Consider the following 42,471-nt stretch of genomic DNA (forward strand, 5'->3'; position numbering starts at 1 on the left):
ACAGTGGATTTTGTATTAGTTGTTACTCTGTTTTTTCTGCTTTCCCGACCAGGAATTGTTGCTAAAATTTCTTCCAGTGATGCCGTATTTGGCAGTACCTTGTTAGAATTATTTGCCGGAGATTGTGTTGCGGCCGGTTTGTTTTTTACTTCAAGTCCTTGTTCGGATGCCAATGTTGTCGATCTTTTTTCTGCTGATCTTGCTTGTGCTTCTTTCATCATTTTGGCTTCAAACTCTTTTGATTCTTTAATGTGGGAAGCTTCCTGCAATTCTGTTTTTTGTTTTGAATCCTGAGCGTATGCATTTATACTTAGCGTAAATAATGCGATGATATATAGTGATTTCATGAGATGGTTATTTAATGTTTACTAATATTTTGATTTTACCGATTCCGTTTTGGTCATAATCCTGAAGGGCTTTTCCGATTACCTGTCCGATTTTTACTTTTTTAGGGTTGGCTTTCATGGCAACTCCGGATATAGATGAGGTAACAATAAGATCACCTCTTTTTATTTTTCCTCCTTCCAGACAAACTTTAGTAGGAATTACACCGATTACGCCCATCGGAACTTTTCCGATTAATTCTGATTCAATGTTTTCTTCAGTAAGAAGAACTCCGGGTTTTGTAGCATAAACTCCGGCTACAAGATTAGAATAAGGTTTCGAAGATTTTTCAACGGTTCTGTCTGAATCTGTTGAAATAATTAAAATATCGCCCGGTTCGTATTCAGAAAAGTTTCCTACTACATCAAAAGCTTCTGCAAGGTCAGCTCCACTGTTCTGGGTTCCTCCGTTGAAAAACCCTTTTCCGGTAGCGTCTATACGGGCTACGTTTGCCGGGGTGCTGCCTGCTCTGAAAAGCGCAATGCTTCCTCCGCTACGCTGCTCAGCAGTAATTACCGGATTGGTGTTGCTAGTATTAAAATTTGTAAATCTTGCAGCTCTACCTGTTGCGAAATTAGGGACCCATCCGTAAATAGCATTACCAGATCCGTCTACAGTTGCTTCTACGCCATCACCTGTATTTGATGCATTGGCGGTAATTCCGTTTCCGTTTCCGTCAGCTATTGCAAGTAATGCAGGTCCGTTTCCGGAAGTATTGCTTGCGTGAAATAATCCTGCATATCCTCCGGTTCCTGAAGAAATTCCGTAAACTCCTGCTGTTCCGAAATTGGCAAACTGAGAATTTACTTCACCTTTTACGGCAGCAGAAGTTCCTGTCGTTCTGTCTACTTTAAAATTTCCTGCAATACCGTTACCAACGGTTGAGACTGTAATAGCATCGCTTGTATTGGAAGTGTTAAAGTTTTTAAATTCTGCCGCTTTTCCTGTGCTGAATGTGGGTGTCCAGGCATATAGTGCCCTTCCGTTTCCATCAACATTTGCTTCGATAGCATCTCCGTCTTTCCCGGCATTAGCTCTTATTGCATCTCCATTTCCGTCGGTAATGGCAACCAATGCATTCCCGTTTCCTGATATATTGGAAGCATGAAATAATCCGGCAAAACCTCCTGTTCCGGAAGAAACACCAAATATTCCTGCTGCACCAAAATTTCCGAAAATTGTTTTTACTTCTCCTCTTACTGCTGCTGCGACGCTATTTGTGTTGTTTACTAAAAAAGATGAAGCATTACCATTTGTGTTATCCGGGATGTTTCCGTTTCCGTTGGTTTCAACTTCAAAAGTATTTTTGTCATTGTTTGCATTCAGGTTTTCGAATCTTCCGGCACGACCTTTACTGCTATTAATACCAACCTGGCCAAAAACTCCGACTCCCGTTCCTGTTGTATTTGTAGCTAAAAAGCCTCTTACTCCATAACCACCACCATCATTTCTTCCTACTACTGCTCCTGCAATATCGCTCGTAGTTCTTCCTACCACCGCTTCTCCTGCGCTGCTATTGTCCCCAATGATACCTGCGGAAGTTTGGGCGCTGGTTGTACCGTGTACTGCAAAACCGCTTCCTGTTGAACTTACAATGCCATGTCCGTTTCCGGTTGTTGAGACATTTACTACTGTTCCGTTTCCTACTGTATTAGCATTAAGAACATTATTGTTATTTGAATTATTAAATATGGAAAGAGAAGCTGCGATACCATTTGTACTCGTAGATGTTAACCCTGTTCCTGAATTACTGTTAGCATAAACTCCCGTTCCTGCGCCTGTCGCATTTCCATAAATTCCCAATCCGGTTGGCGTTGTACCGTAAACTCCCCATCCGCTTCCGCCCTGTGATCCGTAAACTCCGATTCCCAAACCACCTGTTCCATTATTAATTCCACGAACACCAGAAGAAAATCCACCCGGAGCTGTATTGCTTACAATTCCCCTTACAGAAGCCACATTTGATGTGGTTGTATTATTAGTTCCTTCCAAAGAAGTTCCGTCACCATCATTGGTTATACCAAACAAAGTTGCCGCATTATTTACAGTAGCTGTGTAAGGTAATGTAAAACTTCCACCCGAACTTCCCGCAGATTTTGCATACATTGCATATGGAACGCTTAATAATTGACTGGTTCCTGCAATCGTATAGTTCGTTCCGCCTGTAGGATCGGTTTCTGTTTTCAGATAATAATTTCCTGATGCCCAGTTAATCGTTGAAAAAGTACCTGAAAGAACCGTTCCTGAACCTATTTCAAGACTGATAAGTCCGTTCGTATTGGTAGTTCCTGTTAATCTTTCAGAATAAACTGCAGCTCCTGCGGGCGATCCCTGAAGCACGCTTACTTTTACACCAATATTCTGGTTGGTTAATAATTGTCCGGAGTTATTTCGCATTACTGCCTGATAACTCATTTTTTCCGGAGCCTGAGCTGAAACCAAATGACAGCCCAATAAAATTCCTACGGTTAGTAAAATTTTTTTCATGGTATTATTTTTTAATTATTTTAAATGTTTTGATGTTTTTTCCATCCTTGTTTACTCTGATGATGTACATGGCAGATGGAAGTGATGAGAAATTAAATTCCGATTTGGAATCTTTTATTTTTTCTTCTTTTAAAAGTTTCCCTGAAGAATCAAATAGCTGATATTCGGAATTTTTGTAATCGTTTGTAGTGAAATCCAAAAAAACAAAGTCTTTGAAAGGATTCGGGTACAATAAAATGTCATTTTTGTCTGCTGCCGAAGTTTCGGTGGTGGAAAGGGTGGTGATTTCATATGCCTGTTGCACGCCTTCCATAATCTGGCTATTGCTTCCTTTGTTGTAGTAATCGATTTGTCCGACACTGTAAGAAAGAGAGCCGTTGCTTCCTGTTGCATCTGATCCTGTGGCAAGAACTGTTTTCTGGGCATTGATATGAAAGCAGATCCCGGGAATCAAAAAGAAACAGTAGGTAAAAGTTCTTTTCATGTTATTTTATTTTAGGTTATTAAAAATGTTTTTGAGATTACGATCTGTAAATGAATTTTTTACGATGTAAAGGTAGTAGTGAATGAAGCAGATAAGGAAGAGGTAAAAAACTGAATTTGAAAAGGTGTTTTTCCTGTTTTTGGATCTCAGTTTGCATTTAATGTTTAAAAATGTTATCTTGTAAATCTCATAAATTATATAAATTTTAATGTTAGAAAAGAAGCAACATAATTACGAAAGAGCAGTTTTGGTGGGGGTTGTGACGCAGCAACAGGATGAAGATAAACTGACAGAATATATGGATGAACTTGAGTTTCTCGCTTACACTGCGGGAGCTACTGTAGATCGTCGTTTTACTCAGAAATTAACCCAACCGGATTCCAAGACTTTTGTAGGGAGCGGGAAAATTCTGGAAATAAAAGAATACGTCAAAGAAAACGAGATTGGAACCATTATTTTTGATGACGAATTGTCTCCTTCTCAGCTCAAAAATATTGAAAGAGAGGTTGAGGTGAAAATCTTAGACAGAACCAATCTTATTCTTGATATTTTTGCCCAAAGAGCGCAGACTTCTTACGCAAGAACCCAGGTCGAACTTGCGCAATACCAATATTTGCTTCCGAGATTGACCAGAATGTGGACCCACCTTGAAAGACAGAAAGGGGGAATCGGGATGCGCGGACCCGGTGAAACAGAAATCGAAACCGATAGAAGGATCATCCGTGACAGAATTACCTTGTTGAAAGATAAGCTAAAAACCATCGACAAACAGATGGCAACTCAGAGAAATAACCGCGGAAAAGTCGTTCGTGCCGCTTTGGTGGGATATACCAACGTAGGAAAATCTACTTTAATGAATGCCTTATCCAAGTCTGAGGTTTTTGCTGAAAATAAATTGTTCGCAACTTTAGATACCACCGTGAGAAAAGTTGTTATCGGAAATTTACCCTTTCTTTTGACCGATACGGTTGGTTTCATCAGAAAATTGCCTACGCAGTTGGTGGAGTCTTTCAAATCGACGCTGGATGAGGTTCGAGAGGCCGATCTTCTTATTCACGTTGTTGATATTTCTCACGAAAGTTTTGAAGACCACATCGAATCGGTGAATCAGATTTTAATGGAAATCAATGCACATCAGAAACCGATGATCATGGTTTTTAACAAAATCGATGATTTCAGCTATGAAAAGAAAGACGATGATGATCTTACACCAAGTACAAAGAAAAATGTTTCACTGGAAGAATGGAAAAAAACATGGATGGCAAAATCCAAACATCCTGCAGTTTTCATTTCGGCTTTAACGAAAGAGAATTTCCCGGAAATGAAAAAACTGATCTATGATGAGGTCATGAAAATTCACATTTCCAGATTTCCCTACAACGATTTCCTTTTCGAATATTTCGATAACGATGAAGAGGAAAACGAAAATAAAGAAGAATGAGATTAAAATTCTTATTTCTTATCCTCGTCATTCCTTTTTTAGGATTCAGCCAAAAACTTGATTTCAAGGAAATTGAGAAAAATCTTAATAATCCGAAGTCAAATTACAACTACGAAAAGCTGATTTTTAAGTTTAAAGGAATGCCTAAATCTTTAGACAGCATTGAAGCCCGTCATTTGTATTATGGCAGAAATTTCAGGAATGATAAAATTTCGACTTTAGATAATGATTTTAAGGAACTTGCAGAAGCATTTAAAGCAGGTGATTTTGAAGAATGTATTAAAAAAGGAAAGGTTCTTTACATAAAAGATCCTACCAATCTTGATGTGATTCTTATTTTGCTCAGAGCATACGATCAGACCAAGAAAGTAGATGATTTTGTACATCACCTTTCGCAATTGAGACTTCTGACCAACGCCATAAAAACTTCCGGAGACGGAAAGTCTGAAAAAACAGCTTTTGTTGTCAATTCTGTTGGTGACGAATATATTTTTCTCAATATTATGAATGTCGGTCAGGATTATTCCAGACATTCAACAACTTATAAAGATTCGGTGATGGATGTCTGGACAAAAGACAGCAACACATTATATATCAAAGTTCTCTATATGGACTTTTAAATTTTTTTAAAAAAAACTTAGTTTTGGAGTTATACTATTCATTTTCAGCGTTAATCGTATTAGCATCTATTTTCGCCTATATCAATTACAGATTTTTAAAACTTCCGAGTACCATCGGGATCATGGTCATTGCAATCGTAGTTTCTATCATTCTTGTACTATTTGGCGAAAAATTTCTTCCGAAAACTTTTACGCATTTGCATGATCTGATGAGCGGTATTGATTTTACTGAAGTCTTGATGGGCGCAATGTTGAATTTTCTGCTCTTTGCGGGAGGAATTCATATTAATATCAACGATTTGAAGGAGCAATTCCGGCCGGTTCTCATATTTTCGACGGCGGGAGTTATTATTTCGACTTTTATAGTAGGTTTTGGGATGTTTTATTTGCTTCCGTTTATAGGATTGCATATTCCGTTCATTTACTGTCTGGTTTTCGGAGCTTTGATTTCTCCTACAGACCCGGTTGCGGTTTTAAGTGTTTTAAAACAGGCAAATGTATCAAAGTCATTAGAGACAAAAATTGCCGGAGAGTCATTATTTAATGACGGTATGGCGGTAGTTGTTTTTACGGTTGTTCTGCAGTTGGCGATCGGAAATGAGGTTGATTTAGGAATTGAAAGTATTGGAATTCTGTTAGCAAAAGAAGCGGGAGGCGGTTTGTTACTGGGAGTTGTATTAGGATATGTTACTTCCAGATTAATGCGTGAAGTCGATGATTATATTATCTCGGTTTTGGTTACGCTTGCTGTTGTGATGGGAGGTTATCTTGTCGCAAGACAGATGCATGTTTCAGGACCGTTGACGATGGTTGCAGCCGGATTATTTATGGGTAATTTTAATGTTAAATTTAAAATGAAATCCATCACTCAGGATTACTTGATTAAATTCTGGGAGTTGATCGACGAAATTTTGAATGCCGTTTTATTCCTTTTCATCGGATTCGAATTGTTGATGATTAAAGATCTGAACCATTACATCGTTCCGGGAATTGTCGCAATTATTGTGGTTTTAATTGCAAGATTTATTTCGATTTGGGGACCGACGAAGTTTATGTCATTCAGAACAAGGTTCAGTCCGCAAACGATAAAAGTTTTATTCTGGGGCGGAATCCGGGGTGGTGTTTCTATCGCATTGGCAATGTCTATTCCGAAGAATGAGTATAGTAATGCTATTTTAAGTATTACTTATTGTGTAGTTGTATTTTCTATTGTTGTTCAGGGTCTTACGATTGCAAAAGTAGCCAATCCGAAAAAGATTGCTGATGAAGAAAAAGAGCTCGAAAGTATTGCTTTAGAAGAAAGTCATTAATTGTTTGTCAGTCAATATAAATAAGGTATGAAAAAGCTGCTGTTTTTCCTGTTGTTGTCTTATAGTTTTTGCTTTTCCCAGGTCAATATTGAAAACATAAAAGCGGATGTGACAAACGATCCTAAAAAATTTTACTACGATAATTTGGAGATTTTTAAAACAGATCCAAAGTCAATGAATCAGGAGCAGCTCAATTATATTTATTACGGAAATAATTATGTAGACTATGGTTTTAAAAGGTCAGAGTTTAATGATATTCTTGATGAAGTTACCAAGTTTTCAAACAGAAATATTTCATTTAAAAAAGCAGCTGAAGTTTTAGAGAAAGCAAAAGACCTATATCAAAAAAATCCTTTAAACAAAGAACTTTTACTAGATCTTCAAAAATTATATTATATAATAAAAGATGAAAACAAGGGTGATTTTCATTTCAGTCAATATCAACTTTTATTAGAAACAATAAAAAATAGCGGAACGGGAAAACTAGACATATCACCACTCGTAGTGACTAATTTTTCAGATCAGATGGCTGCTCTGGAAACTTCTAAAGTTTTTGCCAGAGGAATAACCTTTACAACTAAGGTTCTACCTGATGGTTCCTGGCTCAATATTTACAAAAACGGACAGGATTTATTTTTTGTAAAAACCACTCATCATAAAGATCTTTACAAAGATGACAAATAATATTCTAAAGGAAATCAAAGAATCATTAGCTGTTTTGTCCATTCCCGAAAAAGCAGCTTTTTTTCCTAAATTTTTCAAAACCGGAAAAGGAGAATACGGTGAAGGCGATTTGTTTTTAGGGGTAAAAGTTCCTGATCAAAGGGCGGTTGCTAAAGAATATTATGCTAAAATTTCTTTAAATGAACTAGGCGAGTTATTGTCTTCTCCGTATCACGAACATCGTTTGACAGCTTTGATTATGCTGATTCACAAGTTTGAAAAAACGAAAGATCTAGCGCTGAAAGAAGAGATCATTAATTTCTATCTGAAAAATCTGGATTTCGTTAATAACTGGGATTTGGTTGATACAAGCTGTTACAAGATTTTAGGTCGGTATGCTTTTGAAAATCAGAAAGAAAACCTATTGAGAGATTTAGCTTTTTCCGAAAAAATGTGGTTCAAAAGAGTGGCGATTGTCGGGACGATGTATTACATTAAAAAAGGTTCGTTTGAACTGACGAAGGAATTTGTAACACAGAATCTTCATCATCCTCATGATTTGATGCACAAAGCAAATGGCTGGCTTTTGAGAGAAATGGGAAATAAAAATGAAGCCGAATTGATCTCTTATCTTAATCAATACTACAAAGAAATGCCGAGAACGTGTCTTCGTTACGCTATCGAAAAATTAGACGAAGATTTGCGCCAGGATTATCTGAAAGGAAGAATTTAAATATAAACATGATTGATTTCACTTTTGATAGCGCTCAAACTAAAAATAAGTAAATTTGTTGATCAACACCAACTTATGAAAACATACTTCAGGCAGATTTTCCTGCTGATTCCTTTATTTCTTCTGACGAGCTGTTTTGATATTTTAGATAAAGTCAATGTAAAAGCCGATGGAAGCGGAGAATATTCATTAATTCTAAATGCAAGCAAGAGCAAAACAAGATTGGCTTCCATTTCAAAAATGGAAACTATTAATGGTAAAAAAGTTCCGAAAAAAGCTGAGATTGAAAGCAAGATCAACGAAGCTGCAAGAATTTTTAAAACAACACCCGGAATTTCCAATGTGAAAACTTCGATGGATTTTGATAATTATATCATCAAATTAAGCTGTAATTTCAGAAAAATTGAAAACATTAATGCCGGATTGGAACAACTGAAGGCCAAGAATATTTTAGGCAAAATGATCCCGACGAAAATTTACAGTCAGAATTTAGCGGCAAAATCTTTCACGAGAAACAAGATCAATACTTTTAAAAGTGATTACGATAAACTGAGCTCTGCAGACAAAGAGGTTTTCAACGGAGCAAAATACACATCCATTATGCAGTTTGAGAATACGATTAAATCGCAATCGAACACTGCTTATCAAATAGCTCCCAATAAAAAAGCTTTGAAACTCGACGGAAGTATTTTAGATTTTATCCTTCAGAAAAAGCAGACTCAAAACAATATTATCCTTCAATAATAACCAAACTGAATATGAAAACTCTTTTTTTTAAAACACAAATCATTACCATTCTACTTTTGGGTTTTACAGCCGTTTTCGCTCAAAACGATATGAAAATCCCTCAAAATGCTGTTTTTTATATGGAAATCAACGGAAAACAGCTGAATTCAAAAATCAACTGGGAGAAATTCAATCCGTTTTTGAAACAGATTAACGAAAAAGAGAAAAAAGCGTCGTGGAACGATTATTCCAAGACCGGAATTAAATATGATGCGATTCAGTATCATTATGCAACGGTTAATGATTCTGTAAAGTCTTACAACACGCATTTTACTTTAGACAATAAAGAAAAATTTCAGGAGTTCATTAGTTCTGTAAAGAAAAAAGGACAGGAGGTTACCCGAAAAAACAAGTATTCGTATGTTGATTTGGATAATGACATCTTCGTAGCCTGGAATGAAAATCGTGCCGTTTTAAGCATGATCAGTTATCAGAAACCTTACAGATGGGATGAAGGTGTATATGCTGTAGATAGTACAGGTGTTGCTATTGATAGTGCGGCTACAGCAGCAATTGATGGTGCTTATGCTGAAGAAGTGAAACCCTTTGATTATAAAGAAGAGATTGAATATCTGAAAGATGAAGTTGGTTATTTAAAGCAAAATATCAAAGATAATAATGCGGAGATTTTGAGAATTCAAAAAGATATTAAATACCTGCAAAAACATCACAAATATCCTGAAGAAAAGATAGAACCGGCTGAAGCAATAGAGGATTCTACCTATGCTCCGAAAGTTGAAGTGATGCCGCCACCCATTTCACAGGATGATTATTATGAGGCAGAACCGTATGCTCCCGATTCCATTTATCAAAAAGAAATGGATTCGCTGAATATTGAAAAATTCAAAATCGTAAAAAAACTGGCAGAAGATTCTTTTGACCGATATTTCAGTTCAAATTTAAACCTTGAAGTTCCGAAAGATATGCTGAGCTTCAGAGACGGCAATTCGGATGCTTTTATTTATGCAGATTATGAGAAAATTTTTAATCAGGGAATTTACAAACAGCTTTACAAAGGGTTTAATTTCAGTAGTTTTTTAGGTAAAATGTATAATTCCAACTCTGCTTACAACCTTTATTTTGATAAAGATAAAGTAAGAATGGTTAATCATTATCAGCATAAAAATGAGGCAACCCAAAAGAGTATTTCTGAGGTTTATAAAGGAAAAAAGAATAAAAAACTGGCTGCACTTATCAATGATAAAAGTGTGGGTTACTACGTCATGAACATCAATGGCTACAAATATTTCGATATGATGTACAGCATGATGAAAGAAGCTGGAGAAGCTGAATATCAGAAAGAACTGGAGCTGATTGTTGAAACCATGAAGATTGCTCTGGATGAAGAAGCAATTGCTAAAATCGCTCCCGGAAACGGAATTTTTGTTCTGAACGAATTGAAATCTAAAAATGTAGAATACACCGATTACGATTACGACGACAGTTACAATGAAAAAGAAGTAAAGAAAACCAAAGACGTGATGGTTCCCGACTTTACTTTTGCATTCGCTACCGAAAATGAAGGCTATTGGAAACGTATTTTCGATATGTTAGTCAGCAACAAAGAAATGTCTAAAAAATTCTCTAAAGATGGCGACTTCCTGACTTTTAAAGACGAAAAAAATAAAGACGGATATCTTGATGAGATCTTCTTCACCGTAAAAGACGGAGTGGTATATCTTACGACGGCTAAAGACAATATCAAAGCGCAAAATCAATCGGATGTATCTAAGCAATGGATGAAAGATTCTGCAAAATATCCTTTATCAGGAAGGTTAAACATTCAGAAGCTTTTGATTGGTCTGGATAAAGAATTTAAAAGCAAATCTGAAAAAACAACACTTGATATTCTGAAAAAATATGTCGGTGAAATGTATTTTAAAACAGAAGTGAATGGACAAAGTATTCAGACTGAAATGAATTACAATATTAAAACCGATTCTGAAAACAGTCTGATGTATTTCTTCGATTTGTTTGATGAAATTTATAAAACGTCTCTTACTCACAAATCATCGGCTACTTTGTAAAGTTCAACAGGAACGGGCTTTAGCCCGTTTTACATTATTTATAGTCAAAATTGGCTTTAGCCAAAACATTTATTTACCGGAAATTCATGAAGAAAAAATATATTGTTTTTATCATCGCAATTCTGCTTTCGGTCGGTACGTATTTTTTGTTTTTTTATAAAGATAAAAACTTAAAATATATTCCCGAAAATGCAGACATTCTGATTTTGGTTGATGTAAAAAAAGCAACAAAACAATATATTTTCAGCTTTCTGGTTCATCCTTCAAAGTGGTTTGAGGACGGAAAAAAAGATAAAAACAAAATTTCCGTTTCAGATTCCGGATTAGAAATTCCCGATTTTATACAGGTTTTTCATCTTAAAGATACCAAAGTTTCTGAATGGTATTGTGTTTTGGAAATCAATGATAAAGCAAAATTGTCAGCTTTTTTAAAAAACCGGAAGTTTGTCAATGCAGGAAAAGATGAGTTTAAAAACAATCAGCTTTTCATTAAGATTGAAGGCGAAAAATGTATCGTAGGAACTTCAGATTTAAATATTAAAAATATTGGCAAACCACTTTCTGAAACATTCAAAAATAAAAAGCTTAGCGCAGATTCTTTTGTAAATGATGGATTAGGAAGTATTTCTTTTATTTCTGAATTGCGAACTCAGAATTTTTCAATTTTCATTAATGATGATGAAATTGAAATTAAAAATGAGCAAAACAAAACAGATTTTTCATCACTTATTTCTGATCTGCTGACAAAAACTCAATTTTTAGAGACTGAACTAAATGAAGAAAATGTAAAAAAAATAGCTGCAGTTTTTAACAAAGATTTAAATGATTCTGTATCGGTTAATCATTTGAGGATAAGAGCGGAATTAGCTCAAGTCAACGATACGATTATCAGCTATGGTTATGATGATAATTTTAATGAAATTGAAAAAATCAGTTATCAGAAAATCGTTCAGCCGAATTATCATATTCTTATGCAAACGTCAGATCCGGATAAAACCTGGAATTATTTTCAAAGCAAAAAATGGATTAACGATCAAAATCAATTCACGGTAATTCCGTTTCAACCTAATTTGATTAGTAAGACTGAAAATCAGATTTCAATAAAATCTACACAAAGTCCAATAAAATTAAATGAGAACAGAAAACAAAATTTTATTTTCATTAAAAATAATGCTTTATTGTATTCATCGTTTAAAACACTGAGTGATTCGGATAAGAAATTTTTCAATACAATTGAATACATTTTCTACGGAAACAAAAATCTGGATTATTCCTTAAAAATTAAGTTTAAAAAAGACCAGTATCCTTTAATACTCAGATAAAATGTGTCCTCCTGAAATTGCTTTACTTAAAACATGTACGCATTATTTTCTCCATCTGGCTTTTCCGGTGGTAATTGCCTTTGTTTTTTACCGCAAACAATGGAAAAAAGCATATCTTATTCTGTTGGCAACGATGCTTGTTGATCTCGATCATTTGTTTGCTGACCCGGTTTTTGATCCGGACAGAATGAGCATCGGTTTTCATTTTCTACATTCTTATTATGCCATTGCGGTGTATTTTTTGCTGCTATTTTTTAAAGGAAATTTAAGATTGATCGGCATCGGATTGCTCCTTCATATGCTCACCGATTTTCAGGATTTTGTGCTGTGGTGTCATTAAAATTTGATTAATATTTTCTTTTAAGATTGTAAATTTCATAGATTTTTTGTATTTTAGGAACACTTATGAAGCTTAAAGACTTTTTACATTATACGTACGTTTTTCCTGTTTTGGCGGTAATTTATTACTTCCTTAATTTGATGGGAACTGGTGTCATCTACGATGTTATTGCAGGAATTCTTTTAACGGGAAGTGTGTTGTCTGCAGTGCATCATGCTGAAGTTGTTGCCCATAAAGTCGGCGAACCCTACGGAACAATTATTTTGGCGCTCTGTATTACCATTATTGAAGTTGCTTTGATTATTTCTCTGATGGTTGCAGGAGGTGAACAAGCTATAACTTTAGCCAGAGATACTGTTTTTGCCGCCGTTATGATCATTCTCAACGGAATTATCGGAATCTGTGTTTTGGTGGGTGGTGTAAAGTATTACGAACAGTTTTTTGCAAGAACTTCAGCGACAACTTATTTGGTAAGTATTGTTTCGATTCTGGTGATTACTCTGGTGCTTCCTAATTTCACTTCAAGCGTAAACGGACCATTTTATAACGATGCACAGCTGATTTTTGTATCGATTGCCTGTTTAGTAATTTACGGGGTTTTTCTGATGGTTCAGACCGTAAGACACAGAAACTACTTTATCGTTCCTGATGAAGAGAGTGGTGAAGAGCATTATATTCCGAATAAAAGTCAGGCGATTTTTAGTTTTTTCTTTCTGGTAATTTGTTTGGTTATTGTGGTTTTGATGGCGAAAGGGCTTTCAAAAACCATTGAAGATATGGTTCAGAGTGTTGGCGCGCCAAAGTCTTTGGTTGGGGTGATTATTGCAGCTGTCATTCTTTTACCCGAAGGTTTAGCGGCAATCAGAGCGGCAAGGAATAATCAGATTCAATCGAGCTTGAATTTGGCATTAGGTTCAGCTTTGGCAAGTATCGGATTAAGTATTCCGGCAGTTTCTGTGGTTTGTATCATGTATGATATTCCGCTTGTTTTAGGCTTAGATAAAAAAGATATTATCCTTCTCAGCTTATCTGTTTTTATCGTCATGTTATCTTTAAGCAGGGGAAAAACAAATATCCTTTACGGAACCGTTCTGCTCGTGAATTTGGCAGCTTATATTTTCACAGTGATTGTGCCATAACTTTAAATTTTAAACTTGGAACTCGAAATGCTAGAGTTTTCTTGCCATTTCCATTTTATATGCCATCAGGTTGGCAATATTTTCAGATTTTGTGATCGCCATTGATGCGTTCTGACCTGTGAAGTTTTCTTCAATCGTCTGCTTCCAGAGTTCAAGCCATTTTTCGAAATGTCTTTTTTCCATCGCTTCCATCCGGTTGATCGGGAAATGTACTGCCATCGGATTTCCTTTGTAGCTCATTTGTCCGAATAAAATGGTTTCCCAAAAAGAATACATCTTTGGTAAATGTTTGTCCCAATCTACTTTTACGATGTCTTTGAAGAAAAAACCAATTGTTTCATCTTTAACTACTTTTGTATAAAATGAATTGACTAACAGTTCTATATCTTCTCTTGATTCTAAATGTTTCATAGGGATTTTTTTAAATTTTAAGCTTAAAATAACACATCAAATTTAGCGTAATTTCAAATCTTAAAGAACTCCATAAGATTGATAAGATTCATAAAAACAATATTTTATCTTTGCAAAATATTGACCTATTAAAATTGAATAAAACACAAAATGATTTAAATAATTATGGCAAGAGGTTTCAGAAAGAGAATTACACAGGAAAACACAGAAAACAGCGGTTTTGGAAGTCGTGCATCCGGAAGGTTTATCAATAAAGACGGTCTCCCGAATGTAAGAAGAAGAGGAGTGAATGTTTTCAACAGGCTCAGTTGGTACCATACGATGCTGAATTTATCATCATTTCGCTTTATCACTTATCTGGTGGTGATGTATATTTTCATTAATCTCATTTTTGCATGTATTTATTATCTGATCGGTGTGGAGCATCTTACCGGAATCGATAAAAGCGATCCGATGAATGAATTCATTGATGTTTTTTTCTTCAGCTCCCAAACCTTTACCACGGTAGGTTACGGAAGAATTGCTCCGATCGGGTTTTTGGCAAGTTTAGTGGCTACTTTTGAGGCATTTTTAGGATTGCTTACCTTTGCCATTGCTACAGGTTTGTTTTATGGTAGATTTTCAAGACCGAGAGCTTATCTCAGATTTTCGGATATTGCTTTGATTGCTCCTTTTCAGGATGTTACTGCACTGATGTTCAGATTGGCGCCTTATAAAAATAATGCGTTAACGGATGCAGATGTTACGCTTTCGGCGGCAATCGAAATTAATGAAGGAGAAACACTGAAGAGCAATTTTTACAGCTTGGAAACTCATTTAAGTAAAATTAATACCCTAGCTCTGAACTGGACGATCGTACATAAAATTGATGAGAATTCTCCTTTTTTCGGATTTTCTGAAGATGATTTTAAAAATACAAATATTGAAATTATCGTTCATGTACGTGCATTTGATGAAGTATTTTCAAATACGGTGGTACAAAGATCATCATATGTTTCGCGTGAGATTATCTACGGAGCAAAATTCAGTACAATGTACTATCCGGATAAAGAGAAAGATTCAACTATTTTGGATCTTGATAAAATTAATGAATATCAGAAAGTCGAACTTCCGGCTTTTGATATGGAAAGAGCATAATGGATTTAGAAGCATACAAAAAACAAGCTCTACAAAAGCAGAAAGAGCATAAAAAATTCTTAGAAGGTTTAAAAAAGAAGCCTCCTAAAAACCTCGATTATGTTGTTCAGGAAGCCCATGAAGAAGTTTTTGAGAAAATAGATTGTCTTCAATGTGCCAATTGCTGTAAAACAACCGGTCCGCTTTATACCGAAAAAGACATCGAGAGAATTTCAAAGCACCTCCGGATGAAACAAGCTGATTTTGAAGCAAAATTTCTACGTGTTGATGAAGAAAACGACAAAGTTTTGCAGAATCTTCCGTGTTTTTTTCTGAATTCTGATAATACCTGTTCGATTTACGATGTGCGCCCGAAAGCGTGTCGTGAATATCCGCATACAGACCGAAAAAAGATTTATCAGATTAATCATTTAATGATAAAAAATACAGTGATTTGTCCGGCTGCATTTGAGTTTGTGGAAAGTATGATGAAGAATTTAAATAAATAATTTTGTCACTCGAAGTTCTGAAATTTTAATTTTAAAAACGTGTCGCTCCTACGGAGCTCTTTAAATGTTGAAATTACTTCTTCTACAAAGGTTTGGCTCCTCCGGAGCCGCTCCAACTTCAAAAATTTTCATCTATTTCGGAGATTCTAAACTGCACCATTTTCCCGATCAGTTCCAAAGGTAGTTCCTCCTTTAAAGGAAACTGCACTGCACCTTTTGAATACTTGTATTTTCTTTCAATAAAATCGTTTTCAAACTCTTTTAAAGCTTCGGGAAGCGGATAAAAACCAATGTGATTTTTGTAGGCGGCGAAGTAAACCAGAGGTTTGTCTTTATATTTAAAAGCAGGCATTTGGTAACCTATATATTCTTCAAAATCATGGTCTTGAGAATGAATTGTTTTTCTCAAAACTTCAAGTTTTTTCTGTACTTCTTCCGTGAAAAGAAGAAAATATTCTTCAAAATTATTGAATGTATTTTTCATTGCAAATGTTTTAATAAAAATAAAAAAGTTTTGAATAGTACATTCAATGATTTTTCTTCATGCATTTTTATCCTTCTAAAGAAAGTCATCTTTAATTATCGAAACTCATAAAAAATGTTAATGTCACTCGTTGATAATTGAGTTGTATGTTATTTGTATACTATTCATTACCAACAAAATATTATTTTATGAAAAAATTAATTTTAGCAATTTTTGCAATAGGAGGTATCTTTGCTGTTTCAGCGCAAACATCGCCTCAGAATAGAAAGACAGGTTCAACGACTGTTACAACACCAACAACAACTGAGAAGGGAACGATTATTCCCAGAGGAAATCTTAATTCAGATGTGAAAGCATTAAATAATAATCAATTAAGCACAGGGAACAATCTCAATGGAATAATGAACAGTAATTTAGACACGATGAACAACGGAGCGGTTAACTCAGCAACCCCAAACGGAACGCTTCCCCTAAGTACGGGCATTATCGATAATAAAGTTTCATCTCCGGGAACAGTCAACATTGGAACTACAGGAAGTCTAAATACTAGCGGAACTGTAAATACGGGTGTTACTACACCGATGACAGGATCGGGAGCGGGTACTACCACAACGCCGTCAACTCCTGTTAAAAAGTCAAAATAGATGAATTTGAACGTAAAAAAAAGCATTGAACTGGACATTCAATGCTTTCACTTTCACTATTACTTTTTTCCCATTTAAACCCCGGGAACAGGCTTTATGAAAAAAGGCCGGGAAACTTTTCCCGACCTTTATATTTTATACTACTCCTTGAGCTAGCATTGCCTCTGCTACTTTTACGAAGCCGGCAATATTTGCACCTTTTACGTAGTTTACATAGCCGTCTTCCTCTTTACCGTAGTCTCTACAAGCTTTGTGGATTCCGATCATGATCTCTTTTAATCTTGCATCAACTTCTTCTGAAGTCCAGTTTAGTCTGATTGAGTTCTGAGTCATCTCTAAACCGGAGGTTGCAACACCGCCTGCATTTGAAGCTTTTCCTGGAGAGAATAATACTTTGTTCTCTAGGAAATAGTTGATGGCATCAAGCGTTGAAGGCATATTTGCTGCTTCAGTTACGCAAACGCAACCGTTTTCAACCAATCTTTTAGCATCTTCAAGGTCTAATTCATTCTGGGTTGCAGAAGGAATCGCAACGTCACATTTTATTTCCCAAGGACGTTTTCCTGCATGGAATTCTGCTGATGGATATTTTTTAGCATAATCTTCAGCTCTATTGTTTCCTGAAGATCTTAATTCTAACAAGTAATCGATTTTTTCACCATCGATTCCATCTTTATCATAAATATAACCGTCTGGTCCGGAAATAGTAACAACTTTTCCTCCCAATTCATTTATTTTTTTGATAACTCCCCAAGCTACGTTTCCGAAACCTGAAACCGTTACTGTTTTATCTTTGAAAGTCTGTCCGATTGTTTTCAGCATTTGCTCAGCGAAGTATACAACACCGTAACCAGTTGCTTCAGGACGGATTAATGAGCCTCCGTAAGCAAGACCTTTCCCAGTAAGAACTCCTGTAAATTCGTTTCTGATTTTTTTGTACTGACCGAATAAATATCCGATTTCTCTCGCTCCAACACCGATGTCTCCTGCAGGAACATCTGTTTCAGGACCGATATGTTTGCACAATTCTGTCATGAAAGCCTGGCAAAAACGCATTACTTCCATATCAGACTTACCTTGCGGATCGAAGTCTGAACCTCCTTTACCACCACCCATTGGAAGTGTAGTCAAAGAGTTTTTGAACACTTGTTCGAATGCTAAAAATTTAAGAACTGACAAGTTTACAGTTGGATGGAAACGGATTCCTCCTTTGTAAGGCCCGATTGCAGAGTTCATCTGAATTCTGAAACCTCTGTTTACCTGAATTTCACCTTTGTCATCTACCCATGGAACTCTGAAAATAATAATTCTTTCAGCTTCAGCCATTCTTTCAAGCAGCTTCATGCCTGTATATTCTTTTCTTGTCAAAATAAACGGAATTACAGTTACGGCAACTTCTTTTACTGCCTGTAAAAATTCCGGTTCATTCGGGTTCTTTGCTTCTATTTTTGCAATAAACTCCTGAATTTTCTGGTCAATATTATATTGTTCCATATTAGGTAGGGTTGAATATTATGTCAACAAATTTAATTTTTTTTTCAAGATTCACAATAGCTCATTTATTATTTATGGAAAATTGAATAATAATGCGCCGTAATATTATTAAACTGATAATTTTTGTTTAAATTTTATTAAAAATTAAATGTTATATGTGAAATAATGAAATATTAAGAAATCGTTAATTCTTAAATCGCAACAAATTGTCTCCCGGAAAGTGATTTTACTCTCCCTAAAAGCTCGAGTTCAAGAATTATCGGCAATATTTTGTGTGATGAGAGATCCATTTTCTGGATTAATTCATCTAAATTGATGTTCGGATTCTTCATAATTATTTCATAGACTAGTGATTGATTTTCAGTCAATTGAATGTTTATTTCGCTTGAAGGAAATAGCTCTTCAATTTTGTGTGAAGATTGATTAAAACCTAATAAATCTATTAAATCTTTTATGGTCGAAATGGCAGTCGCTTTATTTTGCAAAATTAAATGATTACAGCCCTGGCTATATTTATCAGTGATTTTTCCTGGAAGCGCATAAACTTCCCGATTATAACCGTTGGCAAAGGTTGCTGTAGAAATTGAGCCACCACCAAAAGCAGTTTCTACAACGATTGTCGAAGGCGAAAGTCCGGCAACGATTCTGTTTCTCTGGATAAAGTTTTCGCGGTCGGGTTTTTGTGAAGAATTAAACTCAGTGAGTAAAACTCCGTTTTCTTCGAGTATTTTTTCTGAAAGTTTTTTATTTTTTGACGGGTAAAATGTGTGAAACCCATGAGCTAAAACACCAACCGTAGGGATTTTGTTCTGAATAGAAAAGTCGTGAGCTTCCTTATCTACGCCTAAAGCCAGTCCGCTTACAGATTGAAATCTGTAATCTTTGGTTTCTGTAAAAAAGTCTTCGATAAATTTTTTGCCGTAAGAAGTAATATTTCGTGTTCCGACAATACTTACCGCTTTTAAATCTGAATTAAAATTTCCCTTTTGGTAAAGAATTGCAGGAGCATCATCACATTCATTTAATAAATCCGGAAGCTCATTCTGATGACGGAGCTTGATCTGAACAGAATTTTTTTCACAAAAGAGAATTTCTTTTTCGGCAAACTTCAGATGTTCAGGATTTCCGATGTCTACAACGATCTTTTTGCCGATCCCGTCGGTTTTGTTTAATTCTTTCTTAGGGGTTTCCCAAACTGTTTTAGCACTGCCAAAAGTTCTTACTAATTTATTGAATGTAACATCGCCGATCAGGCTGCACTTACGTAAGGCGATAGAATAGAGTTGCTCTTCGGTGTACATTTGCGTTTTTATTTTACTCAAATGTACAGAATTTAAGTTTTATTTTCTTCGTAATTCTTCAAGATGATCCCAAATGTCGTCTCTTTTTTTATGAGGAAGTTCTAAGAAATCATCGGGATGGTTTTCTTTATATTCCTGCCAAAGCTTATCATCTTTTTCACTGTAATAATTAGGAAATTCCCAGATAAATTTTTTCTTTTTCTCGCCTGAACTTTTAAAAATATAAGCCATTGCACTTCCCATTAAGGCTCCTGATAAATGCGCCTGCCATGAGATTTTGCTCGGTTCTTCAAGATTGTAAAAAAATTCTTCAGGAAACATTCCCCAAATTAAACTTCCATAATAGAGTACAACCAAAAGCGAGATGGTAAGAAGCTTCATATTCCATCTAAAGACACCGCTGAAAAAAAGGAAAAAAGCCAGAACATAAACAACACCGCTTGCTCCAATGGTACAGGTATAAAGATATTCTCCGGTCATCATATCAATCGGAGGAAGTAGCCAAAGCAAAAGTCCTGTACTTAGCCAACCCATAATAAATACTTTTGTAGCCACTTCATTGTAAAATTGGTACAGTAAGAACATCAAAACTGCAATCGGGATTGAATTTCCCACGATATGATCAATACTTCCGTGTAAAAGAGGAGAAGTTATAATTCCGAGCAAGCCTTCCGGTAAAAGCGGAATGATCGCACCAAAGCAACTAGAGAAAAACCCCTGCGTTTGAAGAAGATATCCAAACCACATCGCAGCCAGCATGATAAGTGGTGCAAAAACTGCTTTTTTATGAATTATGTTTTTAATCATAGAGATAAGCTGTCAAATCAAAAGCCAAGTATAAATTTCGGAAATTTTGGCGATGATTTTACTTTGCGGTTGCCTTTTGCGACAAAAAGTAATAAATTTGGGTTTAATTGAATGTAAATATCCTTCAGAAATAGAATTCAATAGTATATATTATTTGTTGTATGGAAAAAAACGGTTTAATGAAAAAGGTTTTTGTATTGTTTTTCATGTACTTAAGTTTCAGTGCATTTTCTCAGGTCATTATCAGCGATTCTGCTGCAGTTGATACCATTAAAAAACCAAGACACTGGTCTATAATTGCCAAAAACAGCGTTATGTTTAATCAGGCGGCCTTCTCAAACTGGGTAGGTGGTGGCGCCAATAATGTCGGTTGGCTGGCCAGTGCTAATTATAATCTTACGTATGAGAAAGAACGCAACCTCTGGGAAAACATTGTTATTTTAAATTACGGTCAAAATACCACAAAGGGTGTCGGAACAAGAAAAACACAGGATGTAATTAATGTTTCTACAAACTATGGGAGACAGTTTTCAAAAAGTTGGTATGTTTCTGCGGGAGCCAGTTTGCTCTCTCAGTTTTCAGGTGGTTTTGAAGACGGAAATAATCCGGAAGCAAAGAAAATATCAAATTTCATGGCGCCGGGTTATGTGAATGCCGGTTTGGGTATTACTTACAGACCAAATGAAAATCTTACTGTTACTCTACGACCGGCCAACGGAAGATTTACATTTGTTCTCGATAAAGAACTACAGTTTGCGGGTAGTTACGGATTAAAAGCAGATGGAGATTTTTTCCTGATGCAGCTTGGTTTTTTGGGTTCTGCAATTTATAAAGTTAAGCTGATGGAAAATATTGAAATGACAAATACGGGATCAATATTCTCAAATTATCTTGATAAACCTGATCATATGGTTTTGTCTTACAATATGCTCCTGAATATGAAAATCAACAGGTTTGTTTCATCAATAGTAACCCTGGATCTGATGTATGATCATAATCAGATTCAAAAAACGCAGCTTAAGCAGACTTTAGGGATTGGTTTTGCATACAATATTGATAACGGAGTGAAAAGATCGGATAGAAAAGATAATCAATTCTGGTTAAAGAAATAAAAAAATAATATCGAAAGTAATTCAGATCTGAATTACTTTTTTTATGCTTAAAATTATATTTTTTTTAATGAAACTGGTTTTAATTTGTGATTAATTATATCTTTGATACCTTTAGATAAGCATAAATGTTATTTATTTGTATTAACTGTGTTTGATTTTAAGACAGACATATTAAATATATTAGTTATGAAAAAAATTTTATTACCCATTTCTTTCTTTTGGGGAGTTTTTGCTTTTTCCCAAGAAGCAAATAAAGAAACTGCCGTTGCAGATACTACAAAAACATGGTCTATTCAGGCTCAGAATACTTTAATGCTCAACCAAGCTTCCTTTTCAAACTGGGTCGGCGGGGGAGCCAATAATGTTGGGTGGCTTGCCGGAGTAAATTACAATATTACTTACGAAAAAGGAAAATATCTTTGGGAAAATATTATCGTTCTCGGATACGGACAAAACAATACACAAGGAGTAGGTACCCGAAAAACTCAGGATGTTATTAATCTTTCGACCAACTTTGGAAAAGAATTTGTAAAAAACTGGTATTTATCTGCAGGAGCCAATTTACAGTCACAGTTTGCAGCCGGTTATGAAGACGGAAATAATCCTGAAGCAGCAAAAATTTCGAATTTTATGGCACCAGGTTATGTAAATGTCGGTCTCGGGGTGACTTATCGCCCAAATGATAATTTTACAATGACTTTAAGGCCTGCCAATGCAAGAATGACTTTTGTTTTGGATAAAGAATTGCAAAAAGCGGGAACTTATGGTTTAAAGACCGACGGAGATTCTATGCTGTTTCAATTTGGTTTTTTGGGAACAGCTGTTTACAAACTGAAAATCATGGAGAATATTAACCTGACCAACACGGCGTCTGTTTTCTCAAATTATTTGGATCATCCTGAAAGACTTGTGCTTTCTTACGGAGCTGTTTTAAATATGAAAATCAACAGGTTTATTTCTTCTAATATAACGGTTGATGTATTGTACGATCATAACCAGATCCAAAAAACACAGCTGAAGCAAACTCTAGGGGTGGGTTTTGCTTATAATATTGATAACGGAGTGAAACGATCTGAGAAAAAAGAGAACCAATCCTGGTTGAAATAATTAAAAACAATAGGGCAATCACTTTTGTGACCGCCCTATCATTTTATATATACCTATTCTTAAAATTCAATATTTACTTCCAGTTTTTCTGTCAGAAGCTTTGAAATTTTTTCTTTCAATGGCTCAATGTCGATATTCTGCATTGCGTCGTTTGCAAAGGCAAATAACAATAAAGCCTGAGCTTCTTTTTTAGAAATTCCTCTTGCTCTCAGATAGAATAAAGCGTCTTCGTTAAGCTGACCAACAGTACAACCATGAGAACACTTCACATCGTCTGCGAAAATCTCTAACTGAGGCTTTGTATCAATAGTAGCACCTTCGCTCAAAAGAACGTTGTTGTTTTGCTGATAGGCGTTAGTTTTCTGAGCAATCTTATCTACGAATACTTTTCCGTTGAAAACTCCGTGAGATTTATCTTTAAAAATACCTTTATAATTTTGGTAACTTTCGCAGTTTGGCTGATTGTGATGAACTGCTGTATGATGATCTACCAACTGATCTTTTCCGATAATGGTGATTCCGTTCATGAAAGAATTGATATTCGACCCATTCTGAATGAAATCTAAATTATTTCTCACAATTTTTCCACCAAAAGAGAAGGTGTTTACCGTCGTTAAACTATCTCTTTCCTGTTTTGCAAAAGTATGATCTACCAAATACGAAGTATCATTGTCGTTCTGAAGTTTATGCCAATCTGCTTTTGCATTCGGATACGTAAAAATCTCCGTCACAGAATTCGTGAAAACATACGTCTCGTCAAAATTGTGGTGACTTTCAATTACTTCTACTTTTGCGCCGTCTTCTACGATCAATAAATTCCTTGTATTGTAGAACGTATTTTCTTCCTGATTTTGAGATAGATAAAAAATGTGGATTGGCTTTTCAATCACAACATTTTTAGGCACCTTCAGGAAAAATCCGTATTTGCAATACGCTTGATTTAAATTTGTAAAAGCTAAATCTTTTGCAGCAATCGTATTAAAATATTTGTCGAAAACATCTTTATGATTCTCATCATTCAAAGCATAATTGAACGATAAAAACTCTGCATTTTCAATAGAAATTTTAGAAAGCTCTTTGTGAAGCTGACCGTTTACAAAAACAATCCAGTCAAAATTCTCTTCTCCCAAATGCAACTCATCAAGCTGTTCTTTGGTGATATTATGGCTTTCTTTCGGGAAAAAATTATAATCTTTCTCGATGATTTCCTTAATGTTGGTATATTTATATTCTTCGTCTTTCTTTGTAGGAAAACCAAGTTTAACAAATTTCCCTAATGCTTCAACTCTCGTTTCATCTAAAAAACGGTGACGAAGGGTACTAAGAAATTCGCTGTGATTATTTAAAATTTGTTCGTTTAAACTCATTATTTGAACGTTTATTTTGCCGTCGTAAAAAGTTTAGATTCCTACAGAATGACAAATATTGCGTTTAATTTTTAAATTTTTAAATTTTTAAATGCTTTGAATCTTTAAATTAATTAAGCAACCAGTCGTAACCTTTTGCTTCTAATTCCAATGCTAAAGATTTGTCGCCTGTTTTAATGATTTTTCCGTTCGCTAAAACGTGTACAAAATCTGGTTGAATGTAATTCAATAATCTTTGGTAGTGCGTAATCAACAGAACGGCATTTCCTTCATTTTTAAAAGTATTTACACCATCTGCAACGATTCTCAATGCGTCGATATCTAATCCTGAATCGGTTTCATCCAAAATAGCTAATTTAGGATTCAGCATCATCATCTGAAAAATCTCATTTCTTTTTTTCTCACCACCCGAGAAACCTTCGTTTAATGATCTTGAAAGGAAATCTTTTTTTATTCCTAATTGCTCAGACTTCTCACGAATCATTGCCAACATTTCTTTTGCAGGCATATCTTCCAAACCATTTGCTTTTCTGTTTTCGTTTAAAGCAGCTTTAATGAAATTTGTCACAGAAACTCCCGGAATTTCTACCGGATATTGAAAAGAAAGGAAGATACCTTTGTGAGCTCTTTCTTCAGGAGCATCTTCGATGATGTTTTCACCTTGAAAAAGGATTTCACCTTCAGTAACTTCGTAATCTTCTTTTCCTGCAATTACAGATGAAAGAGTAGATTTTCCGGCTCCGTTTGGTCCCATGATTGCGTGAACTTCACCCGGCTTTATTTCAAGATTGATACCTTTTAAAATTTGAGCGCCATCTTCAATTCTGGCGTGTAAGTTTTTAATATTAAGCATTATATATGTTTAAAACTTTTTTAATTTATGTTGCCTTTTCGACGAATAAGAATTTTTTTTATAGAAGATTCTTCACTCCATTTTATTTCGTTCAGAATGACAAAAACGTGTCAGACTGAGCGGAGTCGAAGTCTTATCCTACACTTCCTTCCAAAGAAATCTCCAATAATTTCTGAGCTTCAATGGCAAATTCCATTGGAAGTTTATTTAAAACTTCTTTACTGAATCCATTTACAATTAAAGCGATTGCTCTTTCCGTATCGATACCTCTTTGGTTACAGTAGAAAATCTGGTCTTCACCAATTTTTGAAGTTGTAGCTTCATGTTCTAACTGTGCAGTTGGATCTTTAATCTCGATATAAGGGAAAGTATGTGCTCCACATTCGTTACCCATCAATAATGAGTCACATTGTGAGAAGTTTCTCGCTCCTTTTGCAGAAGGCATTACTTTTACTTGTCCTCTGTATGAGTTTTGAGATTTTCCTGCAGAAATTCCTTTAGAAATAATCGTTGATTTTGTATTCTTTCCGATGTGAATCATTTTTGTTCCGGTATCGGCATACTGATGATTATTGGTTACAGCGATAGAGTAGAACTCACCGATTGAACCATCACCTTTTAAGATACAAGAAGGGTATTTCCAAGTTACAGCAGAACCGGTTTCAACCTGAGTCCATGAGATTTTTGCTTTATACTCACAAAGTCCTCTTTTGGTTACGAAATTGAAAACTCCACCTTTTCCTTCTTCATTTCCTGGATACCAGTTCTGAACGGTAGAATATTTAATTTCAGCATTGTCCATTGCAATTAATTCTACAACAGCAGCGTGAAGCTGATTTTCATCTCTTGACGGAGCTGTACAGCCCTCAAGGTAAGATACATAACTTCCTTCATCTGCAATAACAAGTGTTCTTTCAAACTGACCCGTTCCTGCCTGATTAATACGGAAATAAGTTGATAATTCCATCGGACATCTTACTCCTTTAGGAATATAGCAGAAACTTCCGTCAGAAAATACTGCGGAATTCAATGCTGCATAAAAGTTATCTCCTCTCGGAACTACTTTACCAAGATATTTTCTTACTAAATCAGGGTGATTTTTAATGGCTTCAGAAATCGAACAGAAAATAATTCCTTTTTCTGCCAATGTATCTTGAAATGTTGTTTTTACAGAAACTGAATCTATTACAATATCAACAGCAACACCTGAAAGTCTTTTCTGTTCTTCGATGTTGATTCCTAGTTTTGCAAAAGTAGCCAATAATTCAGGATCAACTTCGTCCAGACTTTCTAATTCCGGCTTTGCTTTCGGCGCAGCATAATATTTGATCGCTTGAAAATCTGGTTTTTCATATTTGATATTCGCCCAAGTTGGCTCAACCATTTTCAACCAGATTCTGTAAGATTCAAGACGCCATTCTGTCATCCATTCCGGCTCTTCTTTTTTTGCAGAAATAGCACGGACGATATCTTCATTTAAACCAGTTGGGAAATCTTCGTAATCGATCTTGGTTTCCCAACCAAATTCATATTTTTTATTTTCTAAATCGACGCGTAAATCGTCTTCAGTATATTTACTCATTTTAATAGATTTTAGAGGTCAGAAATTAGATATTAAGTTCAATCTAATTTCTAACGTCTAATTATAAGCTAAAACTTTCGCCACAACCACATGTTCTGGCAGCATTCGGATTGTTAAAAACAAATCCTTTTCCATTCAAACCTCCGGAATATTCTAAAGTAGTACCCGCCAAGTAAAGTATAGATTTTTTTTCGACAACGATTTTAATACCGTTATCTTCAAAAATCTGGTCTGTTTCGTTTTGCTTATTATCGAAGCCCAACATATACTCTAATCCTGAACAACCACCGCTTTTTACCCCAACTCTTATATAATCTTCAGCAGGGTTGAAGCCATCTTCTGTCATCAGTTGAATCGCTTTTACCTTTGCCTGATCTGAAACCTTTATCATTGTATTTATTTAGAATGATTTATCATGCAAAAATACGAACAATAATCAGTATATAAAAATCGGTGTTTTTATTTTATCAATTTTTATCATCGATGGTTTAACTTTGATTATAATTTAAAATCAAAACTATAAATCAGAGAAATAATGAAAAAAATTGGCGTTTTTGCTATGGTACTATTAGCGCAGATTACTTTTGCGCAGACCAACAGATTTGTATATCAGGTCACTATGAAGCCAAATGCAGAAGATAAAAATGATATTAAGACTGAGAATGCCTATTTAGACATTTCGGCAGACAAATCGATGTTTTATTCTGAAAACAGGATCAAAAGGGATTCTGTGATGCGTGCTAACTTCCAGAGTGGCGGAGCAAGAGGATTTAATAGAGATCAGATGGAAAGTTTACGATCTGTAATCAATTATTCCATCGAAAAGAACAAAAAAGATCAGAAAACAATTTATAAAGACAGAATCGGAAGAGATATTTATACTTACGAAGAAGATCGCCCTTTAAATTGGAAAATTTTATCTGAAACAACAAAAATCGGAGATTACAAAGTACAGAAAGCGGAAACTGATTTTGGCGGAAGAAAATGGACGGCTTGGTTTACAACAGATCTTCCTTATCAGGATGGACCATATAAATTCAGCGGACTTCCCGGTTTAGTTGTGAAAGCAGAAGACTCCAGCGGAGATTATTCTTTTGATTTAATGAAAAATTATAAAATCGCTGATTTTCCTGAAATGAATTCTTTTGGAAATGCGATGAAAGTAAAACGTACAGACTACGTTAAACAGCAGGAAAAATATAAATCTGATCCAACGGCTTTTATAAACAGCCAGCGTGGAAGCGGCGGAATCAATCCACCGAGAAATCGTAATGGAGGCGGAAATCAGAATCCGGCCGACATGAGAAAAAGAATGGAAGAAAGAGTAAAAGAGGAAGCTAAGAATAACAGCAATCCTATTGAACTGAAATAAACAAAAAAACCTGAAGATTTTCTTCAGGTTTTTTGTTTTATCTTAAAAGCTGGCTGAAAGTATCGCCCTGCTTAATGTCTCCGGAATTATATCCTTTCATGAACCATTCTTTACGCTGTGCGGATGAACCGTGTGTAAAGCTTTCCTGATTTACATATCCTTGTGATCTTTCCTGAATATTGTCATCACCTACAGCTTCAGCTGCATTTACGGCAGATTCCAAATCTCCGGGCTCAAGAAAATGCTCTCTTTCATTGGAATATCTAGCCCAAAGTCCGGCATAAAAATCTGCTTGAAGTTCTGTAGCTACAGAAACCTGATTCAATTGAGCTTCCGAGTATTTTCCGCTTCTTCTCAGTTGGTCTGTTTTATCTAAAGTTCCCAAAAGATTTTGCACGTGATGCCCCATTTCATGAGCCATTACATAGGCAACTGTAAATTCTGTCACTTTGGCACCAAATCTATTTTGAAGTTCTTCGAAAAAGCTCATATCCATATAAACTGACTGATCTGCAGGACAATAAAACGGTCCCATTGCAGACTGAGCTGTACCGCATCCTGATTGTGTAGCGGTTTTAAACAGAACAACTTTTGCAGGTCTGTACTGCATTCCGTTGTCTTTGAAAATTTTAGCCCAGGTTTCTTCGTTTTCGGCAGTAATCATTTTGATAAATTCACCTACCTGCAATTCACCTTGAGTGAGCTCTCTTTGTTCAGTCTGTTGTGTGCTTCCGCCACCCGAAGAAAGAATCGCTGATGGATCACCACCAAGGAAAAATACAATTGCTGCGATAATAATTGTTCCCAATCCGCCGCCTACAATTGCGCCGCCACTTCCGGAACCACGTCTGTCGTCTACGTTACCGCTTCTGTCGTCAGTCCATTTCATAATTTGTAATTTTTAAAGTAAAGTTAAAAATTTTATTGAATCAGAAATTATTTGTTTTGAGAATTTCCAAAGCCGATATTTCCTTTTTTATCGGAAAGATTTCTTTTGAAATTAATCATGCTTAAAGCAGTTACTGCTGCTTCAACACCTTTATTGCCCAAGTTACCGCCGCTTCTTGCGATAGACTGTTCTTTGGTATCATCTGTTAGAACGCAGAAAATAGTCGGAGTATCTGTTAAAATATTGCAGTCTTTAATTCCCTGTGCAACGGCATCGCAAACGAAATCAAAATGTGGAGTTTCTCCTCTGATAACGCATCCGATTGCAATTACAGCATCGTATTTTCGCTCCTTACAAAGCTGCATACTCGCATAGTTGAGTTCAAATGCTCCGGGAACGGAAAATTGTTTTATGTTTTCAGCTTTTACACCTTCTTTTTCAAGAATTTCCAAAGCTGCGTCACGCAGATTGTAGGTTACAAAATCATTCCACTCAGAAAAAACAATGCCGATAGAAAAATCTTCGGCATTGGTAATATTAAGTGGCTTGTAATCTGAAAGATTAACTGTTGCCATGTTTTAATTTAAATATTTAGACATTTCGATATAAGAATCAGACATTCCGTTGTCGTAATCCTGATATTTTTCGTCGATGGTTGTAAAGTATTTTTTAGCTTCTGCATTTTTCTTCATTCCTAATGCTACAATACCTGCTTTTCTTGTAAAGTAGTAAGTTGTGTAAGGATCTTCAGATGCTGAAGCAGCTTTGTCTAATAATGCTAAAGCCTCATCATTCTTATTAAGACCAGATTTTGCATCTGCCATTACTCCGAACTTCATTGCCATTAAAGTTTTGTTGTCTGAAGAAAATTTATCTAAAAGATCATAAGCTTCCTGGAATTTTCCTTCTTTAAATTTAAGCAAACCTGCATTATAAGCAGAAAGTTTGCCCACTTTTGTTGAAGAGTATTCGTTATACGTTCCCAAGAATCCTGGGTTTGCAGCAGATTTTCCGCCTAAAGCTTCTTTATCTTTACCTTCAGTAAGGTTTTTTTGTGCAGCAAGATATGTTTTTACGGCTTCAGCATTTTTTGGAGCAACCACAAACTGTTGGTATCCGAAAAATCCTAAAACTCCCAAAACCAAAACTCCAAAAGTGATACTTAATGGTTTTTGATATTTTTCAAGGAATCTTTCTGTGTTTAAAGCCTCTCTGTCAAGGTCTTTAAAGAATTCCACTGTTTCTTTGCCTTCTTGCTCATTTTGAGCATTCTTTCCCAATTTTGCCATAAATTTTTAAAAAATTGAACTGCAAATTTAATTGTTTCTGAGTGATTTACAAAATACTTTGCAGGATTATTGATAAATGCTCATGAAAGATTTAAAAATCTTCTTTATTATCAATATTAATTTGTTGATTTAAATTTTATTCCGTCTCTTTCTTAAGTTGAATATCTTTTTATTTAATATTCTAAAGTGTGATAAATTTCTGCATTGAATTTTTTCAGTTTTTCGTCACCTTTCAGATCTTTTAAACCAATTAAAAAGCTGAACTGAACGACTTTTGCTCCTTGCTTCTCAACTAATTTTGCAGCAGCTTCTGTTGTTCCGCCGGTTGCCAGAAGATCATCATGAATTAAAATTCGCTGTCCTTTTTTGATGTGACCTTCCCGGGTTTCTATTTCGGCGCTGCCGTATTCCAAATCATATTTTTCTGAAATGATGGGTGGCGGAAGTTTTCCTTTTTTTCGGATTAAAATAAACGGAACTTCTAAAGCGACAGCAATTGCAATCCCAAAGAGATAACCACGGCTTTCGATTCCGCAGACTGCATCTACTTTTCCTTTGCTGAATTTCACCAGATCTTCAATGACTTCTTCGTACAATTTAGGATCAAGAAAAATCGGTGAAATATCTTTAAACTGAATTCCCGGAATCGGAAAGTCAGGGATATTTTCTATGGTTGCTTCAAGTTTTGAGACGAGTTCCTGCGATGCCATATTTTAAGGATTGATCTTGTAGCTTGAGATTTTCCACTCTCCGTTTACATTTTTAAGTCCAAATGTTGCTTTCAAAGAAGTTGTTCTCCCGTTTTTATCCGTTACATCATATGTTGCATTTACGATGGATGAATTTGCTGTTGAAGCATTTGTCGATACATTTTTTACGCTAACGTTTTTAATCGCTCCAAAACCTGAAGTAGGATTTGAAAACGACTCATAGCTTCCCCAACTTGGGTTGCTTGATGCATCGAATGCTGCTTTTAAATTCTGAGAACTTACATTATTTAAAAACTTGTTTACAGTAGCTTTGGGGTCTGCTGTCGGCTGCTTCGGCTGAGCCGGAGTTGTTGTATTAGGATCTGTAGTCGGAGGAACAGGATTATTCGGATCGATTACCGCAGGATCCTGAGTAACCATTGTAGAATCTGTTTTTGGTGCTTCAGGAACTTTCAATGCTGAAGGATTTACATCCAGACCGATTTTAGACATTTTAAAAGTTTTGGATGTAGTTTTTACAGAAACAGTAACATCTATTTTATTGTCAAATATTTTTGAGGCTAATAAAGATGAGAATTTAAGACTGAAACCTTTGAAATTGTTATCCTGCATCAGGTTTTTTGCTGTAGAGAGTTTCACTCCGTTACTGAAAACTTCTAAAGTGGTTTCTAAAGCTGCACCTGTAAAAGCGATAGGATTTCCTGCATTGTCAACCAATCTTGGTACAATCTGAATGGAAGTCGGCCCGTTTCCGGTATCACCGCCAAGTCTTGTAAGGATGCTCAGTGAGCTTGCTCTTACATCGTTCGGATCGCTTTCTTTAGCTTTTTCGTCACCGAAAATATTCATTTCACCTAATGAAGGCGGTGCTGTACTTGCCCATTCGATGCCGTTTTGCTGTGCTACCTGATCTGCCAGAGACAAAATTTCGGGAACTTTTTTACCGTTGATCAATTGGCCGAGAGCCTTCAATTCGTTTACATCACCTTCTGCTTCTACTCCGAAAGTCTTCAGAATATACAGCGCTTCGTTGAATTTGATCTGCTTAATGGTGGTAAGACTAGATGCCATATCGTTGATACTCGACTGTAAAGTCTGGGTTGTAGTTGCATCTACGCTGTCTTTTTTACATGACGTAAAAAGTAACAGGCTGAACATGAGTAGCAAAGAAAACTTTTTCATTTTAATAATGGTTTATGGCAAATTTAGTAAAACCTTTATTAATACAGATTTTTTATTTTTTGTTTTCCTTTTCTTTTAAATCTTCTTTAAAAAATGAAGCAAAAATGGCCTGCATATTCGGGAAAGAAGAATCCTGCCAATAATTTGAAGAATAATTACTGTTATTTTTATTGAGTTTAACTTTTGCTTCAACATCATTATCATCATGGAAATCTAATTCGGTAGGATAAAAGTTTTTGTAAGAAATAAGCTGATTATAATCTGGTTCGCTTTTATGTTTGAATTTAATGTAACCAATCTCGTTGGATTCTAGGAAATCTCTCAAATCTTTTTTAGAGCCTTTTTCGTAAGAATGATTAATCAAAGCCTTAATATCATAAAGTCTGTAGCCGAAAAGAGCCATTTCTTTTTCCTGTAATGCTGAACCGCTGATCTCTATTTCATCTTTTGTATTTCCTTTAAGTTCTTTGATGGTTGCTTTTCTGTTTTTGTATTCATCAATATTTCCGACATTCGGAAGTTGTGGAAGATCTAAAAATGCGTTGTAATCCAAAAGACTTGTTTGCTTTCTGTCAGTTGATGGATTTTCTAATCTGAATACTCTGTATTGTTCTATATTTTTGCTTTTCAGTTTCTTAGTTTTATTATCAAAAATATAAGTTGCAATTCCGTCTACATAGCAATTCAGTTTACCATTTACGGTTACATAAGCATTAAAATTTCCTTTTACAAAAACATATTTTGCAGGTTTACTGTTTTTAATGACTACCGCTTCAATGTCTTTTACACGATCATTCAGCTCTACAACATCTTTACTAATTTCATCAAATGAAAGTTTTGCAATAACAATATTATCATAAACCAGCTGAAATTTTTCCTGATCAGCAGTTAGAGATGACTTTTCAATTTTTCCGTCGATATCGGAAGTCGCCAGAATATTTCCATCTTTTCCGAAGACCACAACTTTTGGTAGTGGCTGTCCGGTTTTTTCAGAAACAAAACTAATGGTCTGTGCATTGAACAAGCCGAATAGAATGATAAATAGGAAGCTTAACAGATACGTTTTTTTCATGGTTTTTAAATTAGTTTGAAAAGTTAGTTGTTTTATATCTATTATTAAGACAACAAAATTTCGAAAAGGTTGCCTGTTTTATTTTTTAAATTGAGATTAATGCAAAAAAAAAGAGACTGAATATAAAAATCAGTCTCTTTTAAGATTATTTTGTTACAAGTCCTTAGAAAGGATACTCATAAATTTCAGATTCGTGTAGGTAAGGGTTCCCTGTAGGAATTAGTTTTAGTTTAGTTAATGCTGAAAGCACCGTAAACATAAATAATCCAGCCACAAATAAGATAGAACCTAGAACTAATAATAATACTTCAGGAGTATTCCAGTAAGGTCCTACTGTTCCCGGCATTACCATATTGAAGTAATCTAAGATGTGTCCTAAAATTACAACAATTGCCATCACCGTTACTACTTTGTAGTTTCTCTTGATGCTGCTGCTCACTAAAACCAATAATGGTAATAAGAAGTTTACAATAAGCATTGGTAAGAAAGTGGAAGAGTAGTGCTCGAATCTTCCGAAGAAGTAGTTTACCTCTTCCGGAACGTTTGCATACCAGTAAAGCATAAACTGAGCAAACCATGTGTACGTCCAAAGCATACTTGTAGCGAAAAGGAAAACTCCTAAATCGTGTAAGTGGTTGTCATTGAACTGTGGCAAGAAACCATTTTTCTTAAGGAAAACACTTAATAAAATGATAACTGCAATACCACTTGAAAGGCAGCTAACCATTGAATACCAGATATACATGGTAGAATACCAGTGTGGGTCAATAGACATCAACCAATCCCAAGCCCAAGCTGCAGATGCAAATCCGAAGAATGCAATATATCCTACCGCCCATCTGTAAAGGAACTGATAATCTACTCTTGATTTTGTTTCGTCAACTTTTTTAGACATTGCCTTAAGTTTCCAAGCGAAGAACGAAGCACCTACAACGTAGATAATTGTTCTGATTGCATAGAAAGGAATGTTTAAGAATCTTTTCTTTTCGAATAAGATTACATCGAAGTGACCAGATTCAGGGTCTGTCAACTCAGGATCCATCCAGTGGAAAAGGTGACCATTGTGCGTGATATTAAGAATCATAATGATGATCAAAATAGCACCACCCCAAGGAATATATGAAGCAATAGCTTCCATTACTCTTGTAATAATAATTGGCCATCCTGCATGAGCTGCGTGCTGAATACAGTAGAAGAACAATACACAACAGCTAACTCCGAAGAAGAATACTGCTACAAAGTGAATTGATGCTAATGGCTGATTGTGAACCTGCAAAGTAGCATGTTCCAAATGCGCCTGATGATCTTGTGGACCTATCATTTCGCTTGAGTGAGTAGGAGCATTATGACCAGAAGCATGTAAAGCTTCCATCATATGTTCGATTTTTTCTGTAGAAATTCCTTTATTCATAAAGAATCCGACAGCAAACAGAACTAAACCTACAACAAGAAGGATTATAGAAGTTGATTTTAATTTTGGTGAAAAACTATACATTTCTTTTCTTATTTTTTAGTTTCGGTAGTCTCTGTTGTTGCTGCAGCAGCTGCAGGAGCCGGAGCTGCACTTTTCTTAAACGTATTGATTACATACATGGCAACTCTCCATCTGTCTCCAGCGTTTAGTTGACCAGCGTATGATCCCATTGCGTTTCTACCGTTTGTTAATACATAATGTACAGATCCTACAGTGATTTCTCTGTCTGCATAATTTGGTACACCAGAATAAGCTCCGCTCTGTACAATTGGTCCTTGACCGTCACCGCCAGTTCCGTGGCAAGCTGAACAAGTACGATCAAAAAGCATTTTACCTCTCTCGATATCTTTTGCAGCATTTGCAGGATTCAACGGAGATGCCGTGATTGCTTTTGAAGCATCATAACCAGCGTTGTACTCGTCAGGTGTTTTTGGAAGTTTGCTTTCCTCAAATACACCATCTTTATTTTGAGCTACTGAACCTTCTACAGGAGAAAGACCAGTTGCACCGTTATTTTTTACGAATGCAGGAATTTCATTTTCATGATCTGAATAGGCATCCTGAGCTTTCATCAAAGGATCGTATGCCACTGGGAAATACATATCCGGAAAGTAAACTAAAGGTGCATTTTCATTCGGTCCGCAAGAATTAAGTAAAACTGTAGTTAAACCTAAAACCGCTGTAATTTTTAAAATATTTTTCTTCATTTTAAGCATCTTTAACGGTTATTTCTTCTACTCCTGTTTCTATTAGTAACTGTTTTACAGATTCTACATCTTCAGTTACGAATTCCATAAGGAATTTATCATCAGTAGTTCTCGGATCCGGATTCTGAGCCGGTGCACCTGGATACATTTTGTTTCTAACCAAGAAAGTTAAAGACATCATGTGTGCTGCACAGAATACCATTAATTCAAACATTGGAACTACGAATGCAGGCATATTGTGTGCCCAGTCAAAAGCCGGTTTACCACCGATATTCTGAGGCCAGTCGTGGTTCATTACGTACCAGGTAACTGTAGCACCGATACTCACACCATATAAAGCATAAATAAAAGCAGCGTCAGAAATTCTTGTTTTCTTTAAACCTAAAGCTTTGTCAAGTCCGTGAACCGGAAACGGAGTATAAACTTCGTTAATAGCGATTCCTTTATCGTTGAATGCTTTAACGCCGTTCATTAAATCGTCGTCGTCAGCATAAAGTCCGTATACAATTTTAGTGGTGCTCATCTCCTTCTTTTGCTTTATAAGTTTCACCTGAGATTTTCAAAATCGATTTTAATTCGGCCTGTGCAATTACAGGGAATGTTCTTGCGTACAATAAGAATAATACAGAGAAGAATCCGATTGTTCCTAAATATACACCTACGTCGATAATGGTTGGTTTAAACATTGTCCAAGATCCTGGTAAGTAATCTCTTGAAAGGTTGATTACGATGATATCGAAACGTTCAAACCACATACCAATGTTGATGATTAATGCAACGATGAACGTCCAGATAATATTCGTTCTAAGTCTCTTGAACCAGAAAGAAGCAGGAACCACAAGGTTACAGATAATCAATGACCAGAATGCCCACCAGTAAGGTCCAACAGCAGCACCCGGAGAAAGATAAGTAAAGTCTTCGTATCTTGAACCAGAGTACCATCCGATGAAATATTCAGTTGCATATGCCACAGTTACCATACCACCAGTTAGAATGATTACGATGTTCATAATTTCGATATGATACATGGTGATGTAATCTTCAAGGTGACAAACTTTTCTTGCAACTAACAATAACGTCTGTACCATTGCAAATCCTGAGAAGATCGCACCGGCAACGAAGTAAGGAGGGTAGATTGTAGAGTGCCATCCTTTAATAACCGAAGTTGCGAAGTCAAAAGATACGGTAGTGTGTACTGAGAATACAAGTGGAGTTGCCAAACCTGCAAGAACCAAAGAAAGTTCTTCGAATCTTTGCCAGTGTTTTGCTTTACCACCCCAACCGAATGCAAGGAATGTATAAATTTTCTTGGTCCAAGGAGTTTTTGCTCTATCTCTGATCATTGCAAAGTCAGGGATAAGACCCATAAACCAGAATACAGTTGATACCGAGAAATACGTAGAGATCGCAAATACGTCCCAAAGTAGAGGAGAGTTGAAGTTCCCCCAAAGAGAACCAAACTGGTTTGGTAATGGGAATACCCAATATCCTACCCAAACTCTACCCATGTGAATTACCGGGAAGATTGCAGCCTGTACAACCGCAAAGATCGTCATCGCCTCTGCAGATCTGTTTACAGACATTCTCCATCTCTGTCTAAATAATAATAATACTGCTGAGATTAGTGTTCCGGCGTGACCGATACCAACCCACCATACGAAGTTGGTAATATCCCAACCCCAGTTAATAGTTCTGTTAAGCCCCCATGCTCCAATACCTGTCCCGATCGTATAAGCGATACATCCGAATCCATAGATGAATAGAACTAAGGCTGCGTATAGTGAAATCCACCATAATTTACCTGCTCTTTCTTCGATAGGTCGTGCAATATCTTCTGTGATATCGTGATAAGTTTTGTGACCAATAATTAGAGGTTCCCTTATCGGAGCTTCGTAATGTCCTGACATTTTTTACCTATTTATTATTTAAACTTTATTTTTCTACTCTGTTTCTTACTTTAGTGTGATAGAACACATTTGGTTTTGTTCCGATCTCTTCAAGTAAATGATATCTTCTATTGTTAGAATACAATTTTCTAACGGTAGATTCTTTGTCATTCATGTCTCCGAACTGAAGCGAACCTGTAGAACAAGCTTTCGCACATGCTACTTGGAACTCTCCGTCCTTCACTATTCTGTTCTCCTTTTTAGCCTCAAGAATTGTTGCCTGAGTCATTTGGATACACATAGAACATTTCTCCATAACCCCTCTAGTTCTTACAACAACATCCGGGTTAAGAACCATTCTTCCAAGATCGTTATTCATGTTGAAATCGAAACGATCGTTCAAGTTATAAGTGAACCAGTTGAAACGTCTTACTTTGTACGGACAGTTGTTTGCACAATATCTTGTACCGATACATCTGTTGTAAGCCATGTGGTTTTGACCTTGCTTACCGTGTGAAGTTGCCGCAACCGGACAAACCGTTTCACATGGAGCATGGTTACAGTGCTGACACATTACCGGCTGGAAGATTACATCCGGGTTATCCGCAGGGTTTTCTAAAGCTCCCTCGATCCCTAAAACACCACTTCCGTATAATTCAGGAACTGCCATTCCTTCTTTTAATCCGTCGTAAGTTGTCACTTTCTGAGTAGAAGAATAGTAGCGGTCGATTCTCAACCAATACATATCTCTAGACATTCTGATCTCTTCTTTACCTACAACAGGAACGTTGTTTTCTGCCTGACAAGCAATGATACATGCTCCACAACCAGTACAAGAGTTCAAGTCAACAGATAAGTTGAAGTGAGGTCCATCTGTATCATCAAATGCATCCCAAAGGTCAATTTTACCAGCTGGAAGAGCACCACTAATTGTGTGATATTCCAATGGTTTGTTCCAACCTTTGTGCTCATCATCAAATGGTACGTTGATAAATTCAGCCAAAGGAACTTCTTTAGCAATATCATAACGACCCATTAATGTATTCTGAAGCTGAATACCTGCAAACTCATGATCTTCCCCTGTCTTTTCAATTGAAACATTTGAAACGACTAAGTTTGAACCATCAAATAAAGGATAAGCATTTACCCCAGTATCTGCAGTTGCTCCTGAATCTTTTTTACCATATCCTAAAGCAAGACCGACAGATCCGTCAGCTTGTCCCGGCTGAATGAATACAGGTACATTTTCTATTTTTACTCCGTTTACGGTAAGATTTACAATAGAGCCATCCAACTGCATTCTTGCGTTAAGATCATTTTCTATTCCTAATCTTTCAGCATCTTTAGGAGAAATTGTAAGGTAATTGTCCCAAGACATTCTTGTCAAAGGATCTGGTAATTCCTGCAACCAAGGGTTGTTTGCCTGAGTTCCGTCTCCGATTGAAGTCTTAGTATAAAGAACTAATTCTAAATCTGAAGCTTTGAAGTTTGCTAATTCTGCAATAGCCAGCTGAGCATTTCCGCCAGCATAAGATAATGTTGTTGCATTAGTAGAAGCTACCACACCATTATATAAAGCTTTGTTGAAAGTTGTTCCACCTAAAACAGAAGCCGAATTAGCTTTTAAATAATCATAATAATTGTTTGCAGCGTTGTTTTTTCCATTTTTCCAAACCAATAGAGATTCTTCAATCTGTCTTGATTTGTAGATTTTCTGGATCGTTGGCTGCATTAATGTATAAACACCTGTCTGAGGTTCCATATCACCCCAAGATTCTAGCCAGTTTGCTACAGGAATTACAGCTTTCGCTGCTTTATACATTTCGTTCTTTTTATCTGTAACCGCAATTACATAAGGAACTTTAGCAATCGCTTTTTTGAAATCCTGACCTTTGTGGTGAGAATAAATAGGGTCTACGTTGTTTGTAATCAATACTCCAACTTGTCCACCATTTACCCATCCTAAAAATTCCTGAAATCTTGCTTTATCAAATTCTTTAAGGAAGTTTGCTTTACCAGTGAAAGCTACTGAACCTAATTTTTGGTTAATTAAATGTGCTAAAACCTGTGCTCCTTTAGAACCATCAGCAAAAACAACAGCTTTGCTGCCTTTAGCCTGTAATTCTTTAGCGATTTCGTTAGCAATTTTATCTGAAGAACCACCTCCAACGATTGCATTGTAAACTTCAACCAAAGTTTTGTTTACTGCACTTGGCTTTAATCTGATTCTTGAGTCAGCGTTTGCACCTGTTAAAGACATATTAGATTCAACCTGAATGTGTCTCAACATCGTTGCTCCCGGAACTCTTGCTGCTGTATAAGAAGTTTCTAAGCTTGCAGCATTGTAATCTCCTAAGAAATCAGCGTGGAAAGCTACCACCAATTCAGAACCTTTAAGGTCATAAACAGGTAAAGCTCTTGTTCCGAATACTTCCTGAGCTGCATCTAATGCTGCAGAATAAGGGAAAGCATCATAAGTTACCAATTCAGCGGTAGGATATTTTGCTTTAAATTCAGCAAAAAGTTTTTTGAATGTAGGAGAAGCGAAAGACTGAGATAAAAGAACAATCTTTTTACCTGAAGCCTGAGCTTCGTTTAATCCTTTCAAAACGAAATCATCTACTTTATCGAAAGTTTCGTCTTTCCCGTCAAGTTTTGGCTGCTTTACTTTATCGTTATCGTAAAGAGAAAGTACTGCCGCCTGAGCTCTTGCATTAGTTTTACCTAAATCTCCAGCTGCCGGGTTCGGATCGATTTTGATGGGTCTACCTTCTCTTGTTTTTACTAAAACACTTGCAAAGTCGAAACCGTCAAAATATGTTGAAGCGTAGTAGTTTGGAACTCCAGGAATAATATCGTGAGGTTTTACTACATAAGGAATCGTTTTGATTACCGGTGCTTCACACGCAGCCAAAGTTACTGCTGCTGTAGAGAAACCTAATAGTTTTAGGAAATCTCTTCTGGATGTACCGTCAGTTTTTTCGGCACCTTCTAGGAAATCTTCTACCGGAATTTCTTCTTGAAACTCTTTAAGAGCCAGCTTACCGTTTAAGGCAGGGTCTTTAAGTTCGTGAATACTTCTAAATTGTATTTTGTTTGAAGCCATTTATACTTCTAATTTTTTAGTTATTAATAATGACATTTACCACACTCAAGACCTCCAATTGCATCTACAGTGATCTTACCACCATCTTTCGGGTATTGCTTTTTAAGCTTTTCGTGTAGATTTTTGAAGTATTCTTTATTATAACCGTTGTTCATATCAACTTCAGTTGTTCTGTGACATTCGATACACCATCCCATAGTGAAGTCGTTTGCCATTTGTACAACATTCATTGTATCGATTTTTCCGTGACAAGCTTTACAAACTACGTCGATTTTATTGTCAGGATTTTTCTTGTTGAATGAGTTGATAATTGCTTGTTCACCTGCAACTACGTGTTGAGAGTGGTTGAAGTAAACGAAGTCAGGCATGTTGTGGATTCTTGTCCATTCTACAGGAGTTGTTTTACCTGTATATTGTTGTTTCGCAGGATCCCATCCTGTAGCAGCATATATTTTCTGGATTTCTCCGTCATAGAATGCTTTGTCTTTTCCTGGTTCCATGTAGTGATCTGCATTGTATTCAGAAATTGTTCTGTGACAGTTCATACAAACGTTCATCGAAGGAATTTCAGATACTTTACCGTATTTAGCACTTGAGTGACAAAGCTGACAGTCGATTTTCTGTTCTCCAGCGTGAATTTTGTGAGAGAAGTAGATAGGCTGTTCCGGCTTATAACCTTTATAAACACCGATCCACATGATCCAGTTCCAGATACCGTAAGTTGCTAAAATAGCAAGAATTGCAAGCAATCCTTTTCCGATATAATGGTATTTTGCATAGATTTCGCTGAAAGATTTAACCCTTGTTTCATTAAGTCCTGCCAAATCTTCTGACTGACCCAATTTTACCAATTGTCTTAGTTTGATTAAGATCCAAACCAATAAACCAGCAATAGCAATAAGTGAAATGATTACAATACTAGAAGTTGTATTGTTGTTTTGCGGTGCTGCAACCGTGTTTTCTGTAGTTGCTTTAGCATCAGCTTTAGGCTCTTCAACAGGAGGGTTTGTTGTATAAGCTAAAATATCGTCGATATCCTTATCTGCAAGATTAGGAAAGACCTGCATTTCAGTCTTATTAAACTTTTCAAATACTTCATTTGCATACTTATCGCCCGAAGCTCTAAGTGCTTTGTTGTCTTTAATCCACTTGTGAAGCCAGTCTGTGTCAAGTCCCTGCTCAGTTTTCAGTCTGTCTACCACACCTTTCAGTGCCGGTCCTACTACCTGTTTGTCTAAAGCGTGACATGCCGTACAGTTTGCCTTAAAAAGTTTCTCACCATTTTTAGGATCGCCGTCTTGCCCGTAAATTGAAGCACTTGTTGATAGCAATAAACCTATCGCAATCAGCCCTTTTTTATAATGCTTTCTCCAACTAATCATTTAAATTATCTTATGTTAGTAAATATTGAATGTGTAATCAATTCCGCAAAAATAATATTTTTAAGAAGAATTTAACGGCTTTAACAAAAGGTAAAATGTCATATGTGTTTAATTTGTAACTATTCTAAATAACTGCGTTTGCTGGTTTTTTTTATTTATTATAAATTTGCTGAAACAAGTTTAAATGAGAAATTTCATCAAAATATTTTCGGCTTTATCTTTTTTCGGTTTTTATACGATTGAAGCACAGCAGGTTGTGAAAAAAGATACACTTTCGGGTACAGAACTTACGATTACTATGGATTCTCGTGTAAATGAGGCTTTGGAAGCAATAGAAGATCGTTGTGCGAAGACAGCATCAACTAAATTCTCGTCAGGAAATGATGACGATGAACCTGCTAAACCGACAAAAATCTATGTTCCGAGCAGAGAACTGACCAATGCGGAAATCTGTAGAAAAAATCCGAAAATTTTAGGATATAAAATTCAGATTACCACGGTAAAAAGTAATGATGAAGCAAATGAAGTGAAAGCTTATTTCAGAAAAAGATTTCCAAATCTGAAGGTTGAAGTAGATGCTTCGTTAAGACCAAATTATAAAATTCTTGCAGGTAGTTATTTCTCGAAACAAAGTGCAGCAGGTGATTTGGCGCGTGTGAAAGAATATTTCAAATCTGCTTTGCCAATCCAGTACAGAGTTTTCTGCGCAGAGGCAAAATAGTTAGTTTAAATAAAAAATTTAAGAGGCTGTTTCAAAAGAGAGACAGCCTTTTTAATGCAAAAAAGGAAAGCCTGAGCTTTCCTAATAGTTGCAAATTTTGTAATTTGCTTTGTGTTAACTAATTCAAAAGTAGTATTTAAAGATTACAATCCCAAAGA

At 35.9% G+C, this 42,471-nt stretch carries 41 protein-coding genes (1 of these 41 running past the window's edge); 17 read left to right on the forward strand and 24 right to left on the reverse strand.

Going from position 1 to position 42,471, the window contains the following annotated elements:
- The 3 genes in view from BA768_RS10360 to BA768_RS10370 are tightly spaced (at most 7 nt apart) and all read right to left on the reverse strand, a layout consistent with a single transcriptional unit that may run on beyond the window.
- Positions 1–347, reverse strand: the 5' portion of a protein-coding gene (locus BA768_RS10360) for a hypothetical protein (protein ID WP_065720684.1). Its footprint begins 61 nt before the window's first position; the window shows 347 of its 408 coding nt (coding positions 1–347); the start codon lies at positions 345–347; its stop codon lies beyond the left edge, outside the window.
- Between the two features lie 7 nt (positions 348–354).
- The gene (locus BA768_RS10365) at positions 355–2,871 is read right to left on the reverse strand and encodes a beta strand repeat-containing protein (protein ID WP_065720685.1); all 2,517 of its coding nucleotides are present in this window, start codon (positions 2,869–2,871) and stop codon (positions 355–357) included.
- A gap of 4 nt (positions 2,872–2,875) precedes the next feature.
- A complete protein-coding gene (locus BA768_RS10370; protein WP_065720686.1) occupies positions 2,876–3,355 on the reverse strand; it encodes a T9SS type A sorting domain-containing protein in 480 nt (159 codons plus the stop codon).
- A gap of 208 nt (positions 3,356–3,563) precedes the next feature.
- Here BA768_RS10370 and hflX point away from each other — a divergent pair, with 208 nt between their 5' ends.
- The 10 genes from hflX (at position 3,564) to BA768_RS10420 (ending at position 13,736) form a co-directional block, all read left to right on the forward strand.
- Positions 3,564–4,796, forward strand: coding sequence for a GTPase HflX (gene hflX, locus BA768_RS10375; protein WP_034677702.1), 1,233 nt, complete (start codon positions 3,564–3,566; stop codon positions 4,794–4,796).
- Positions 4,793–5,416: a DUF4919 domain-containing protein gene (locus tag BA768_RS10380; RefSeq protein WP_065720687.1), complete on the forward strand. Its 624-nt coding sequence runs from the start codon at positions 4,793–4,795 to the stop codon at positions 5,414–5,416. The genes hflX and BA768_RS10380 overlap by 4 nt, the downstream gene beginning before the upstream one ends.
- A 23-nt stretch (positions 5,417–5,439) precedes the next feature.
- Positions 5,440–6,726, forward strand: coding sequence for a cation:proton antiporter (locus BA768_RS10385; protein WP_034677704.1), 1,287 nt, complete (start codon positions 5,440–5,442; stop codon positions 6,724–6,726).
- Between the two features lie 27 nt (positions 6,727–6,753).
- Entirely contained in the window at positions 6,754–7,410 is a 657-nt protein-coding gene (locus tag BA768_RS10390; RefSeq protein WP_065720688.1) for a DUF4919 domain-containing protein, read from the forward strand.
- Positions 7,400–8,122, forward strand: coding sequence for a DNA alkylation repair protein (locus tag BA768_RS10395; protein WP_065720689.1), 723 nt, complete (start codon positions 7,400–7,402; stop codon positions 8,120–8,122). The genes BA768_RS10390 and BA768_RS10395 overlap by 11 nt, the downstream gene beginning before the upstream one ends.
- A gap of 75 nt (positions 8,123–8,197) precedes the next feature.
- The gene (locus BA768_RS10400; RefSeq protein WP_065720690.1) at positions 8,198–8,866 is read left to right on the forward strand and encodes a hypothetical protein; all 669 of its coding nucleotides are present in this window, start codon (positions 8,198–8,200) and stop codon (positions 8,864–8,866) included.
- Between the two features lie 14 nt (positions 8,867–8,880).
- Positions 8,881–10,935: a hypothetical protein gene (locus BA768_RS10405; RefSeq protein ID WP_065720691.1), complete on the forward strand. Its 2,055-nt coding sequence runs from the start codon at positions 8,881–8,883 to the stop codon at positions 10,933–10,935.
- Between the two features lie 86 nt (positions 10,936–11,021).
- Positions 11,022–12,257, forward strand: a complete 1,236-nt coding sequence (locus BA768_RS10410) for a hypothetical protein (RefSeq protein WP_065720710.1) — start codon at positions 11,022–11,024, stop codon at positions 12,255–12,257.
- A gap of 1 nt (position 12,258) precedes the next feature.
- Positions 12,259–12,597, forward strand: coding sequence for a DUF6122 family protein (locus BA768_RS10415; RefSeq protein ID WP_034677711.1), 339 nt, complete (start codon positions 12,259–12,261; stop codon positions 12,595–12,597).
- Between the two features lie 65 nt (positions 12,598–12,662).
- On the forward strand, positions 12,663–13,736 hold the full coding sequence (locus tag BA768_RS10420; RefSeq protein WP_034677712.1) for a calcium:proton antiporter: 1,074 nt from the start codon (positions 12,663–12,665) through the stop codon (positions 13,734–13,736).
- Between the two features lie 30 nt (positions 13,737–13,766).
- Here the strand turns inward: BA768_RS10420 and BA768_RS10425 are convergent, their stop codons facing one another.
- Positions 13,767–14,147 carry a group III truncated hemoglobin gene (locus tag BA768_RS10425; RefSeq protein ID WP_065720692.1) on the reverse strand — a complete coding sequence of 127 codons (381 nt, stop codon included), beginning with the start codon at positions 14,145–14,147 and terminating at the stop codon, positions 13,767–13,769.
- A 165-nt stretch (positions 14,148–14,312) separates the two neighbouring features.
- Here BA768_RS10425 and BA768_RS10430 point away from each other — a divergent pair, with 165 nt between their 5' ends.
- Positions 14,313–15,284, forward strand: a complete 972-nt coding sequence (locus BA768_RS10430) for an ion channel (protein ID WP_065720693.1) — start codon at positions 14,313–14,315, stop codon at positions 15,282–15,284.
- Positions 15,284–15,772, forward strand: a complete 489-nt coding sequence (locus BA768_RS10435; RefSeq protein ID WP_065720694.1) for a YkgJ family cysteine cluster protein — start codon at positions 15,284–15,286, stop codon at positions 15,770–15,772. Before BA768_RS10430 ends, BA768_RS10435 begins: the two co-directional genes overlap by 1 nt.
- A gap of 118 nt (positions 15,773–15,890) precedes the next feature.
- Here BA768_RS10435 and BA768_RS10440 read toward each other — a convergent pair whose 3' ends face one another.
- Positions 15,891–16,256 (reverse strand): iron chaperone, encoded by a 366-nt coding sequence (locus BA768_RS10440; RefSeq protein WP_065720695.1) that lies wholly within the window; start codon positions 16,254–16,256, stop codon positions 15,891–15,893.
- 188 nt (positions 16,257–16,444) lie between these two features.
- Between BA768_RS10440 and BA768_RS10445 the strand changes: the two genes are divergently transcribed.
- The gene (locus tag BA768_RS10445) at positions 16,445–16,900 is read left to right on the forward strand and encodes a hypothetical protein (RefSeq protein ID WP_065720696.1); all 456 of its coding nucleotides are present in this window, start codon (positions 16,445–16,447) and stop codon (positions 16,898–16,900) included.
- A gap of 135 nt (positions 16,901–17,035) precedes the next feature.
- Here BA768_RS10445 and gdhA read toward each other — a convergent pair whose 3' ends face one another.
- From gdhA to BA768_RS10460, 3 genes are all read right to left on the reverse strand, one after another.
- Positions 17,036–18,394, reverse strand: coding sequence for an NADP-specific glutamate dehydrogenase (gdhA, locus tag BA768_RS10450; protein ID WP_034677717.1), 1,359 nt, complete (start codon positions 18,392–18,394; stop codon positions 17,036–17,038).
- A gap of 191 nt (positions 18,395–18,585) precedes the next feature.
- Complete coding sequence (dprA, locus tag BA768_RS10455; protein ID WP_065720697.1) at positions 18,586–19,695, reverse strand: DNA-processing protein DprA; 1,110 nt, start codon at positions 19,693–19,695, stop codon at positions 18,586–18,588.
- A 39-nt stretch (positions 19,696–19,734) separates the two neighbouring features.
- The gene (locus tag BA768_RS10460; protein WP_065720698.1) at positions 19,735–20,502 is read right to left on the reverse strand and encodes a rhomboid family intramembrane serine protease; all 768 of its coding nucleotides are present in this window, start codon (positions 20,500–20,502) and stop codon (positions 19,735–19,737) included.
- Positions 20,503–20,681: 179 nt separating this feature from the next.
- Here BA768_RS10460 and BA768_RS10465 point away from each other — a divergent pair, with 179 nt between their 5' ends.
- A complete protein-coding gene (locus tag BA768_RS10465; protein ID WP_065720711.1) occupies positions 20,682–21,614 on the forward strand; it encodes a DUF3078 domain-containing protein in 933 nt (310 codons plus the stop codon).
- Positions 21,615–21,800: 186 nt separating this feature from the next.
- The gene (locus BA768_RS10470) at positions 21,801–22,721 is read left to right on the forward strand and encodes a DUF3078 domain-containing protein (protein WP_065720699.1); all 921 of its coding nucleotides are present in this window, start codon (positions 21,801–21,803) and stop codon (positions 22,719–22,721) included.
- A gap of 59 nt (positions 22,722–22,780) precedes the next feature.
- On the opposite strand, the gene sufD is transcribed toward BA768_RS10470, so the two are convergent.
- The 4 genes from sufD to BA768_RS10490 form a co-directional block, all read right to left on the reverse strand.
- Positions 22,781–24,088 carry a Fe-S cluster assembly protein SufD gene (gene sufD, locus BA768_RS10475; protein WP_065720700.1) on the reverse strand — a complete coding sequence of 436 codons (1,308 nt, stop codon included), beginning with the start codon at positions 24,086–24,088 and terminating at the stop codon, positions 22,781–22,783.
- A 109-nt stretch (positions 24,089–24,197) separates the two neighbouring features.
- Complete coding sequence (gene sufC, locus BA768_RS10480; RefSeq protein ID WP_034677723.1) at positions 24,198–24,941, reverse strand: Fe-S cluster assembly ATPase SufC; 744 nt, start codon at positions 24,939–24,941, stop codon at positions 24,198–24,200.
- 133 nt (positions 24,942–25,074) lie between these two features.
- Positions 25,075–26,523 carry a Fe-S cluster assembly protein SufB gene (gene sufB, locus BA768_RS10485; protein WP_065720701.1) on the reverse strand — a complete coding sequence of 483 codons (1,449 nt, stop codon included), beginning with the start codon at positions 26,521–26,523 and terminating at the stop codon, positions 25,075–25,077.
- 61 nt (positions 26,524–26,584) lie between these two features.
- On the reverse strand, positions 26,585–26,914 hold the full coding sequence (locus tag BA768_RS10490; protein WP_034677726.1) for a HesB/IscA family protein: 330 nt from the start codon (positions 26,912–26,914) through the stop codon (positions 26,585–26,587).
- 144 nt (positions 26,915–27,058) lie between these two features.
- Between BA768_RS10490 and BA768_RS10495 the strand changes: the two genes are divergently transcribed.
- A complete protein-coding gene (locus BA768_RS10495) occupies positions 27,059–27,895 on the forward strand; it encodes a GLPGLI family protein (protein ID WP_083206633.1) in 837 nt (278 codons plus the stop codon).
- 37 nt (positions 27,896–27,932) lie between these two features.
- Here BA768_RS10495 and BA768_RS10500 read toward each other — a convergent pair whose 3' ends face one another.
- The 12 genes from BA768_RS10500 to BA768_RS10555 all read right to left on the reverse strand — a co-directional run bounded on the left by BA768_RS10500 (position 27,933) and on the right by BA768_RS10555 (position 41,592).
- Positions 27,933–28,784 carry a neutral zinc metallopeptidase gene (locus BA768_RS10500; protein ID WP_034677727.1) on the reverse strand — a complete coding sequence of 284 codons (852 nt, stop codon included), beginning with the start codon at positions 28,782–28,784 and terminating at the stop codon, positions 27,933–27,935.
- A gap of 47 nt (positions 28,785–28,831) precedes the next feature.
- Positions 28,832–29,359 carry a 6,7-dimethyl-8-ribityllumazine synthase gene (gene ribH, locus BA768_RS10505; protein WP_034677728.1) on the reverse strand — a complete coding sequence of 176 codons (528 nt, stop codon included), beginning with the start codon at positions 29,357–29,359 and terminating at the stop codon, positions 28,832–28,834.
- A gap of 3 nt (positions 29,360–29,362) precedes the next feature.
- On the reverse strand, positions 29,363–30,073 hold the full coding sequence (locus BA768_RS10510) for a hypothetical protein (protein ID WP_034677729.1): 711 nt from the start codon (positions 30,071–30,073) through the stop codon (positions 29,363–29,365).
- A 173-nt stretch (positions 30,074–30,246) separates the two neighbouring features.
- Complete coding sequence (locus BA768_RS10515; RefSeq protein WP_065720702.1) at positions 30,247–30,783, reverse strand: adenine phosphoribosyltransferase; 537 nt, start codon at positions 30,781–30,783, stop codon at positions 30,247–30,249.
- A 3-nt stretch (positions 30,784–30,786) separates the two neighbouring features.
- The gene (locus BA768_RS10520) at positions 30,787–31,965 is read right to left on the reverse strand and encodes an NTF2-like N-terminal transpeptidase (RefSeq protein WP_065720703.1); all 1,179 of its coding nucleotides are present in this window, start codon (positions 31,963–31,965) and stop codon (positions 30,787–30,789) included.
- 52 nt (positions 31,966–32,017) lie between these two features.
- Positions 32,018–33,037 (reverse strand): hypothetical protein, encoded by a 1,020-nt coding sequence (locus BA768_RS10525; protein ID WP_065720704.1) that lies wholly within the window; start codon positions 33,035–33,037, stop codon positions 32,018–32,020.
- A gap of 163 nt (positions 33,038–33,200) precedes the next feature.
- Positions 33,201–34,532: a hypothetical protein gene (locus BA768_RS10530; protein ID WP_047481967.1), complete on the reverse strand. Its 1,332-nt coding sequence runs from the start codon at positions 34,530–34,532 to the stop codon at positions 33,201–33,203.
- 8 nt (positions 34,533–34,540) lie between these two features.
- The gene (locus BA768_RS10535; protein WP_047481970.1) at positions 34,541–35,227 is read right to left on the reverse strand and encodes a c-type cytochrome; all 687 of its coding nucleotides are present in this window, start codon (positions 35,225–35,227) and stop codon (positions 34,541–34,543) included.
- Complete coding sequence (locus tag BA768_RS10540; protein ID WP_034677736.1) at positions 35,220–35,741, reverse strand: DUF3341 domain-containing protein; 522 nt, start codon at positions 35,739–35,741, stop codon at positions 35,220–35,222. The genes BA768_RS10535 and BA768_RS10540 overlap by 8 nt, the downstream gene beginning before the upstream one ends.
- Positions 35,728–37,125: an NrfD/PsrC family molybdoenzyme membrane anchor subunit gene (gene nrfD, locus BA768_RS10545; RefSeq protein WP_034677738.1), complete on the reverse strand. Its 1,398-nt coding sequence runs from the start codon at positions 37,123–37,125 to the stop codon at positions 35,728–35,730. The genes BA768_RS10540 and nrfD overlap by 14 nt, the downstream gene beginning before the upstream one ends.
- A gap of 25 nt (positions 37,126–37,150) precedes the next feature.
- On the reverse strand, positions 37,151–40,210 hold the full coding sequence (locus tag BA768_RS10550) for a TAT-variant-translocated molybdopterin oxidoreductase (RefSeq protein WP_065720705.1): 3,060 nt from the start codon (positions 40,208–40,210) through the stop codon (positions 37,151–37,153).
- A 23-nt stretch (positions 40,211–40,233) separates the two neighbouring features.
- A complete protein-coding gene (locus tag BA768_RS10555; RefSeq protein WP_034677741.1) occupies positions 40,234–41,592 on the reverse strand; it encodes a c-type cytochrome in 1,359 nt (452 codons plus the stop codon).
- 184 nt (positions 41,593–41,776) lie between these two features.
- On the opposite strand from BA768_RS10555, the gene BA768_RS10560 reads away from it, so the two are divergent.
- Positions 41,777–42,313 (forward strand): SPOR domain-containing protein, encoded by a 537-nt coding sequence (locus BA768_RS10560; protein WP_065720706.1) that lies wholly within the window; start codon positions 41,777–41,779, stop codon positions 42,311–42,313.
- The last annotated feature ends 158 nt before the right edge of the window (positions 42,314–42,471 follow it).

The sequence above is a fragment of the Chryseobacterium sp. CBo1 genome (assembly GCF_001693475.1).
Lineage (GTDB): Bacteria > Bacteroidota > Bacteroidia > Flavobacteriales > Weeksellaceae > Chryseobacterium > Chryseobacterium formosense.

What these genes read in the sequence shown, in the direction of transcription:
- BA768_RS10540 (WP_034677736.1), bottom strand. Translation starts at nt 35,741, where the DNA reads ATGAGCACCACTAAAATTGTATACGGACTTTATGCTGACGACGACGAT.
- BA768_RS10530 (WP_047481967.1), bottom strand. Translation starts at nt 34,532, where the DNA reads ATGTATAGTTTTTCACCAAAATTAAAATCAACTTCTATAATCCTTCTT.
- BA768_RS10400 (WP_065720690.1), top strand. Translation starts at nt 8,198, where the DNA reads ATGAAAACATACTTCAGGCAGATTTTCCTGCTGATTCCTTTATTTCTT.
- BA768_RS10370 (WP_065720686.1), bottom strand. Translation starts at nt 3,355, where the DNA reads ATGAAAAGAACTTTTACCTACTGTTTCTTTTTGATTCCCGGGATCTGC.
- sufD (WP_065720700.1), bottom strand. Translation starts at nt 24,088, where the DNA reads ATGAGTTTAAACGAACAAATTTTAAATAATCACAGCGAATTTCTTAGT.
- BA768_RS10510 (WP_034677729.1), bottom strand. Translation starts at nt 30,073, where the DNA reads ATGGCAAAATTGGGAAAGAATGCTCAAAATGAGCAAGAAGGCAAAGAA.
- BA768_RS10440 (WP_065720695.1), bottom strand. Translation starts at nt 16,256, where the DNA reads ATGAAAAATACATTCAATAATTTTGAAGAATATTTTCTTCTTTTCACG.
- dprA (WP_065720697.1), bottom strand. Translation starts at nt 19,695, where the DNA reads ATGTACACCGAAGAGCAACTCTATTCTATCGCCTTACGTAAGTGCAGC.
- sufC (WP_034677723.1), bottom strand. Translation starts at nt 24,941, where the DNA reads ATGCTTAATATTAAAAACTTACACGCCAGAATTGAAGATGGCGCTCAA.
- BA768_RS10470 (WP_065720699.1), top strand. Translation starts at nt 21,801, where the DNA reads ATGAAAAAAATTTTATTACCCATTTCTTTCTTTTGGGGAGTTTTTGCT.
- BA768_RS10425 (WP_065720692.1), bottom strand. Translation starts at nt 14,147, where the DNA reads ATGAAACATTTAGAATCAAGAGAAGATATAGAACTGTTAGTCAATTCA.
- gdhA (WP_034677717.1), bottom strand. Translation starts at nt 18,394, where the DNA reads ATGGAACAATATAATATTGACCAGAAAATTCAGGAGTTTATTGCAAAA.
- sufB (WP_065720701.1), bottom strand. Translation starts at nt 26,523, where the DNA reads ATGAGTAAATATACTGAAGACGATTTACGCGTCGATTTAGAAAATAAA.
- BA768_RS10495 (WP_083206633.1), top strand. Translation starts at nt 27,059, where the DNA reads ATGAAAAAAATTGGCGTTTTTGCTATGGTACTATTAGCGCAGATTACT.
- BA768_RS10525 (WP_065720704.1), bottom strand. Translation starts at nt 33,037, where the DNA reads ATGAAAAAAACGTATCTGTTAAGCTTCCTATTTATCATTCTATTCGGC.
- BA768_RS10435 (WP_065720694.1), top strand. Translation starts at nt 15,284, where the DNA reads ATGGATTTAGAAGCATACAAAAAACAAGCTCTACAAAAGCAGAAAGAG.
- BA768_RS10445 (WP_065720696.1), top strand. Translation starts at nt 16,445, where the DNA reads ATGAAAAAATTAATTTTAGCAATTTTTGCAATAGGAGGTATCTTTGCT.
- ribH (WP_034677728.1), bottom strand. Translation starts at nt 29,359, where the DNA reads ATGGCAACAGTTAATCTTTCAGATTACAAGCCACTTAATATTACCAAT.
- nrfD (WP_034677738.1), bottom strand. Translation starts at nt 37,125, where the DNA reads ATGTCAGGACATTACGAAGCTCCGATAAGGGAACCTCTAATTATTGGT.
- BA768_RS10560 (WP_065720706.1), top strand. Translation starts at nt 41,777, where the DNA reads ATGAGAAATTTCATCAAAATATTTTCGGCTTTATCTTTTTTCGGTTTT.
- BA768_RS10380 (WP_065720687.1), top strand. Translation starts at nt 4,793, where the DNA reads ATGAGATTAAAATTCTTATTTCTTATCCTCGTCATTCCTTTTTTAGGA.
- BA768_RS10430 (WP_065720693.1), top strand. Translation starts at nt 14,313, where the DNA reads ATGGCAAGAGGTTTCAGAAAGAGAATTACACAGGAAAACACAGAAAAC.
- BA768_RS10535 (WP_047481970.1), bottom strand. Translation starts at nt 35,227, where the DNA reads ATGCTTAAAATGAAGAAAAATATTTTAAAAATTACAGCGGTTTTAGGT.
- BA768_RS10395 (WP_065720689.1), top strand. Translation starts at nt 7,400, where the DNA reads ATGACAAATAATATTCTAAAGGAAATCAAAGAATCATTAGCTGTTTTG.
- BA768_RS10465 (WP_065720711.1), top strand. Translation starts at nt 20,682, where the DNA reads ATGAAAAAGGTTTTTGTATTGTTTTTCATGTACTTAAGTTTCAGTGCA.
- BA768_RS10520 (WP_065720703.1), bottom strand. Translation starts at nt 31,965, where the DNA reads ATGAAAAAGTTTTCTTTGCTACTCATGTTCAGCCTGTTACTTTTTACG.
- BA768_RS10555 (WP_034677741.1), bottom strand. Translation starts at nt 41,592, where the DNA reads ATGATTAGTTGGAGAAAGCATTATAAAAAAGGGCTGATTGCGATAGGT.
- BA768_RS10410 (WP_065720710.1), top strand. Translation starts at nt 11,022, where the DNA reads ATGAAGAAAAAATATATTGTTTTTATCATCGCAATTCTGCTTTCGGTC.
- BA768_RS10420 (WP_034677712.1), top strand. Translation starts at nt 12,663, where the DNA reads ATGAAGCTTAAAGACTTTTTACATTATACGTACGTTTTTCCTGTTTTG.
- BA768_RS10515 (WP_065720702.1), bottom strand. Translation starts at nt 30,783, where the DNA reads ATGGCATCGCAGGAACTCGTCTCAAAACTTGAAGCAACCATAGAAAAT.
- BA768_RS10405 (WP_065720691.1), top strand. Translation starts at nt 8,881, where the DNA reads ATGAAAACTCTTTTTTTTAAAACACAAATCATTACCATTCTACTTTTG.
- BA768_RS10460 (WP_065720698.1), bottom strand. Translation starts at nt 20,502, where the DNA reads ATGATTAAAAACATAATTCATAAAAAAGCAGTTTTTGCACCACTTATC.
- BA768_RS10415 (WP_034677711.1), top strand. Translation starts at nt 12,259, where the DNA reads ATGTGTCCTCCTGAAATTGCTTTACTTAAAACATGTACGCATTATTTT.
- BA768_RS10365 (WP_065720685.1), bottom strand. Translation starts at nt 2,871, where the DNA reads ATGAAAAAAATTTTACTAACCGTAGGAATTTTATTGGGCTGTCATTTG.
- BA768_RS10490 (WP_034677726.1), bottom strand. Translation starts at nt 26,914, where the DNA reads ATGATAAAGGTTTCAGATCAGGCAAAGGTAAAAGCGATTCAACTGATG.
- hflX (WP_034677702.1), top strand. Translation starts at nt 3,564, where the DNA reads ATGTTAGAAAAGAAGCAACATAATTACGAAAGAGCAGTTTTGGTGGGG.
- BA768_RS10550 (WP_065720705.1), bottom strand. Translation starts at nt 40,210, where the DNA reads ATGGCTTCAAACAAAATACAATTTAGAAGTATTCACGAACTTAAAGAC.
- BA768_RS10500 (WP_034677727.1), bottom strand. Translation starts at nt 28,784, where the DNA reads ATGAAATGGACTGACGACAGAAGCGGTAACGTAGACGACAGACGTGGT.
- BA768_RS10390 (WP_065720688.1), top strand. Translation starts at nt 6,754, where the DNA reads ATGAAAAAGCTGCTGTTTTTCCTGTTGTTGTCTTATAGTTTTTGCTTT.